Raw genomic sequence first — 55,685 nt, 5'->3', positions numbered from 1 at the left:
GGTGGCGAGTTTGAACAGGAACATGACCCTGCGACCGGCCACGGCCACCGCCGCGACGGTCATGACGAGCCCGATGACGGCTACCCAGAGCACGGGGTCCTCCCACAGACGACGTTGGCTGTCAGCGTACGGTCACCCGCTGCGCAGGCATGTAGCAGCAATCCTACCCACGAGTAACTTTACTGGGTTACTCGACATACCCTAAGGTCATCGCCGTCTCCAGAACAATGCTCTATCCCGTGAAGTACCTCTGGATGGTCGGGGCAAGGATCTCCACCAGCTCGTCGTGCCCGGCGCTGGCCAGCGGCTCCAGCTTCAGCACGTACCGGGCCAGGACGATCCCGAGCATCTGCGCGAAACCCGCCTCCACCCGGAGCTGCGGCACCCCCAGCCGGTCGGCCACCTGGTACAGCAGGGCCGAGGTGAAGAACTCCCTGACCATCCCGACCGCCTGCTCGTTGCTCATCGCCGAGCGGAGCAGCGCCAGCACCGGCGCCCGGGTCTTCTCGTCGGCGGTGAGGGTCAGGATCGTCCGGACCAGCCGCTCCCCGATCTCCTCGCGCGGCCCGTCGAACAGCACCGGCAGGATCTGCTGAGGGTTGATCGGCAGCTCCATGGCCGCGGCGAACATGCCCTCCTTGGTGTCGAAGTAGTGGTGCACGAGGGCCGGATCGACCTGGGCCTCCCGCGCGATGCCGCGGACGGTCGCCTTGTCGAACCCCTTCTCCGCGAACACCCTCCTGGCGGCGGTGAGGATCTCACCGCGCGTGTCGGCCGACCCCGGCCTGCGCCCGGGCCTGCGCCTGTCCGTCACCTACCCACCGCCAGGTAGACCCGCATGGGCACCGACAGCAGCCCCTCGGGGAACTCCTCCCGCAACGCCGCCCGCTGCCGCTGCACCACCTCGTCCGCCCGCTCCGGTGACAGCGCCGCCATGTACGAGTGGGAGCGCAGGTCGAGCAGGAAGTCCTCGACGCCGATCAGCCGTGTCCAGGGGATCCAGCGCTCCTCGATCACCTCGAAGGCCGAGGCGATCGGCGGCACCGACCACTGCTCGACCGCCGGCCCCCAGTAGCCGGGCACGTCCTCCGCCAGCCGGGCCTCGTAGGCGGCCAGCCAGTCGGCCTGAGCCGCGTGGTTGAGGTTCCAGCAGCCCACGATGGCGCCCTGCGGCCGCAGCACCCGCCGGGCCTCGGCGATCGAGACCACCGGGTCCAGCCAGTGCCACGACTGGGCGTACGTCACCAGGTCGGCCACCTCGTCGGCCAGCGGCAGCGCGTTGCCGTCGGCCAGCACGGCGCTCACCCGCGTGCCGTTCGGAGCGGCGGCCTTCGTGATGAGGCGGGCCAGCATCGCCTCACCCGGGTCCACCGCGATCACATGGGAGCCGCGCGCCCGCAGCGCGTGCGTCATGATGCCGGTGCCCGCGCCGACGTCCACCGTGGTGGCGCCGTCGAGCTCGACGCCCGACAGCTCGGTCAGCGCGCGGTAGACCTCGTCGGGGTAGCCGGGCCTGGCCGCGTCGTAGGCGTCGGCCACCAGGTCGAACGTCCGGCCCAGATCCTTGATCGGCCCTGTGTTCATGTGGACGCCGCCAGGTGCAGCCTGGCGAAGGCCAGGGCCTCGGCCAGGTCGTCGATCCGCTCGGTCCTGCTGGCTGCCTTGCGGGTGTTGATCTCGAGCACCACCAGGCCCGAGTAGCCCGTGTTCGCCAGCCGCTCCAGCATCTGCGCGCACGGCTGGTTGCCCCTGCCGGGCACCAGGTGCTCGTCCTTGTTCGTCACGCCGAGGCCGTCGGCCAGGTGCAGGTGCGAGAGCCTGTCGCCGAGCTTGACGGCCATCTCCATGGCGTCGGAGCCCGACACGGCGGTGTGCGACAGGTCCAGCGTGACCTGCGGGAAGTCGTAGTCGATCGGGTTCCAGTCAGGTGAGTAGGGCACCACGTCGTTGCCCCTGGCCCGCAACGGGAACATGTTCTCCACCGCGAAGGTGACATCCGTCTCGTCCCGCATCCTGGCCAGCCCGGTCTCGAAGTCACGGGCGTAGTCGCGCTGCCAGCGGAACGGCGGATGCACCACGACCGTCGAGGCGCCCAGCCGCTCCGCCGCCTTCTGGGCCTTGACCAGCTTCGCCCACGGGTCGCGGCCCCAGACCCGCTGGGTGACCAGCAGGCAGGGCGCGTGGATGGCGAGAACGGGCAGCTCATAGTGCTCGGACAAGCGCTCGATCACATCGATGTCCTGGCTCACCGGGTCGGCGCCGACCATGATCTCGACGCCGTCATAACCCAGGCGCGCCGCCAGCTCGAACGCGTCGGGAGTGCGTTCCGGATATACCGAGGCGGTGGACAATGCGATCTTCGCATTGGGCACGCGGATGACATCAGCCACGTTGCCAGCCTAAGCCGGAGAAGCCGATCTGGCGCGTCAGCCCCTAGCGTTAGGACATGACCCGGATAGCGAAAGGTGCGATCCCGAGCCCGAATATCTGGAACACGCCCCAGATCTACGAGCTGGAGAACCGCGCCGTCGACCCCGATGGCGCGGCCGACGCGGCGATGCGCGCCCTGCGCCCGTGGAACGGCGCCACCGTGCTCGACATCGGCTGCGGCACCGGCTACCACCTGCCCGTCCTGGCCGCCGAGGCGTCCCGGGTGATCGGCGTGGAGCCGCACGGCGACCTGGCCGCGCTGGCCCGCCGCCGCTGCGCGGGCCTGCCCGGCGTGACCGTGCACGCCGCGACGGCCCAGGACCTGCCGCTGCCCGACGCCGGGGTGGACGTGGCCATGGCGCGCTGGGCGTACTTCTTCGGGCCCGGCTGCGAGCCGGGCCTGCGCGAGCTGTCCCGGGTCGTACGGCGCGGCGGCGCAGCCTTCGTGGTGGACCTCGACGCCACCCGGGGGTCGTTCGGCCGGTGGTTCTCGCGTACCGTGCCGACGTACTCGGCGCGCGAGGTCGAGTCGTTCTGGCAGCGGCAGGGCTGGCAGCGCAAGGAGCTCGACCTGCGCATGGTCTTCCAGCGGCGCGCCGACCTGGAGGCCGTGCTGCGCATCGAGTTCACGCCCGAGGTCGCCGAGCAGGCCATCGCCGAGACGTCCGGCCTGGAGCTGGCCTACCCGAACGTGCTGCGCTGGCGCTACTTCTGAGGCCTTGACCTTGACACCGACGTCAACGTTTACCTTGGAGGCATGCGCATCGGTGAGCTGGCGGAACGCACCGGGGTGAGCACCCGCTCGCTCCGCTACTACGAGCAGCACGGGCTGTTGCGCGCCCGGCGCGCCTCCAACGGCTACCGCACCTACAGCGAGGACGACGTCAGGCTGGTCTCCGAGATCCGGGCCCTGCTCCAGATCGGCTTCACGCTGGAGGAGACCCGCCCGTTCGTCGACTGCCTGCGTCAGGGGCACAGCACCGGAGGCTCCTGCGCCGAGTCGGTCGAGGTCTACGAGCGCAAGCTCAGCGAGATCGACCAGGAGATCCGCGTGCTGCTCGCCCGCCGCGCCGAGGTGGCCGCCCAGCTCGCCCAGTCGTGCCCAGGTTGCTTTGTGAGGGGATGAAGATGATCACGCTGACCACCGACAACTTCGAGGAGCAGGTGCTCAGGAGCGACAAGCCGATCCTGGTCGACTTCTGGGCCGAATGGTGCGGCCCCTGCCGGATGGTGGCGCCCGTGCTGGAGCAGATCGAGGCCGAGCACGGCCTGACGATCGGCAAGCTGAACACCGACGAGAACCCCGAGATCATGGCCCGCTATGGAGTGATGGGCATCCCGACGCTGATCCTGTTCGAGAACGGCGAGCCCGCCAAGCAGGTCGTCGGCGCCAAGCCCAAGCGCATGCTGGTCTCGGAGCTCGGCCTGGCGTGATCGCCGACGTGGCTTGATCGCCGGCCTGGCCCGGTTGCCGGCGGGCGTGATTGTCGGTCCCAGCCGCTAGCCTGCTCCGCATGGCCAAGACTGCCCCGAAGCCCGGATACCGCTGCGCCGAGTGCGGCTGGCGCACCACCAAATGGGTCGGCAGGTGCGGAGAGTGCCAGGCCTGGGGCACGGTCGACGAAGAGGGCGCCAGAGCGGGCGCCACCGTCGTCCAGGCCGGGGCCACCACGGCGCCCGCCCTGCCCATCGGCCAGGTCAAGGCCGAGGTGGCCACCGCCCGCACCACCGGGGTCGCCGAGCTCGACCGGGTGCTGGGCGGCGGCCTCGTCCCCGGCGCGGTGGTGCTGCTGGCGGGCGAGCCCGGCATCGGCAAGTCCACGCTCCTGCTGGAGGCCGCCGCGCGCATCGCCGAGCGCGCGACCGTCCTGTACGTGACGGGCGAGGAGTCGGCGGCCCAGGTGCGCCTGCGGGCCGACCGCATCGGCGCCATCCAGGACCAGCTCTACCTGGCGGCAGAGACCGAGCTGTCGGCGCTGGTGGCGCACGTGGAGAAGGTCCAGCCGCGGCTGCTGGTCGTCGACTCCGTCCAGACGATCGGCTCCGCGCAGGCCACCGGCGTGCCCGGCGGGGTGACGCAGGTGCGCGAGGTGGCGGCCAACCTCGTCCGGCTGGCCAAGGAGCGCAACATGGCCACCGTCCTCGTCGGCCACGTCACCAAGGAAGGCTCCATCGCCGGCCCCCGCACCCTGGAGCACCTCGTCGACGTCGTGCTCAACTTCGAGGGCGACCGCCACTCCAGGCTCCGCATGGTCCGCGCGATCAAGAACCGGTTCGGCCCCACCGACGAGATCGGCTGCTTCGACCTGCACGAGCGGGGCATCGAGGGCATCACCGACCCGAGCGGGCTGTTCGTCTCCCGGCGCAGCGAGCCTGTCGCCGGCACCTGCGTCACGGTCACGGTCGAGGGCACCCGCCCGCTGCCCGCCGAGGTCCAGGCCCTGGTGGCCCGCACCGAGGCGCAGCAGCCCCGGCGCACGTCGTCCGGGCTCGACACCTACCGCGTGCAGATGGTCCTCGCCGTCCTGGAGCGCCGGCTCAACGCCCGCCTCGGCGGCTGCGACGTGTTCACCGCGACCGTCGGCGGCATCAAGCTGGCCGACCCCGCCGTGGACCTGTCGGTCATGCTCGCCGTCGCCAGCGCCGCCGGCGACAAGCCGCTCCCCCCTGGCCTGGTCGCGCTGGGCGAGGTGGGCCTGGCGGGCGAGCTGCGCCCGGTCAAGGACGTGCGCAGGCGGCTGACGGAGGCCGCCCGCCTGGGCTTCAAGCGCGCCCTCGTCCCCGCCGGCTCGCTCGAGGAAGGCGGCCGCAGGCGCGGCGGCCAGCGCGCCCTGGTGCCGGTCGGGCCGGTGGCCTTCGCGCCCGGGTTCGAGGTGGTCCAGGCGGAGAACGTCTGGGACGCCCTCACACACGTCACATGAGCGCGGCTAAGCTGAGGTGACCGATCGACACGGGGGTCAGGTGGATAGGAGTCTGGACGACCGCCGTCGCGAAGCTCTGGCCTCGGTAGCGCCGGGCACACCTCTGCGCGACGGCTTGGAGCGGATCCTGCGCGGGCAGACCGGCGGGCTCATCGTGCTCGGCTACAACCGCGTCGTCGAAGAGGTCTGCAGCGGCGGCTTCGAGCTCGACGTCGACTTCTCCGCCACCAGGCTGCGCGAGCTGGCCAAGATGGACGGCGCCATCGTGGTCAGCAACGACCACAAGATCGTACGCGCCGCCGTGCACCTCGTCCCCGACCCCGCCATCCCCACCGACGAGTCCGGCACCCGCCACCGCACCGCCCAGCGCGTGGCCAGGCAGACCGGCCTGCCGATCATCGCCATCAGCAAGTCGATGCGCATCATCGCCCTCTACCTCGACGGCATCCGCTACGTCCTGGAGGAGTCGGCCGCCATCCTGTCCAAGGCCAACCAGGCCCTGGCCACGCTCGAACGCTACAAGCACCGCCTCGACGAGGTCTCCGGCACGCTGTCGGCCCTGGAGATCGAGGACCTGGTCACGGTCAGAGACGTCGCCGCCGTCGCGCAGCGCCTCGAAATGGTCCGCCGCATCTCCGACGAGATCAAGGGCTACGTCGTCGAGCTGGGCACCGACGGCCGCCTGCTGTCACTGCAACTGGACGAGCTCGTCGCAGGCGTCGACTCCGAACGCGAGCTGGTCATCCGCGACTACCTCCCCGCCCCCGCGGGCCGCCGCCAGAAACGCCTCCTGGAAGCGCTGCACGAGCTGGACAAACTCTCGGGCGCCGACCTCCTCGACCTCTCGGCCGTCGCCCACGTCCTCGGCCACAACGGCACCGACCAGCTCGAAACCCCCGTCAGCCCCCGCGGCTTCCGCCTCCTGGCCAAGGTCCCCCGCCTGCCTGCCACGGTCGTCGACCGCCTGGTCAACCACTTCGGCAGCCTGCAGAAGCTCCTGGCGGCCAGCATCGACGATCTGCAGGCGGTGGGCGGCGTGGGCGAGTCCCGGGCCCGCAGCGTCCGCGAGGGCCTCTCCCGCCTGGCCGAATCCTCCATCCTGGAGCGCTACGTCTGAGAGCGTCGATCGCTCGGGCATCGCCTGAGCAGCAGCTCTCACCCACCACCTGGGCTAGCGCAGGTGGAAGACCCCCTTGCTGGTGCGCATCCTGCCCATCCGCGCCACCGCCACGTACGTCCCCGGCAGCGCCGCCGCGGCCGTGGACCGGCAGTCGGTGCTGGACCGCCGACGATCCCACTCCAGTGACCGCACGTACGGCACCCCCCGCTGCAGCTCCTTGACCTCGGCCCCCGGCCCGCTGACGCAGTCGGCCGTGGACCAGATGCGGTCGGCGCCCGAGGTGATCCTGACCTCCATGGCCCGTGGCCCCACGTCGGCCGTGCACATGACCGAGCCGGTGTTCACCAGGGTGACCAGGAAGGTGGGCCGGGAGCCGCCGGCGAAGATCTCCTCCCTGCCGCCCTGGAGGCTGAGCACCAGGTCCTTCTCCTCGCACGGCTCTCCCGGCCGCCTGGGCCGCTCCGAGGGGGCCGCCTTGGGGCTGGGCGTGGGGGACGGGCTCGCGGTGCCCATGGCCAGCGTGCGCAGGCCCGCCAGCAGCGGGTCGACGGCCGGCGTGGTCGGCGCGGCCGTGCTGCCGCTCGCGCTGGGTGAGGACTGCGCGCTGGAGGTTCGTTCGGGGCCGCTGCCGCCGCTGGAGCACGCCCACGCCACAACGGCCACCACGACGAGCACCGCCACCAGCACGCTCATCCGGCGCCGCCAGTAGATGTCACCGCCGTCGCCATGCATCGTATCCGGGTCCATACAGCACAGGATGGTGAGCGGGCAACGACAGCGAGTGACGACACGCCGGAGGATGGCATCTCCTGGAACGGCGGCGCGCCAAGGGTTGTCATCGCCCCCTACGCTGGACCGCGTGGTTGAGCCGAACCTCCTGCACACCGCCGTTCTCGACTGGTACGAGGACAACGCCCGGGATCTCCCGTGGCGGGCGCCCGACGCGTCCCCGTGGGGGGTGCTGGTGAGCGAGATCATGCTCCAGCAGACCCCGGTCGTCCGCGTGCTGCCGATCTGGCACGAGTGGATGGAGCGCTGGCCCACCCCCGAGGCGCTGGCCGCCGAGCAGCCCGGCGAGGCCGTACGCCACTGGGGCCGGCTCGGCTACCCGCGGCGCGCGCTGCGCCTGCATGCGTGCGCCCGCGCCATCACCGAGGAGCACGGCGGCCAGGTGCCGTCCGACCACGCGACCCTGCTGGCCCTGCCCGGCATCGGCGAGTACACCGCGGCCGCCGTCGCCAGTTTCGCCTTCGGCGGGCGGCACGCGGTGCTCGACACGAACGTCCGCCGGGTGTTCGCCAGGGCGGTCAGCGCCGAGGAGTACCCTCCGACCGCCACCTCGGCGGCCGAGCGGCGGCTGGCGCAGAGCCTGCTGCCCGAGCTGGGCGCCGCCCGCTGGGGTGTGGCGGTGATGGAGCTGGGCGCCCTGGTGTGCTCGGCACGCTCGCCCCGCTGCGCCGACTGCCCGATCACGGACCTGTGCGCGTGGCGGCTGGCGGGCAAGCCGCCGCACACCGGCCCCGCGCGCAGGGGGCAGACGTACGCGGGCACCGACCGCCAGTGCCGGGGCCGCCTGCTGGCGGTGCTGCGCGAGGCCCACGGCCCGGTGCCCAAGGCGGCGCTCGACGTGGTGTGGGACGACGCCGCGCAGCGCGAGCGCGCCCTGGACGGCCTGGTCGCCGACGGCCTGGCCGAAGCCCTCGACGACGGCACCTACCGCCTGCCCCACTCCTCCTGACGCCCCCGCACCCCCAGCTCACGTCCCGGCCTCAGCCTGCGTCACGGCCTCAGCGCGGGACGCGTGCTCAGCCCGCCTCCCGGTCTCAGCGGGGGCGGTAGTCGGGGCTCCTGAAGGGCCAGTGTGCGGACAGCCAGGCTGTCACGGCCTCGTACAGGGGCACGTCCAGGTCGGCCCGGTCGGCCGTGACCCAGGAGGACACCTCGGCGTCATGATCGTCACCGGCTGAGGGATAGATGTAGACGCATCCGATCACCTCGCCACCGTCCGGATCGAGGACGGTGTAGGTGAACCCGCGGCGCTGCGCGAAGTCGTCCGCGTGGCGGCGCAGGTCGGCGAGGTTGGCCTCCAGGGTCATGCCGCCGGCGGGAGGCCATCCGTGATCCGGGTAGCCCGGGGTGGCGCGGATGTGCTCGATGCTGCCGGTCCAGGCAGCGTGGTCGGCGGTGTTGTGCTGGGGACCCAGGGGTTCCAGGCGGAACCGCGGGGTGACCAGCTGTGCGGGGACGTCGAAGTCGCCGGGGACGAAGGCGGTGTCGGTCATGAGGCCGAGGCTACGAGACCGGCGTCGCGGGTCACATCGCCCAGGGCGGGACGAGCCGCTCGGCGTCCTTCGGGGCCAGGTCGCAGGCGTCCGGCCCCGACACGCCACCGGGGTTGTACACCTGGGCCCCGGCGGGGGCGGCCACGATCGAGACGAACCCGCGCTCGGCATCGGCGAACATCTGCCTGCTCACGTCCGCAGGCAGCACCATCGTGTCGCCCGCGCCCACCTCGTGCCGCTCACCGCCCAGCTCGACCACGGCGGACCCGTCGAGCCACGTCCACACCAGCTCGGCGTCGAACGCGTGCACCGGCCCCACCATGCCGGGCCTGGCCTCCACCCGCCAGACCGCCTGCCCGGCGGAGCCCTGCGTCGGGGAGGCGAGGGTGGTCATGACCCCGTTCGGGGTGTCCACCTTGCGGGAGTCCGCTCCCATGATGACGGTCATCGCTCTTTCCTCTCACACGATCCACGGCGGAACGCCGAAGTCGGCGCCGTCAGGGCCCGAGGCCCTGGCGCCGGCCGGCGCGGTGACGATGGCGGTGTAGCCGGCGACCGGGTCGGCCAGCACCCGGCGCACGGTGCGGGCGGGCATGACGACGGTGTCGCCGGCGGCGACGGCGTGCGTCTGGCCGCCCAGCTCTACGGTGGCGGCCCCGGCCACCCAGCTCCACACCTGCTCGCTGTCGAAGTCGTGCACGGGCCCCACGGCGCCCGGCCTGGCCTCGACCTTCCACAGGGACCGCGAGGCCCCTCCCTGCGTCGGCGAGGCGAACGTGGTCATGACCCCGCCCGGAGTCTCCGACCGCCGCGCCTCGGCCTGACGTATGACGGCCATGCCGCCGCACCCCCTAAGATAGGCAACTACGTTGTCCATATAGTTAACCAGGTTGTCTATCGTGTCAAGCTACGTCCCCGGCTTCGAGCTTCCGCTACGCCTGCTGCTCGCGTTCAGGCTGTTGATCGACGAGCTCCACGCGGAGCTCGGCAGGCAGGGCCATCCGGACATCAGACCCATGCACGGCTTCGTCATGCAGGCCATCGGGCCCGACGGCACCACGGCCGTCGAGCTGGGCCGTACGCTCGGCGTCTCCAAGCAGGCGGCGGGCAAGACGATCGAGACGCTCGAACGCGTCGGCTACGTCGAGCGCACCACCGATCCGCAGGACACCAGGCGCAAGGTCGTGCGCCTGACCCCGTACGGCATGGACGCCCTCGACCGCTCGGCCCGCATCTTCGACGCCCTGCGCGCCCGCTGGGCGGCCGAGCTCGGGGAGGATCGGCTGCGGGAGCTCGAATCCGACCTGCGCAGGATGACGCCCGGCAATCCGTGGCGACTGGACACGCCGGGCTGGTTCGGCAACCTCTGAGGGCGCTTGGCGGCGAGCTGGAGACCCAGACCGGTAGGGCTCTAGGCGGCGAGCTGGAGGCCCAGGCTGGTCAGGTTGGCACGCGCCCAGTCCAGCTCCTCGGCCAGCATCGACACCAGCGCCCCCGGCCCCTTGGCCCGGCCCGGGACGAGCAGGTTGTGCGTCTCGACCTCGATGTGCGCGCTGCCGCTCACCGCGCCCGACAGCATGGCCGTCAGAGTGTCCTGCAGCACGGCGCCGGTGCCCGGCGACTCGCCCGTGTGGTTGTGCACGTGCCCCACCTTGACCACCGGCGCCCCGGCCTCGGCCAGGCCCTTCAGCGCCGCGCCCGGCTCGCCGGCGTCGCAGGCGAGATTGCAGGCGTCGAGGCAGACGCCCAGGTGCTCGGAGTCGATGCCGCCCACCCGCTCCAGCGCCTGCTCGGTCGTCTCCAGGACGCACCCCGGCCACGGCTCGAACCCGACCCTGATCGTCTTGCCGCTCGTGCTGTAGATGCCGCGCAGCTCGCGGGCCAGCCGCTCCAGCCGCCGGGTGGCGATGGCGTGCAGGTCGGCGGGCCAGTCGCGGCGCCAGCCGATGGGAATGGTCGAGATGCTGCCGAAGCGCACGTCCTCGGGGAGCAGGAACGCCAGGATCTTGGCCAGGGCCATCGTGTAGCGGTATCGCTCGGGCTTGGCCCAGTCGGGGCCGGGCACCTCCTGGTTGCGGCCACCGGTGCCGTTCAGGCTCACGACCTCCAGGCCGCGCTCCTCCAGGGAGCGGCGCAGGCGTACGAGCTCGATGCGGTCGGCCGTGAGGTGGTCGGCCACGGCCGGGGACAGCCACAGCCCGATCCCCATCCGCTCGACGCCCAGCCGCTTGCGCACCGGCACCGCGTAACGGGTCAGGTGCGCGATGAGGTTCTCCAGGTCCTCAGCGGGGTGGACGCCTGCGTTGTAGGCGAGGTGAACGAGCGTTCCGTCATCGTGACGCAGGCGCATCGGTTTCCTCCAGGGCTTGCATTAGTGTTCCCGTCGCCCGCCTCTGACGTGCGAACCATGTGAGCATGCCTGCCAGACGGTGGCACGCGCGTCCGCCCTGAGTTGACGTCTTGCTACTCCCCAGGGAGCAGGCCCCCAGCTTGGGAGCACGCTCTTGTGGCTCACTTGGATGAGACTTGGCGAAGCTCTACGCAGTGTAGTACTACTCGCGGTGGTGGCATACCCGCTGACCCAACAATTACGCAACGACGGCAACCTTCTCACTTCTCCACATGGGGGATGTGAGGATCTCCGAAGATGGCGTACCTGCCGCTCACGGCCCCGTGCGGGAGCCGTCGGACAAGCAGGCGACCTCGGCTCCATCCAGCACCTCCCGCGGGCCCAGCGGCGATCTCAGGACCGCCTCCGTACACACCTATGACTGGATAGCCCCCGAAAATGTGACACGACCCTTCGGACAGGGCCGGGCCGCCGGCGGTTTCAGGCCAGCGGAGCGCCCACGCAGTTGCCGATCACCTGCGGGCTGAGGATCTCGCCGGGGCTGCCCAGGATGTTCACGTCGGCCCCGCAGACCGGGATGTTGAGGTCGGCACTGGAGAGCTGCGCCTGATCGAGGGGCGGAGCGATTCGGGCAGGACCGGCCTGAGCCCGGGCGGCCTGGGCGGAGGCGATTCGGGCGCTGGCGGCCTGGGCGGAGACGACCTGGACGGGGGCGATTCGGGCGATCGCGACCTGGGCGGAGGCGGCCTGGGCGAGGGCCGCGAGGGGCAGGACGGCGACGGCAAGGGCGACGGCGGTGGTGTCGGCGGTGGCGAGGAGCTCGGTGAGGCGGCGGAGGAAGCAGCGCATGGGCGAGCCTTCCGTTGAGGATGTTCCTCAACCGGTGATCCCCGCGCCGCACCCTCACTTCCCGTGATGGACGGTCACGGTAGGTTGCCGCGCGGTCCCGGCCACATCACCCTTCTGACATGCGAAAAGCCCCCGCGCAGGGCGCGGGGGCCTTCGTTGGACCCAGGATCAGTTCTGGATCGGAGCGGCGATGGCGGCGGCCGAGTCCGGGATCTTCGAGGCGGTCTCGCCCTTGAAGATGAACTTGGCGTTGTCGCCCTCGCCCTCGATCGTCACCTTCACGACCTGGCCGGGCCGGAGCTCGCCGTAGAGGATCTTCTCCGACAGCGAGTCCTCCAGCTCACGCTGGATCGTGCGCCGCAGCGGCCGGGCGCCCATGACGGGGTCGTAGCCGCGGTCGGCGAGCAACTGCTTGGCCTCGGGCGAGACCTCGAGCCCCATGTCGCGGTCCTTCAGCCTGGCGTCCACCTGGGCGAGCATCAGATCCACGATCTTGATGATCTCGTTCGGCGTCAGCTGGTGGAAGACCACGATGTCGTCGACACGGTTGAGGAACTCGGGCCGGAAGTGCTGCTTGAGCTCCTCCTGGACCTTCGCCTTCATCCGCTCGTAGTTGGACTCGGTGTCGTTGGACTTCGCGAACCCGACCCCGATGCCCTTGGAGATGTCGCGGGTGCCGAGGTTGGTGGTCATGATGATGACCGTGTTCTTGAAGTCGACCACGCGGCCCTGGGCGTCGGTCAGGCGACCGTCCTCCAGGATCTGCAGCAGCGAGTTGAAGATGTCGGGGTGGGCCTTCTCGATCTCGTCGAACAGGACCACGGAGAACGGCTTGCGCCGCACCTTCTCGGTGAGCTGGCCGCCCTCCTCGTAGCCGACGTAGCCGGGAGGCGAGCCGAACAGCCTGGAGACGGTGTGCTTCTCCATGAACTCCGACATGTCCAGGCTGATCAGAGCGTCCTCGTCACCGAAGAGGAACTCCGCCAGAGCCTTGGACAGCTCGGTCTTACCGACACCGGAGGGGCCGGCGAAGATGAACGAGCCACCGGGACGGCGCGGGTCCTTCAGACCGGCGCGGGTACGCCGGATGGAGCGCGACAGGCCCTTGATGGCGTCGTCCTGGCCGATGATCCGCTTGTGGAGCTCGTCCTCCATGCGGAGCAGGCGCTGCGACTCCTCCTCGGTCAGCTTGAAGACCGGGATGCCGGTGGCGGTCGCCAGGACCTCGGCGATGAGCTCCTGAGTGACCTCGGCCACGACGTCCATGTCGCCGGCCTTCCACTCCTTCTCCCGCCGCTCGCGCTTGAGCTGGAGCTGCTTCTCCTGGTCGCGGAGGGCAGCGGCCTTCTCGAAGTCCTGCGCGTCGATCGCGGACTCCTTGTCGCGACGGACGTTGGCGATCTTCTCGTCGTACTCGCGCAGGTCCGGCGGCGCGGTCATCCTGCGGATACGCATCCGGGAACCGGCCTCGTCGATGAGGTCGATCGCCTTGTCGGGCAGGTAGCGGTCGCTGATGTAGCGGTCGGCCAGCTGCGCGGCGGCGACCAGCGCGTCGTCGGTGATCGACACGCGGTGGTGCGCCTCGTAGCGGTCGCGCAGGCCCTTCAGGATCTCGATCGTGTGGCTGAGTGAGGGCTCGGCCACCTGGATCGGCTGGAAGCGCCGCTCCAGCGCCGCGTCCTTCTCCAGGTACTTGCGGTACTCGTCGAGCGTGGTCGCGCCGATCGTCTGCAGCTCACCGCGGGCCAGCATCGGCTTGAGGATGCTGGCGGCGTCGATCGCGCCCTCCGCGGCGCCCGCACCCACGAGCGTGTGCAGCTCGTCGATGAACAGGATGATGTCGCCGCGTGTGCGGATCTCCTTGAGGACCTTCTTCAGGCGCTCCTCGAAGTCACCGCGGTAGCGGGAGCCGGCGACCAGGGCGCCGAGGTCAAGCGTGTAGAGCTGCTTGTCCTTCAGCGTCTCGGGCACCTCGCCCCTGACGATCTTCTGCGACAGGCCCTCGACGACGGCGGTCTTGCCGACGCCGGGCTCGCCGATGAGAACGGGGTTGTTCTTGGTCCTGCGGGACAGGACCTGCATGACCCGCTCGATCTCCTTCTCACGGCCGATGACCGGGTCCAGCTTGCCCTCGCGGGCGGCCTGGGTCAGGTTACGGCCGAACTGGTCGAGCACCAGGGAGGTCGACGGGGCCGACTCCTGCGGACCGCCCGCCGCGGCCGGCTCCTTGCCCTGGTAACCGTGGAGCAACTGGATGACCTGCTGCCGGACACGGTTGAGATCAGCTCCAAGCTTGACCAGCACCTGGGCCGCCACACCCTCACCCTCGCGGATGAGCCCGAGCAGGATGTGCTCGGTGCCGATGTAGTTGTGACCCAGCTGCAAAGCCTCACGGAGCGACAGCTCGAGGACCTTCTTGGCCCGCGGGGTGAACGGAATGTGCCCCGACGGAGCCGACTGGCCCTGGCCGATGATCTCCTCGACCTGCTGGCGCACACCCTCAAGGCTGATGCCGAGGCTCTCCAGAGCCTTGGCGGCCACGCCCTCACCTTCATGGATCAAGCCAAGAAGAATGTGCTCAGTGCCGATGTAGTTGTGGTTGAGCATCCTGGCCTCTTCTTGGGCCAAGACGACAACACGCCTCGCTCGGTCGGTGAACCTCTCGAACATCTCGTCGCTCCTCACAGAGCGGTCAGTCAGGCCGGTAAATCCGGTCCCGTCCTCCCGCATGCTAGCCCTGGCTCGGCGAACCGTGCCCACTGCCGCTGACACGCTCTATAGCAGAGACGTTCCCCGAGAGCAGGGCGTTCACCCTCCATCCAACTACTGTTCGGGGGTGACGTGTTCCCGATACGCCGCAAGCGAACGATGTTTAGGACGCCCACGGAAGCGGCTGGAAATGGCCACCCGCGCCGCACGCGGACCCATACGGATCGTCCATCGGACGCCTGGCGCGGAGCCGGCGCGGGGACGCCGCTTTCGCCCCTGCATCTGAGATGCCGCGTCCGTATCTATTACGCAATCATCTTATGTCGCGGCTCGATGCAAGACCAAGCTCGCACGCTACGCCGTGAGCACAACACGGCACACACCGCTCAGGGGCCCGGACTCGCCACTTCCCCACGCCTCAGGACCCGCCACTTCCCCGCCCCTCAAGACCCACCGCGTCCGCACGCTCAGAACCCGCCGCTTCCCCACACCTCAGGACTCGTCACCACCCGGCGCTCAGGTGCGGGGAGCCTGGTATCTCGCGACGAGCTCGTCCACGGCCTGCCGGATCCCTGCGGGGTCGGCGCCGAGCTTGACCAGCGCCTGGACCGCCGTGCCCGTGCCCTCGCGGACGAGCCCGAGCAGCAGGTGCTCGGTGCCGATGTAGTCGAGGCCGCGGTCCGTGGACTCCTGGCCGGCCAGTTGCAGTGCCCGGCTCGCCCGCGCCGTGAACGGGAGGTGCCCCTGCGCGGCCGTCTCTCCACGGCCGACCAGCTCCACGACCTGCCGGCGCGCGCCCTCGATGCCGACGCCGAAGCCCTCCAGGGCCTTGGCGGCCACGGCCTCGCCCTCGCGGATCATGCCGAGCAGCAGGTGCTCGGTGCCGATGTGGTGGTGGTCGAGCGCCCTGGCCTCTTCCTGGGCCAGGACCAGGACACGCCGCGCCCGGTCGGTGAACCTCTCGAACAACTCGCCGCTCCTCACTTCGCGGTCGGACAGGCCGGTCAACGCGCCCCATCCTTCCGCATCCCGGCGAGCGATCGACAATTCACGATCTTGACGGCACCGGCCGCCGGCATGCCTCAAGCGCGCATCCCGCACAGACGGTAATCGCCAATCCGCCATCCGGTCAGCCGGGTTACCGGACGGTATCCGCGTGATAGCCGCTCTTCCGCTCCGCATGGCGGCGCGGCCGCGGGCATTCCCCCACTCGCGTGTACGCGGAATCCCCATCCCGTACCGGCGCAGGATGGCGGCATTGTGGGGTGGATGACGGCTAGATCCAGCATTGTGCGAGCCATGCTCGTACTTGCCGGTTATGCCCGGCTCGTCGCATCCTGCGCGCCGGTAATCCGGAGCCCGCCACATCCCCGCAGGGACAAGGTTTTCGGCGGCGCCCGGGTCAGCCCGGGCCCGGCTTAAGCGTTACAGCGAGTGAAGAGGCCACGGGTTTTTAGCGTGGCGCGTTCCATGGGCGCGGCATCCGAAGCGCTCGATGCGACGGGCTACAAGCTCCGCGCGAACCTCAATGCCCGCCGCACAAGCCAATGTGGGCGGCCGCCGCCCAGTTCGTACGCGCCCAGCGTACGTTGAATGAGGTATGGCCGCCCCACACGGCATTCGCGCCCGCCACCATCCACATATGCCGGCGCCAGCCGGTGAAACGGCGCCATGGACGAGGCAGGAACACGCGCGCCCAAAACGCCCGCATATGGGCGTCTCAGGAGATCATCTTCCGGAACGTCCCGCATTCGGGATCGCCACGGAAACGATCATGCGCTTATGGCGGCCGCCGGGGTCCAAGGCGAGCATCATAAGCGCATGGTCGAGAGCCGGGCCCTTAGTGAGCGGCTTCGTACTTCTCCACCACGGTGGAGGCGATGCGGCCGCGCTCGCTGACCGGCAGGCCGTGAGCCTTGGCCCACTGCCGGATCTCGGAGCTCTTCTCGCGGCTCATCGCACGGTTGCCGCCCCGGCCGCGCCGGCGCGTGGATACGGCGCCCGCCCTGCGCGCGTGCTGCACGAAAGGCGTCAGAGCGTCCCTCAGCTTCTTCGCGTTAAGGTCGCTGAGGTCAATCTCATAGGTGGAGCCGTCAATAGCGAAGCTGACCGTCTCATTGGCCTCGCCCCCATCGAGGTCATCGATGAGAATCTCCTGGATCTGCTTGGCCATGTACGCAATCCTTTCGCGGAGCATTGTTTCATTCGCCTGCCCAAACATATACCCGGAAAGGCGTGGAGACAATTCAGCGCTACGGGGATTCGGCTGACTAGCCGATCAGTTCTGGCTCTCGGGCTGATCCTCGCGGTTTCGCCGGCCCCCGAGGGCCTCCGACCGGACCAACTTCACTACGCCAAAGATGAAGGCGCCACCCACCACGACCGGGGGGATGAGCGCTGACAATACGTCTGTTAGGGCTTCCATTCGTCCTCGCCTCCACGGCTAGCGGGGTTTCGGGGGCGCATAAAGCGCTGGGAGCGTGACCACGGGGAGCCCGGCTCCCTCATGACACCCAGGGCGGCATCCACCCGTAACCGACCATAGCGCCACACACAGGCCCTGTGCGCTGCAGGGGCGCCAACATCCGGCAACCCGGACGCCCCATAGCCTAATGCCAGTCTCTCCAGGCTCCTTACCGGATCAACCGAAAATTTTGCGAAAAGGCATCGCCCCTGGTACGGATGGCTCAGCGAAGATCTTTAACCACCCTCGTTCCCGCTGCCCGGTCGTGTGGACCCCGCTCCAGGGGCTTGTCCATCAGGATGAGCAGCCCCACGCCGAACAGCAGCATTCCGGCCACCAGATTGACGACCGGAATGCCCATGAGCATCACCGGAGCGGGATAGACGATCGTCCGCCTGAGCAGAACCCGGGACGACAGACCCTCCGGCGCCAGGCGAATCTTCATGATCGCCTTACCGAACGTCCGCCCGCGCCGGGAATGCGCCCACCAGTCGTAGCCCGCATAAGCCAGCCCGGCCACCAGCCACGCGAAGACTCCCGGCAGCCGCCCGCCGAAGACCTCGGCCATCCCGACAGTCCGGAAGAAGCCCCACAGCGCGATGAACAGAATGTAATAGAAGACCCCGAAGACGAGTGCTTCAATCAGCCGGGCGCCGAGGCGTTCCCACCATTCGGCGGGCAGCACGTCCGTCCGCGGCGTCGTCCCGGCCATAACTGCCACCTCGTGTCGTCGGGGGCTCGGGTCGCTAACTAATTCTGGTACAGGTCTACACACAAAACATAGGGGCCGGCGAGGCCGGCCCCTATGTCGCGTCTGCGGAAGACTACTTGATCTTCACCACCACCGTCTTCGCGAACTTGTCCGCGAAGGTCTGCTGCAGGGGCTTGTCCCACAGCTGCGAGGCGCCGTTCAGCCCGTAGGCGATGGCCGAGATCAGCGGGCCGACCAGAGGGACCCAGTAGACGACGAAGCCGCCCACCGTGACGAGCGCCCGCTTGAGCGACACGTCGTTGGGCAGGCCCTCCGGCGGCACGGCGCCGCCGACCTGGGCGACCTTGATGCCCATGACCATCTTGCCGACCGTCTGGCCCTTCAACTTGACCAGGACGAAGTCGTAGGCCGTGTAGATCAGGGTCACGACGATCGCGACGGCGAGGTAGTACAGCATCCCGAACGTCAGGCCGCTCGTGAGCCCGGTGATCGAGCTGTACGAGGGGTACAGCGGGGTGAGCGCCAGCGACACCACCCACATCACGACGCCGAAGATGACGCCGTCGATGAGCCTGGCCACCAGGCGCTGCCACCACTCCGCCAGCGGCGCCGGCGCCCCGGGGGGCTGCACGCCGACCGGCTGGCCGTAGGGCTGCCCGTAGCCGGGCTGCTGGCCGTAGCCGCCCTGCCCGTACTGCTGCGGCTGCTGGCCGTAGCCCTGCTGGCCGTACTGCTGCTGGTCGTAGCCCTGCTGGCCGTAACCGGGCTGGGCGTAGCCGGGCTGGGACTGCTGCTGCTGGCCGTAGCCCTGTTGCTGTCCATAGCCCTGCTGCTGGTCATAGCCCTGCTGGCCGTAGCCCTGCTGCTGGCCGTACTGGGCCTGCTGGCCGTAGTCAGGCTGCGACTGGGGCTGCTGGCCGTACTGGGCCTGCTGACCGTAGTCGGACTGGGACTGCTGCTGCCCGTAACCCTGCTGACCGTAGTCGGGCTGGGACTGCTGCTGCTGCCCGTAACCCTGCTGACCGTAGTCCGGCTGGGACTGCTGCTGCTGCCCGTAGCCCTGCTGCTGGCCGTAGCCGGGCTGCGACTGGGGCTGCTGGCCGTACTGCTGGCCTGACTGCGGCTGCTGGCCGTAGCCGGACTGCTGCCCGTAGCCCTGCTGGTCGCCGTAGCCCTGCTGCTGGCCGTAGTCGGGCTGGGACTGCTGCTGCTGCCCGTAACCCTGCTGCTGGCCGTACTGGGGCTGCTGGCCCGATTGGGGCTGCTGGCCGTAGCCGTACTGCTGCTGCTGGCCGTAGTCGGGCTGGGACTGCTGCTGCTGCCCGTAACCCTGCTGCTGGCCGTAGCCCTGCTGCTGGTCATAGCCCTGCTGGCCGTAGCCCTGCTGCTGGCCGTACTGCTGCTGGCCGTACTGCTGCTGGCCGTAGCCCTGCTGCTGCTGGCCGTAGCCCTGCTGGCCGTAACCCTGTTGCTGGCCGTACTGGGGTTGCTGGCCGTAGGCGTCGTCCGCCCGGTAGCCGACCACAGTCACGTCCGGGTCGGGCTCGCCGGGGTGGCGGCCCGTGTTCTGCTGCCCGTAAGGGGTGCCGGGCGCGGAATTCTCGCCGGATTCGTCCTGCGGATACGGCGGCTGTCCGGTGCTCACCGTGTCACCTCGCTTCGAGTGCGCATGTGGCACGTGTCAGGACACATGCCTGTGCTGCCCAACGTATCGACATAGGTATCAACAATCACCTTTCCATCTGGTCAAGGTCCGCGTCACCCGATGTCAGATGGAGCAGCATGCGGGTGTTGCCCAGGGTGTTCGGTTTGACGTGCTCCAGGTCGAGGAACTCCGCCACACCCTCGTCGTAGGAGGCCAGCAGTTCGGCGTACACCTCGGGTGAGACCGGCGTGCCCTGAATCGGGCGAAAGCCGTGCCTCGCGAAGAAGTCCACCTCAAAAGTCAGACAGAATACACGTCGCAGACCCAGATCCTTCGCGTGCTGTATCAGCGCCGAGACGATCCGATGGCCCACGCCCATGCCCCGGCACTCCGGATCCACGGCCACGGTGCGGACCTCCGCGAGATCCTCCCACAGCACGTGGAGGGCGCCGCAGCCGACGACCTGCCCGCCCCGCTCGGCCACCCAGAACTCCTGGACGTCCTCGTACAGGGTGACCGTGGCCTTCTCCAGGAGCCGCGGGCCCGCGCCCGCGTAGGTGTCGACCAGCCGCCTGACCGCCCGGACGTCGGGCGTGCGGGCACGCCGGACCACCACCGCGCTCTCGGGCCCGGTCTCGGACGTTGCCAGTTCGGCCACCTGCTCCATGGCTCTCCAGAGTACAGATGTCATTACGGCTCAGACTTAACTCCCATCTCTGGGCCCATCCTGTTACATCTGGTGGCCATATCAGCACGCTCCCCACATCCGGCAGTAGCAGCAACGAAGGGGACATAAAGTCCGTTCAGCCCGGTCAGGCACGAGATCACCTTGTGACCCTTCGGTTGTGAAACCTCTATGAACTCGGCAGTTCCGGTTGAGCACGAACTCGGAGTGCATTAGTGTCCAGCGACGATGTTCCCCGCGTGTCGCGCGCGAGGAACACGCCCAATCCCCGCGAGGGGAGCCGGGGACCCACCGGCGGCGCGACCCCCATCGCCCGCCATTCGGGGTGAATCCGAGTTGTTCGGTAGGGCTGCTCCGGCCCGAACCCGCCAGCTAACCCGGTAGGCGTCGAGGAAGGGAGCTTGGTTGGTGAAGCGCACGCGTAACGACGGGGAGAGGACGGCGGGCAGGCACGCGCGCCCTCGGCAGTGCCTCCGGCGCTCACGCCGCCTCGGCGGTGTGGTGAGTCTCACAGTCGCGGCGTTGCTGATCGCCATTCCCGTCGGCTCCGCGTCCGCGGACCCCGAGCCCTCGCTCCAGGACCTGGCCAAGCAGGTCGAGAAGATGCACACCGAGATCGAGACGCTGACCGAGGAGTACAACGGCCAGCGCGAGAAGCTCAAGACCGCCAAGAAGGCCGCCGACGCCGCACAGAGGACGCTGGCGACCAGCGAGGCCGATCTGGAGGCCAAGCGCACGGAGGTCGCGCTCCTGGCTCAGAACGCGTACATGACCGGCGGGATGAACCGGATGCTGGCGTTCGCCACCTCGGGCGACCCCGACTCCTTCCTCGACCGCGCCGCCACCATGGACGTGCTCGAACAGCAGCAGGGCGCGGAGGTCAACCAGGTCACCCAGGCCAGGGAGGCCGCCGAGCGCGCCAGGGCCGGCGCCCAGGCCCGCATCGACGAGGTCCAGGAGATCGTCTCCGAGCTCGACACCAAGCGCGGCAAGATCACCAAGCTGGTCACCAGGGTCGAGAGCAACCTGTTCAGGCGGGCGCTGGGCGAGGCGGGCCGCCCCGGCACGCGGGCGCAGCGGGTCAACCTGCCGATCGTCGGCAGCGGCAAGGCCGCCCAGGCCGCGCGGTGGGCGCTCACGCAGCAGCTCAAGCCGTACGTCTGGGGCGCCGAGGGCCCCAACTCCTACGACTGCTCGGGCCTGGTCATGGCCGCCTACCAGAGGGTCGGCATCTCCCTGCCGCACTACACCGGCAGCCAGTGGACCGCGGGCCGGCACATCTCACGCGAGGAGATGCGCCCCGGCGACCTGGTGTTCTTCTACAGCGACCTGCACCACGTGGGCATCTACCTCGGCGGCGGCATGATGGTGCACGCGCCGCAGACCGGTGACGTGGTGCGGATCGCCTCGATCGCCAACAGGCCGTTCGCCGGCGCGGTACGCATCGCCGACTGACCAGGGGCCCCTATCCCCATGGCCGCTCGCCGCTAGATCAACTGGCGGCGGGCCGCCCATGCCACGGCCTCGATCGCCGTGGCGACGCCGATGCGGTCACAGATCCCACGTAGTCGCCTGCGCACCGTGCGCCCGCTGATATCCAGCCGTCTGCCCACCCGGTCGACCGTGACCCCCTTGGCCAGCTCCGCGAGCAATGCAAGGTCCGCATGGCTCAGCTCAACACCTTCAGTGAGCACATCCATCGGGAGCCCTCCCCCCCAACAGCTGAACTTGGGCCTCTTGACCGGGCCGAAGTCGCTCCTCGCAGACGGTAAACGCATCCTGGAAAGGTCGTCAAGCATAACAATCGCCGCTCTTGACCAGGGCTATTGACATGATCCGAAATATATGACCTACTCGCGATATGTCGGTACCGATCAGTCCAGGATGAGCGAGCTCATGGAGCCTTCCGGTGCTCCGGATCCGGCGGTTCTGAGCCCGGTGGACGTCCTGGGTTTCGATCCGTTCGATCGGGGATTTCTGCATGATCCTTACTCCCGCTATCGCGAGCTGAGCGCGCGCGGCGCCCTCTTCCGTACGCGCGGGGGCCTGCTCGTCGCCACCACGCACGAGCTGTGCACGACCCTGCTCCGCGACCCGCGCTTCGGCCGCGGCTCCGGCAGGCAGAACGGCGCCGACCCAGGTCAGCCCGTTGCATCGTTCCTATGGCTGGACCCGCCCGACCACACGAGGCTGCGTGCCCTGGTGAGCAGGGCGTTCACCCCGCGCATGATCGAACGGCTGCGCCCGCGCATCGAGGCGATCAACGCCTCGCTGATCCGCGCGCTGCCCGACGAGGCCGACCTCGTGTCGGGGCTCGCCTACCCGCTGCCGGTCATGGTGATCAGCGAGATGCTCGGGGTGCCTCCAGAGGACCACGATCGCTTTCGCGGCTGGAGCGAGAAGCTTGCCCGCGGCCTTGACCCGATGCTTACAGAAGACCTCTTATCGGAAACCGGGCGGGCCAGAAGGGAGTTCGGCGACTACTTCCGCGAGCTCGCCGCGCTCAGGCGGGAGCGGCCCGGCGACGATCTCCTGAGCGCGCTGACGGGCGTGCCGGAGCTCACGGAGGGCGAACTGCTGGCCACCTGCGTGCTGCTGCTCGTGGCCGGCCACGAGACCACCGTCAACCTCATCGCCAACGGGGTCCTGGCCCTGCTCCGGCACGGGCGGCTGGCGCAGGCGGCGCTGCGGCCCAAGGAGGTGGTGGAGGAGGTGCTCCGCTACGACCCACCGGTGCAGCTCACCCACAGGGTCGCGCTGGAGGACGTGTCGCTGGGCGGGACGCCGGTGCCGCGGGGCACGCCGGTGATGGCCGTGATAGGCGCGGCCAATCGCGACCCGGCGGTCTTTCCCGATCCCGACCGGTTCGACGTGACCCGCTCGCCGGAGCGCCACCTCGCCTTCGGGCTGGGCATCCACTTCTGCCTCGGGGCCACGCTGGCGCGGATGGAGGGCGAGATCGCGCTGTCGGCCCTCGCCGCGGCGGCGCCCGGGCTGGAGCTGGCCGAGCCCGCGCCGCCGTACAAGGAGAACGTGGTGCTGCGCGGGCTCGCCTCGCTGCCGGTGCGGCTGAACCGCTCCTGAGCGGCCTACTGGGTGGGCTTGACCAGCGGGAACAGGATGGTCTCGCGGATGTTCCTGCCGGTGAAGGCCATGATCAGCCGGTCGATGCCCGCGCCCATGCCCCCGGTGGGCGGCATGGCGTACTCCAGCGCCTGAAGGAAGTCCTCGTCGAGTTGCATGGCCTCGGGGTCGCCCCCGGCGGCCAGCATGGACTGCTCCACCAGGCGGCGGCGCTGGTCGATCGGGTCGTTGAGCTCGGAGAAGGCGGTGCCCAGCTCGGTGCCGAAGCCGATCAGGTCCCACTTCTCGGTCAGCAGCGGGTCGTCGCGGTGCACGCGGGCCAGCGGGGAGGTCTCCACCGGGTAGTCCATGACGAACGTGGGCTGGATCAGGGTGTGCTCCACCAGCTCCTCGAACAGCTCCTGGACGAGCTTGCCGGGGCCCCACTTCGCGTCCCAGTGGATCTCGCGCCGATCGGCGATCTTGCGCAGCTCCTCCAGGGAGGTGGCGGTGGTGATCTCCTCGCCCACCGCCTCGGAGACGAGGTGGTGAAGCGGGATGCGCGGCCACTTCGCGCCGCCGAGCTCGACCTCCATGCCCTCGTGCACGACCACCGTGCCGTCCAGCGCGGCCAGGGCGGCGCGCTGAATCATCCGCTGGGTCAGGTCGGCCATGTCGTGATAGTCGAGGTACGTTCCGTAGGCCTCGACCATCGTGAACTCGGGGTTGTGCGTGGAGTCGGCGCCCTCGTTGCGGAAGGTCCGGCTGATCTCGAAGACCTTCTCGATGCCGCCCACCACGAGCCGCTTGAGGTAGAGCTCGATCGCGATGCGAAGGTAGAGCTCCATGTCGTAGGCGTTGATGTGGGTCTTGAACGGCCGGGCCGCGGCGCCGCCGTGGATCGGCTGCAACATCGGCGTCTCGACCTCGAGGTAACCCTCCTCGTGCCAGAAGTCGCGCACCGCGCGCACCGCGGAGCTGCGCAGCCGGGCCATCTTCCTGGCGTCGTCGTTGACGATGAGGTCGACGTAGCGCTGGCGGACCCGCGCCTCGGGGTCGGTGAGCCCGATGTGCTTCTCCGGCAGCGGGCGCAGGCACTTGGCGGTGATCTGCCAGCTGTCGGCGAGGATGGACAGCTCGCCACGGCGGGAGGTGATGACCTCGCCGATCACGCCGACGTGGTCGCCCAGGTCGACGTCGCGCTTCCAGCTCGCCAGCGACTCCTCGCCCACCTTGTCGAGCGAGATCATCACCTGCAGGTCGGCGCTGCCGTCGCGGATCGTGGCGAAGCACAGCTTGCCGCCGACGCGGTTGAGCATGACGCGCCCGACCACGGCGACCTGGTCGCCGGTCGCGGTGTCGGGCTCCAGGCCCTGGTATTTCTCCCTGACCTCGGCGTTGGTCGCCGTGCGTGGGAAATTCACCGGGTAAGGGTCGACGCCCTCGCTGCGAAGGCGGTCGAGCTTCTCCCTCCGGATGCGCATCTGCTCGGGAAGTTCGTCGCTCACAACAACAAAGGGTAGGGGATATGGCGAACTGCAAGGGCTCGTCGGCCCGCTGAAGGAACGCTGCAGGGTCGCTGAAGGAACGCTGCAAGAGCCCCGGTTTACAACTTTCTTACGAGCTCGGGGGGGAGCCGGTAGGGAGCCGGCCCATGGGGAGCTCGAGGAGAGAAAGATGTTCAAGAAGATCGCGACCGGTCTCGCCGCTGTCGCCGCCACCACCGCCGTGGCCCTGTCGCTGCCTGCTTCGGCCCAGGCGAGCTCGTACGACTACTCCGAGTACTGGGGCCCCGCCTACGCCAAGCACGGCCTGGCCAAGGCGCAGGGCTGGGTCGGCGTCGACTGGGACCACCACGGCGAGTCGAACGAGGTCACGGTCAAGGGCAAGCTGTTCGACCTGGACGACCGCACCTACGAAGAGGGCGGCAAGTGCGCGTACGTCCAGTTCCAGGCCAGCGACTTCGACCACGAATGGTCCCCGGTGTACGCCAAGAAGTACTGCGGCTACCCCGGCTACAAGAAGTTCGGCTTCCAGGAGCACGACGTCTACAGCCTGCGGGCGAAGGTCTGCCAGGTCGGCCCGCACGGCGGTTACCCGAAGAAGTGCGGCCCCTGGGAGTACCTCTACACCGCCGAGAGCGAGTGACGCAGAAAAGGAACGGCCCCCGGCGTTGCGCCGGGGGCCGTTCCCTTTTTCATGAGACGTTGCGGTGGTAGATCAACCGGAGTCCGATGAGGGTGAGCCACGGCTCGTGCACGTCGATCGAGCGCGACTCGCCCACCACCAGCGCGGCGTGCCCGCCGGTGGCCACCACGGTGACCTCGTCGGGATCGTCGGCCAGCTCCGCCGCCATGCGCTCGACGATGCCGTCCACCTGGCCGGCGAAGCCGTAGATGATGCCGGCCTGCAGCGCCTCGACGGTGTTCTTGGCGATCACCGATCGCGGCCTGACCAGCTCGACCTTGTGGAGCTGCGCGCCGGCGGCGGCCAGCGCGTCCACGGAGATCTCGATGCCGGGGGCGGTGACGGCGCCGACGTACTCGCCCTTGGCCGAGACCGCGTCGAAGGAGGTCGCGGTGCCGAAGTCGACGATGACGCAGGGGCCGCCGTACTGGTCGATGGCGGCCAGCGCGTTCACGATGCGGTCGCTGCCGACCTCCTTGGGGTTGTCCATGCGCACGGGCACCCCGGTGCGGATGCCCGGCTCCACGATCACCGCGGTCACGTCGCCGTAGTAGCGGCGGCACATCTCACGCATCTCGTTCAGCACACTCGGCACGGTGGAGCAGATGGCGATGCCGTCGACGTCGGCTCCCTTGAGCAGCGGCGACTGGGCCAGCAGGCCCTGGAGCACGACAGCGATCTCGTCGGCGGTGCGGCGGGCGTCGGTGGCCAGCCTCCAGTGCTCGATGACGTCCTCGCCCTCGAACAGGCCCAGCACCGTGTGCGTGTTGCCGACGTCGATCGTGAGCAGCATCAATTACCCCCGCAGATCCAGTGCGATGTCAAGGGCCGGCGCTGAGTGCGTTAGCGCTCCCACCGCAAGGTAGTCGACGCCAGTTTCCGCCACATCACGGGCCGATTCCAAGGTCAATCCCCCACTCGCTTCAAGAGCAACCCTGTTTTTCGCCCGATTTTTCACGAAATGTACGGCACGAGCTGTGTCCTCGACCGTGAAGTTGTCCAGCAGGACCAACTCGGCGCCCTCGTCCAGGACGGGCTCGAGCTGGTCGAGCCGGTCGATCTCCACCTCGATCGGCAGGTCCGGGTACCGCTCCCTGACCGCCCTGAACGCCTCGGCCACGCCCCCGGCCGCCACCACGTGATTGTCCTTGATCAGCGCGGCGTCCGACAGGGACATCCGGTGGTTGACCCCGCCCCCGCAGCGGACCGCGTACTTCTCCAGGGCCCGCAGGCCCGGCAGCGTCTTGCGGCTGTCGCGCACGCGGGCCGCGGTGCCGCTGATCGCCTCGACCCAGCGGGCGGTCAGCGTGGCCACCCCGGACAGGTGCGTGAGCAGGTTGAGCGCGGTGCGCTCGGCTGTCAGCAGGGCCCGCACCGGACCCTCGACGGTCATCAGCACGTCACCGGCCCTGACCTGCTCGCCGTCCTTGGCCACGCGCTCCGCGCGGGCCGCGCCCAGCCGCACGAAGACCGCCTCGGCCACCGCCAGCCCGGCCACCACGCCGTCCTTGCGGGCCACCACGTCGGCCACCGAGCGCTGCTCGGCCGAGATGGTGGCCAGGCTCGTGACGTCGCCCGCCTCCTGAAGGTCCTCGGCGAGCGCCCGGTCGATCAGCGCGTCCACCTCGGCCGGGTCCAGCCCGGCGGCGGTCAGCTCGTGCGCCAGTCGCGGCGGCATCGCATCACCGTGCGGCGTGTACGTCATGCGCAGGCCCTCCTCCGTCAGGGTCACGTCCAGGTGACCCAGCCATTCGTTGTCGTCGCGGGTGTCGTGGTCCTCGCGCCAGTGTGATCCGCGCGTCTCCAGCCGGGCCGCCGCCGCGCCGGTCAGGACGGTGGCCACGGTGAGCAGGTTCGTGGTCTCCCAGGACTCGGTGCACGCGGGCACCTGGACCGGGGTCCAGCGGGCGTCGCGCAGCGCCCTGGCCGTGGCGACCAGGGACTCGCGGCTGCGCAGCACGCTCGCCCCGGTGCTCATGTGGGCCTGGATCCTGGGCCGGACCCTCGGGTCCACCAGCCCCTCGGCGGCGTCGCCCGGCACCGGCTCCCCCGGCGCGGGGCGTACGGCGTGGATGTCCTCGGCGATGCGCTCGGCGAAGACCAGCCCTTCGAGCAGGGAGTTGGAGGCCAGCCGGTTCGCGCCGTGCACGCCGGTGCAGGCGACCTCGCCGCAGGCGTACAGGCCGTCGATGGAGGTGCGGCCGTACAGGTCCGTACGGACGCCGCCGCTGGCGTAGTGGGCGGCCGGCGAGACGGGGATCGGCTGCGTGGCCGGGTCGATGCCGTGCTCCCGGCAGACCGCGTAGATCGTCGGGAAGCGGGTCTCCCACTTGTCGCGGCCGAAGTGCCGGCCGTCCAGGTACACGTGGTCGCGACCCGTCTCGCGCATCACCCGCAGGATGGCCTTGGCCACGACGTCGCGCGGCGCCAGGTCCGCCAGCTCGTGCGCGTCCGCCATGAACCTGTTGCCCTCGTGGTCGGTCAGGAAGGCACCCTCGCCCCTGACCGCCTCCGAGATCAGCGGCTGCTGGCCCTTGGAGCCCTCGCCGAGCCACAACACGGTGGGGTGGAACTGCACGAACTCGATGTCCCGCACGACGGCCCCGGCCCGCAGGGCCAGCGCCACGCCGTCGCCCGTGGAGACGGCGGGGTTGGTGGTGGCCGCGTAGACCTGGCCCATGCCGCCGGTGGCGAGCACCACCGCCCTGGCGCGCACCGCGCCGACGCCGTCACGGGCGCCCTCGCCCATGACGTGCAGCGTCACGCCCCTGGCCCGGCCCCTGGCGTCCTTGAGCAGGTCGAGCACCAGCGCGTGCTCGATCACCTCGATCCGGCTCGCCCTGACCGCCTCGATGAGCGCCCGCTGCACCTCGGCGCCCGTGGCGTCGCCGCCGGCGTGGGTGATCCGGCGCCGACGGTGCCCGCCTTCCCTGGTGAGCTGGAGCTCCCCCTCGGGCGTCCGGTCGAAGCGGGCACCCCGCGCCATGAGCCGCCGCACCGCGCCGGGGCCCTCCGTCACGAGCGTGCGCACCGCCCGCACGTCGCACAGGCCCACTCCGGCGATCAAAGTGTCGTTCAGGTGCTCGTCAGGGGTGTCGCCCGGGTCGAGCACGGCCGCGATGCCGCCCTGGGCCCAGCGGGTGGAGCCCGCCGACAGCACGTCCTTGGTGACGACCAGGACCTTGGCCGCCGGCTCCAGCTCCGCGTGGCGCAGGGCCGCGGTCAGCCCCGCGACGCCGGAGCCCACGACGACCACGTCCGCCTCGACGGTCCAGCCGGGCGCCGGCGCGGTCAGACGCAGGGGAATCACCGGTGCGCTCATGGGGGTCTCCTCACTGAGGCGATTTCGTCATCATGACGATAATCCCTGGAGTGGTGATTTCGTCAATATGACGATAACGCGTGGTGTCGCGTGGACATGCCCCGGGGTGCTCAGTGGCTGTTGCTCTTCCTGATGAACGCCGCGTACTCGGCGAACGGCTCCAGCCCCACGGCCCTGCGCCGCTCGTCCAGCAGCTCGGGATCCTCGATCGGCATGGGCTCCAGGCCGTCCCCGCCGTCGTGGAACTGCGTGCCGTAGAGCTGGGGGCGGCCGGAGCGCACGCGTACGCGGTCCACCAGGTAGGCGAAGTCGCGCGGCGAGGCCTCGTCCGACTCCACGGCGTCGGCCATCACCTCGCGGAACAGCCGCTGCACGTCGCGGGAGGTCGCGTGCTGCGCCAGCAGCCAGGCCGCCCGCGCCGCCCGCTCCCCCACCTGCGAGATCAGCGGCCAGCCCCGGGTGGCGACGACGGAGTAGAGCCAGGCCGTGTTGCCCTCGTCGAGCCGCTGCAGGCGCGCGAGCCTCTTGTCACCGGGCATGCCCTTGGCCGGGTCACGCATGGCCTGGTCCATCTCCATGCGCCGGAGCAGCTCGTCCCTCAGCTCCTCATCCGTCATGCTCCCGACGGTAAACCGCCTCAGGCGGGATTCAAGGTGAGGGTGACGTTGTCGATCAGCCGCGTGGAGCCCACCCTGGCCGCCACCGCGAGCACGGCCATGCCCTCGAAGCTCTCGCTCACCTCCGTGAACGTGGCCGGATCGACCAGGGCCAGGTAGTCGAGGTCGAGCCCGGGGCCGGCCTCGTCGAGCACCGCGCGCGCGGTCCGCCGGATCTCGGCCGGGGTGAGCTGGGCCGCGCCCGCCCTCAGGGCCCGCGAGAGCGCCAGCGCCACCCGCCGGTCGTCGCCGGACAGGTAGCGGTTGCGGCTGGACAGGGCCAGGCCGTCGGGCTCGCGCACGGTCGGCGCGCCCAGGATCTCGATCGGCAGGTCGAGGTCGGCGACCATGCGGCGGATCAGGGCGAGCTGCTGGGCGTCCTTCTGCCCGAACACCGCCAGGTCCGGCTGCACCAGGTTGAACAGCTTGAGCACGACCGTGAGCACGCCGTCGAAGTGCCCCGGCCTGGAGGCCCCCTCGACGATCCGGCCCATCTCGCCGGCGGAGACGCTCACCTGGCGGTCGGGGGCGTACATGTCCTCGGCCGCCGGATGGAAGACGACGCCCACGTCCTCGGCCCGGCATACGTCAAGATCAGACTCAAATGTACGTGGATAACGCGAAAAATCCTCGTTAGGACCGAATTGGAGGGGATTGACGAAAATGCTGACCACGACCTGATCGGCCCGCACCCGGGCCTGCCTGATCAGCGACCGGTGGCCCTCGTGGAGCGCGCCCATGGTCGGCACCAGCGCCACCGTGCCCGCACGGCGCGCCTTGACCAGGTCTTCCCGGCCCCTGGCGACGATCAGCTCCATAACAGCCCTCCCAACGCGACGGTCAGGTCCATATATTGCCCCCCAGTGCGTCGAGCAGCCGCTCCGCCTCCTCAGGTTTGAGCAACCCCGCAGCCAGCGCCCGGTCCGCGGTGAGCCTGGCCAGCGCGACGTAGGCGTCGGCCGCCTCGGGAGCGGCCAGGATCAGCGCGTCGACGTGCTTGCGCACGGTGCCCGCGTCACCGCGGACGACCGGGCCGGTCAGCCCGGCGATGCCCAGCCGCAGCACGTTGTCGAGGGCCGCGCCCAGCAGCGGGCCCAGCATCCGGCCCGGATGCTCGACCCCGATGCCGCGCAGCAGGTCGGAGGACTCGGCGATGAGCGTGACCATGTGGTTGGCCGCATTGGCCAGGGCCGCGTGGTAGAGCGGGCGGTCGTCGTCGTCGATCCACACCGGCTCGCCGCCCATCTCGATCACCAGGGCCTCGGCGACGGGCCGCAACATCTCGGGGGCGGTGACGCCGTAGGAGATGCCGGTCAGCTTGTTGAGGTCGTCGTCCCTGCCGGTGAACGTCATCACCGGGTGCAGCGCTAGCGGCAGCGCCCCGGCCCCGGCGGCCGGATCGAGCACGGACAGCCCGTACGCCCCGCTGGTGTGCACCAGCATCTTGCCGCGAAGGTCGGCGCCGGTGCCCGCGAGCCCGCTGACGAGGTGCGGCAGCGCGTCGTCGGGCACGGTGAGCAGGACGAGCTGGGCCGCCGCCACCACCTCGTCGGGCTGGCACGGCGTGACGCCGAGCCGGTCGGCCGCCCACCGCTGCGAATTGTCGGACACGCCGCTGGCGGCCACGACCCTGTGCCCGGCCTGCGCCAACGCGGCGCCGAGAGCGGAGCCCACCTTGCCCGCCCCGAGCACGCCGACGGTCAGCCGTGCCGGGCGATCCCCTGCGTCCATGACGTCTCACCCCTGTCGACCGTGATGGCACTGCCGACCAGCGTAACGGCCTCTCCGAGTGACGAGCGTGACCGGTGTTTTGCCGCGCGTTGAGTTATTCGCAAAAGCGACAAGGGCATACAAAACGTGCACCCCCTGTCGGAAGAGATGAGGAGAGGGGTTCATCGCATGGCAGCGGGCGCCGAGTCCCGGATCGAGGCCCGACGCCCGCACGATGCGACCTCTTGGAGGTGCGCCGGCCGGTCATCCGCCGACTGACCGGCCGGGGAACGAGCCCGGGTCGACCTGCGTCGGCCCGGGCTCTTTTCCCATCAGTAGTGGTGGGGGGCGTGCACGCCGGCGCCGCCCTTGCAGCCGGCGACCGCGACGCCGATGACGGCCACGGCGTTGCCGCAGATGTTGATCGGGGCGGTGATCGGGGCGACCACCTGGTTGCCGGAGAGCACACCGCCGTGACCGTCGGTGATGATGTCGGCGTGCGCCGGGACGGCCAGCGACATCATGGCGACGGCTCCGGTGACGACCAGGACCTTCTTCAGCATGAGGGCTCCTCTCGGTTTCGCGGCGCGGGGCCGCGGGTGCATGTTCGGGAGCGGCCGGGATCGGCCAATTGGGGGTTGGCGGAACGCGACCACTCGGTGACAATGGGTAAACGCTACCGCAAGTTCACGACCTTGAGTAGTCATACGATGACCGTGCGTGTCCGTCACGAGTCATGAGATAGTCCAGGCATGTGGCTCACCTGGCGCGTCGCAACGGAGCGCGCGCTGTACGGCGAGGAGGGCTTCTACCTCCGCGAACGCCCGTCGGGCCACTTCCGCACCTCGGTCAGCGCCTCGGCGGCCTTCGCCGGCGCGGTGCTGGCGCTGCTCGCGGAGGTGGACGCGGATCTGGGCGAACCAGACGTGCTCGATCTGGTCGACATCGGCGCGGGCGAGGGCGCGCTGGTCACGCAGGTGCTGGAGGCGGCCGAGCCCCGGCTGCGCGACCGGCTGCGCGTCACGGCCGTGGACCTCTCGCCCCGGCCGGCGGGGCTGCCCGAGCGGATCGAGTGGTCGCCGAGCCTGCCGACGGAGATCACCGGGCTGGCCGTCGCCAACGAGTGGCTGGACAACGTGCCGCTCGACGTGGTCGAGCAGACCGCGGAGGGGCCGCGGCTGGTCATGGTCCACGTGCACACGGGCGAGGAACGCATCGGCGGCGCGCTGCGGCCGGCCGACCGGAGCTGGCTGGAGCGGTGGTGGCCGCTCGGCCGCGTGGGCTCGCGGGCCGAGATCGGGCGCCCCCGCGACGAGGCGTGGGCCTCGGTGCTCGTCCGCCTCACCAGGGGGCGGGCGGTCGCCATCGATTATGCACACCCTGTGGACAACCGGCCGCTGCACGGCACGCTCACCGGGTACCGCGACGGGGCGGTCGTCTCCCCCGTACCCGACGGGACCTGCGACATCACCGCGCACGTCGCGCTGGACGCGTGCGCGGAGGCCGGGCGGCGGGCCGGTGCGATATCCACAACCTTGTCCACACAGCGGCAGGCGCTGCGGGAGCTGGGGCTCACCGGTGAGCGGCCGCCGCTGGAGCTGGCCCGCAGCGATCCGCGCGGCTACCTCCGGGCCCTGGCCAGGGCCTCGGAGGAGGGCGAGCTGATCGACGCGTCGGGGCTCGGCGGCTTCGGCTGGCTCAGCCAGTCACGCTGACCGCCGGCGGCGGGCCCGCTCCAGACGGCGGGCCCGCCTCCAGACGGCGGTAAGCCGCTTCAGGCGGTGGCGGTGAGTTCCAGTGCGTGCAGGCCGCGGATGATGTAGCCCGGCTTCCAGGAGGGCTCCTGCCGCAGCTCCAGCGTGCCCGCCCGGTCGAGCAGCGCGCCGAACGACTCCATCAGCTCGATCCTGGCCAGCGGCGCGCCCAGGCAGAAGTGGATCCCGGCCCCGAAGGAGATGTGCGGGTTGTCGGCCCGGCCCACGTCGAGCCGGTCGGGATCGGCGAACACGGCCGGATCCCTGTTCGCCGAGCCGAACAGCAGCGCCACCTCCGAGCCGCGCGGGATCCGCACGCCGTGCACCTCGATGTCCTCCAGCACCCAGCGCTCGAACATCTGCAGCGGCGTGTCCCAGCGCATCAGCTCCTCCACCGCCGTGGGCAGCAGGGAGCGGTCGGCGCGCAGCCTGGCCAGCTCGCCGGGGTTCCTGAACAGGGACCACCAGCCGTTGCCCGTCACGTTCACGGTGGCCTCGTGACCGGCGTTGAGCAGCAGGACGCAGGTGCCGACCAGCTCGTCCTCGGTCAGCTCCTCGATCTGGGCGAGCGCGCTGACGAGGTCGTCGCCGGGGCTCCTGCGCCGCTGGGCGGCCAGGGCCTTGAGGTAGCCGGCGAACTCCGAGGCCGCGCGGACCGCGGTGTGCTGGGCCTCGGGGGACGGGTTGAGCTCGTACATGCCGCAGATGTCGGCGGACCAGGGCCGCAGGAGGTGGCGGTCCTGGTCCGGGATGCCGAGCATCTCCGCGATCACGGTGACCGGGAGCGGCTCGGCGACCTCGGCGATCAGGTCACCGCCGCCCTTGTCCACGTACGCGTCCACCAGGCTCCCGGCGATGGCCCGGACGCGGGGGCGCAGCGACTCGACCATGCGGGGCGTGAACGCCCTGGAGACCAGCCGGCGCAGCCTGGTGTGCACCGGCGGCTCCACGTCGAGCATGCCCGCTCTGATCACGCGCCAGAACGGCTCCTGGAACTCCGGCTCCGCCGGCCGGCCGAACTCCTCGTGGGTGGCCACGTGCAGGTAGGAGCGGCCCAGCCGACGGTCTCTGAGCAGCGCGTTCACGTCGGCGTGCCGCGCGATGAGCCACTGGCCCGTCGGCTCGAAGTAGCTGACGGGCGCCTCGCGCCTCAGCTCGTCGTAGACCCGGTACGGGTATGCCACGAAATCCGGATTCCAAGGATCAAAGCCCACTATTTCATCTTAGGAGTGGCATCCTGCTGCTTGGTGTGCCTGCCACGCATCCGGATGTTGAGCAGCTCCACGATCACCGAGAACGCCATCGCGAAGTAGATGTACCCCTTCGGGATGTGCTGGTCGAGACCCTCGGCGACGAGGACCACGCCGATCAGCACCAGGAACGCCAGCGCCAGCATCTTGATCGTCGGGTGCTGGTCCACAAACCTGCTGATCGGCCCGGAGGCGAACAGCATCACCGCCACCGACACCACGACGGCCGCGATCATCACGCCGAGTTCGTCCACCATGCCGACGGCGGTGATGACGGAGTCCAGCGAGAACACGATGTCCAGGATCATGATCTGCACGATCACCGAGGCGAAGGAGGCCGCGGCGGCCTGCTTACCGTCCTTGCCGGAGGGGCCCTCCATGCTGTGGTGGATCTCCGTGACGCTCTTGCCCAGCAGGAACAGGCCGCCGAGCAGCAGGATCAGGTCCCGTCCCGATATCTCGTGGCCGAGGACGGTGAACAGCGGCTCGGTGAGCTGCACCACCCACGACAGCCCGAACAGCAGGAGCAGCCGGCTGATCAGGGCGGCGGCCAGACCGAGCACCCGAGCGCGGTCCCGTTGTTCGGGGGGCAGTTTGCCGGCCAGGATGGAGATGAAGATGATGTTGTCGATCCCGAGGACGATCTCCAGGGCGACAAGGGTGAAGAAGCCGATCCAGATGTTCGGGTCGGTCACCCAATCCAACATCTGCTCACCTCCATGACTCAGGGGGACTTGACGGGGGTTTCCCGGTAGCAACGAGTCATGGGCGGCAATAGTTCGCGGTCTTGCGTTTTCTGCCCGGCTGTCGGTTATAGTTCCGAACGTAGGTCATGAGTGCCAGCGACAAGCCCCGGCTAGCTGGCCGGCAACCCTCGCGTCCGCGGCGGGGTGCCCCGGGTGAAGACCTGGTCCGCCACGAGGTGTGGCGGGCAAGCGCGGGCTCCGTGGCTGCTCCCAGGGGTCCGATGACCCTGCAGGAGGCATGCCGTGTCCACGCTGACGATCTTCGACTCCGCCGCTGACGCCGCCGGAACCGCTCAGGACGCCCCGGCGGGCCGGCCGATCCCCGCCGTGCTCGGCGCCGATCTGGAGGTGCCCGTCAAGGGCGGCAGGCTCGTGGGATACGCGAACCTGGACTACGCCGCCAGCGCGCCCTGTCTGGAGCCGGTCAGCGCCGCCGTCGCCGCCGCGCTCCCGGCCTACTCCAGCGTCCACCGCGGCGCCGGCTACGCCTCGCAGCTCACCACCGCCAGGTACGAGCAGGCCCGCCACACGGTCAGGGCGTTCGTCGGCGCCCGCCCCGACGATGCCGTGATCTTCACCCGCAACACCACCGACGCCACGAACCTGCTGGCCGGCTGCCTGCCGGAAGGCGCCACCGCCGTGGTCTTCGACACCGAGCACCACGCCTCCCTGCTGCCCTGGCCGAAGGCCGTACGGCTGGCCCCGCCCGCCTTCCCCGGCGAGGCCGTGCGGGCCGCCGACGAGGCGCTGGCCGGGATCGACGGGCCGAAGCTGCTCGTGGTCACCGCCGCCTCCAACGTGACCGGCGAGCTGTGGCCGATCGCCGCCCTGGCCCACATCGCGCACCGGCACGGGGCCCGCATCCTGGTGGACGCGGCGCAGCTCGTACCGCATCGCAAGCTCAACCTGACCGCGCTCGACCTGGACTACGTGGCCTTCTCCGGGCACAAGCTGTACGCGCCGTTCGGCGCGGGGGTGCTGGTCGGGCGGCGGGACTGGCTGGCCGAGGGGAAGCCGTACCTGGCGGGCGGGGGTGCGGTGCGCTCGGTCGGGGACGACGTCGAGTGGCACGACGACCCCGAGCCGCGGCACGAGGCGGGCACCCCGAACGTGCTGGGCGCCATCGCGCTGGCCGCCGCCTGCGACGCGCTGACCGCCACCGGGTGGACGGAGCTGGTGCGCGAGGAGGAGCGGCTGATCACCCGGCTGCGGGCCGGGCTCGCCTCGATCGCGGGTGTACGGGAGCTCTCGCTGTGGGGGGACGACCACCCGCGGGTCGGCATCGTGTCGTTCACCGTGGCCGGCTACTCGGCCCGCGAGGTGGCGGAGGCGCTGTCCGGCGAGTACGGCATCGGGGTGCGTGACGGCAAGTTCTGCGCGCACCCGTTCGTGCGGCACCTGCTCGGGACCGCCGACGGGGGTTGCGAGGACGACACCGCGTCGGCGGTGCGGGCCTCGATCGGGATCGGCACCACGCAGGAGCACGTGGACCGGCTGGTCGAGGCCGTGCGTGACCTCGTCTCGCGCCTCTAGACCCGACCTTCGGCAGATCGCGACCGTGCGCGAGCTTCGTCGCCCGCCTCTGGACCGCGGTCACTCGTTCGGCGGCCTGCGGTGCTGCGGCGGCTCGTCCGAGACGAGGGCGTCGATCTCCCGCATGTCGTCGTCGTTGAGCCTGCCCGAGGCGGGTGCGGCGGGCTGCCGCGGCACCTCGGGCGTCTCGCCGGACCCGGAGGCGGGTGTCGTGGGCCCGCCGGTGGCCGCCGGGCCTGCCGTGCCGCCCGCGGTGGTCGTCGTACCCGCCACGCCGCCGGCGGTGGGCGTCCTGCCCGGCCCGTACGCCGTCAGCTCCTCCTCGGCCGCACGCCGGTCGGCGCGCCTGCGGAACATCGCGCCGAAGATGGCGTCCAGGCTGATCCGGCCGCCGCCCAGCGCCAGGAACAGCAGGCTGAGCGCGCCGAGGGCTCCTGTCAGCTCCCAGCCGCCCTCACCGACCATCACGCCCTTGGTGCCGTGCACGAACGCGATCGCACCGAGCATGTTGATCAGCAACAGCAGCGCCACCGGGCGTACCAGCAGGCCGAGGATCAGGAAGATGCCGCCGACGGTCTCGACGATGGTCGCGTACCCGGCGGCCAGCTCGGGCATCGGGATCCCCATCTCCCTGAAACCCTGCGCGGTGGCGCCGAGCCCGCTCTGCCACTTCTGCCAGCCGTGCGCCACGAAGATCACGCCGGTAGCGACGCGCGCGATCAGTGCCGCCACATCAAAGAGAACTCTCTTCATGGTGTTTTCTCCCCCCGTTCCCGATATTCCTCCCCATGTCCGGCTTCGCGATGCATTTCCATACCATGTCTTGACCCGCCCCCACGCTGGATCACCACCGAGGTCGGTGGCAGCATGGCCCGTATGACGGAACGTGTGGTCGGAATCGGCGCGGGCGCGAAAGAGCTGGCCACGGAGGACATGATCCTCAACATCGGCCCCCAGCACCCGTCCACCCACGGCGTGCTCAGGCTGCGGCTGACGCTCGACGGCGAGCGCATCGCCACCGCCGAGCCGATCATCGGCTACATGCACCGGGGCGCGGAGAAGCTGTTCGAGGTGCGCGACTACCGTCAGATCATCATGCTGGCCAACCGGCACGACTGGCTGTCGGGCTTCGCCAACGAGCTGGGCGTGGTGCTCGCCGCCGAGCGCATGCTGGGCATGGAGCCGCCGGTACGGGCCGTGTGGGCGCGCACGCTGCTGGCCGAGCTCAACCGGGCGCTCAACCACCTGATGTTCCTCGGCTCCTACCCTCTCGAACTGGGCGCGATGACGCCGCTGTTCTACTCCTTCAACGAGCGCGAGCGCATCCAGGCCGTCATGGAGGAGATCTCCGGCGGGCGCATGCACTACATGTTCAACCGGGTCGGCGGCCTCAAGGAGGACCTGCCGTACGGCTGGCTCGACCGCGTCTCCGCCACCGTCGCGGAGACCCGCCGCCGGATCCCCGACATCGAGAACCTCATCCTGCACAACGAGATCTTCATCGCCCGCACCAAGGGCGTCGGGGTGCTCTCGCGCGAGCAGATCATGCAGTACGGCGTCAGCGGCCCCATCGCCCGCGCCTCCGGGGTCGACCTCGACCTGCGGCGCGACGATCCGTACCTGGCCTATCCGGAGCTGCCCGTCAAGGTCGTCACCCGCGGCGCCGGCGACTGCCACGCCCGCTTCGAGGTGCTCCTCGATCAGCTCAAGGTCTCCCTCGACCTGGCCGACGTGTGCGTCGAGAAGCTGCGCTCGCTGCCGCCCGGGCCGATCAACCAGCGGCTGCCGAAGGTGCTCAAGGTGCCCGAGGGGCACACGTACGCGTGGACGGAGAACCCGCTCGGCATCAACGGCTACTACCTGGTCTCCAAGGGCGACAAGACGCCGTGGCGGCTCAAGCTGCGCTCGGCCTCCTACAGCAACGTCCAGGTGCTGCGCGAGATGCTGCCCGGGCATCTCGTGGCCGACATGGTGGCGATCCTGGGCTCCATGTTCTTCGTGGTGGGTGACATCGATAAGTGAAGGCTCAGGAACGCGACAAGTACGTCGACTGGCTGCGGGCGCTCAGCCTGATCGTCGTGGTGGTGTGGCACTGGGCCTTCACGATCCTCGACTGGAAACCGTACGGGCCCGAGCCCACCAGCCCGCTGGGCTTCACCAGCGGGTTGTGGATCCTCACCTGGCTGCTGCAGGTGCTGCCGCTGTTCTTCTACGTCGGCGGCCACGTGCACCTGCTGTCCTGGCACCGGGCCAAGGAACGCGGCACCGGCATCGGCGCGTTCGTCTGGCGGCGCATCCGCGCGCTGGCCTTACCCGCGCTGTTCTTGTCCGGGGTGTGGATCGTCATCGGGGCGGTGGTGACGTACACGTTCCAGGTGGACTGGATGTGGCGGGTGGTACTGCTGGTGCTCAGCCCGCTGTGGTTCCTCGGCGTCTACCTCGTGCTCATCGCGCTGCTGCCCCTCGCGCTCTGGCTGCACAAGCGCTACGACGTGCTCACCCTCATCTGGCTCGGCGGCGCGGCGCTCGTGGTGGACGTGCTGCGCTTCCGCTACGGGATCGAGTGGGCGGCCTGGCTCAACATGATCATCGTCTGGGGGCTGGCGCACCAGGCGGGCTTCTTCTACGACCGCGTCGTGGCGCTGCCCAGGCGCTACGACATCGCGCTGCTGTGGACCGGGCTGTTCGCCCTGTTCGGGCTGGTCTACTCGGGCATCTACCCGGGTTCGATGGTCGGGGTGCCGGGTGACAAGTTCTCCAACATGGCGCCGCCCACGTTCGTGATCGTGGCGCTGCTGCTGTTCCAGATCGGGCTGGTCGAGGTGCTCCGGCCGGCCATGGAGCGGGTGCTGGAGCGGCCCCGCTGGGGGCGGCTGAACGAGTTCATCAACCGGTACTCGCTGCCGCTGTTCCTGTTCCACACCACCGGGATGGCGATCTCCCTGGGGCTGTCGTGGTGGTTGTTCGGCACGCTGGGCGACCGGATCCCGCCGGACTCGGTGTGGTGGCTGGAGCGGCCGATCGCCATCATCGGGCCGCTCATCTGCACCGCTCCGGTCATCTACCTGTTCGGCCGCCGCCGCGCCCCCGTCAGGCAGGCGCGGGACAGGGATGCCGGCGGTTCCATACGCTCGGAGCACGGCTGACATCGCCGCACCCCCGGCTCCGCTGACCGGCGATCGTCGCACCCCCCGCTCCGTCGGGCGGCGCTAGTCGCGGGTGCGGTCCTCGGGCTCCTTCGGGATGCGGCAGGAGTGCTCCAGGTAGAGCGCCGCGCAGATCAGCACCACGCACGACACGAACGAGCCCGTCGCGACGAAGAACTCGCCGCGCGGCGTCTCACGGTCGAGCAACTGCACGGTGTGCAGGGCGAACCCGGCGAACACGCCGCCGAACACCGCCCCCGCGTACGCCGAGGCCTTCGCCAGCGCCGCCAGCCTGGCCACCGCCAGCGGCTCCACCGGCTTGGTGTCCGGCTTCCTGGCGATCCTGGCCCTGGTCGCCCAGCCGCTGTAGGCCTCGCCGATGGCCAGCAGCAGCACCGTGGGGATCGCCGTCCAGGGCATGAGCGGCAGGTCGGAGTAGATCGGCCTGATCACGGCCCAGATGAGCAGGGCCACGACGACGACGATGCCGACCAGGGGGCCGGGGTGCGTGGGCTTCAATCGGGCCTCTGCAGCTTCAGGTCCTCGCGCAGGCGTACGCCCTGCTCGTCGTCGAGCCCCGCCAGGAGGTCGGCCACCCGGCCGCGGCCGGGCACCTCGCCCTCCGGGTCGGCCTTCGACCAGGGCACCAGCACGAACGCGCGCTCGTGCGCCCGCGGGTGCGGCAGCGTGAGGTCGGGATCGTCGCAGACGGTCTCGCCCACCACGATCAGGTCGATGTCGAGCGTGCGCGGCCCCCAGCGCTCCACGCGCTCGCGGCCGAAGGCGTTCTCGACGCTCTGCGCCCGCTCCAGCAGCGTGCGCGGGGCGAGCGAGGTCTCGGCGACCACGATCGCGTTGAGGTACGGGCGCTGCCCGCCGGGCCCGCCGACCGGGTCGGTCTCGTAGACCGGGGACGCCGAGACGAACTCCAGCCCCGGCGCGTCGAACAGCGTGTCCACGGCACCCTGCAACGTCTGGAACCTGCGGCCCAGGTTGCTGCCGAGAGAGAGCACCACCTTCATGCGCGGCTCCGCTCGATCGTGACGACCACGTCGTCGAAGGGCAGCGGGATCGGCGCCGCCGGTTTGTGCACGCTCACCTCGGCCTTGCGCACCAGCTCACTGGCCAGGCACACGTCGGCCAGCCGCTGGGCGAGCGTCTCGATCAGGTCGACCGGCTCGCCCTCCACCACCTCCACCAGCGCCTGCGCCAGCTCCCCGTAGTGGACGGTCTTGGTCAGGTCGTCGCCGGCCGCGGCCGGCGCGGTGTCGAGGAACAGCGTCGCGTCCACCACGAACTCCTGCCCGAGCTCCCGCTCGGCAGCGAGCACGCCGTGCCTGCCCCGGGCCCGCAGGCCTCTGAGAGCGATGCGATCAAGGCTCAAGCTCGCCTTCCTCCTCCTCGTCGTCGTCGCCCTGGAGGACCGGGGAGCCGTGGTGCATCCACAGGCGCCAGCCCTGTGAGGTCCGGATGTAGACGTTGCTGGCCACCACCTTGCCCGCGGCGAAGCTGGCCTCACCCTCCTCGCCCGCGGTCAGGATGTTCTCCACGCAGGTCAGGACGGCCACGTCGCCCAGCACGGTCGTGTTGACGTCGGTCAGCACGAACTGGATGTAGGTGGTGTTCGCCATGATCAGGGCCCAGGAGCGCAGCACCTCCTGGCGGCCCGTCAGGAGGGTCCAGCCCGGGTGCACGCAGCTCACCTGGTCGTCAGTGGTGTCCTCGGCCCAGATCTCGGTCATCTTGTCCAGGTCCGCGCTCTCGATGGCGGCGTAGAACTCCTGGTTGACCGTCTCGATCGCGGCGGTGTCGACGCTCATGTGCCTGCTCCGGCTCTCTTCCATGCGGCCGCCACGCGCACGGCATCGGCGTTGGGACCTACCTCGTGCACGCGGACGCACCAGGCGCCGGCGTGCGCCGCCAGCGCGGTGACCGCCAGCGTGGCGTCGTCACTGCGGCTGAACGGCCGTGGCGTGCCGTCGGGATCGGCCAGCAGCCGCCCCAGGAAACGCTTGCGGGATGCTCCGACGAGCAGCGGGAAGCCCAGCTCGGCCAGGCGCGGGATGCCCGCGAGCACGGCCCAGTTGTGCTCGGCGTTCTTGGCGAAGCCGAGGCCGGGGTCGAGCACGACCTGCTCCGGCGTGACCCCCTCGGCCAGCACCAGGTCGACCCGCTTGCTCAGCTCCTCGCGCACCTCCGTCACCACGTCGGCGTAGACGGCGCGCGAGTACATGTCGTGGCTGTGGCCGCGCCAGTGCATCACGACATAGGTGACTCCGGTCGCGGCGACCACGCGCGGCATCTCCGGGTCGGCCAGGCCGCCGCTCACGTCGTTGACGATGCGCGCACCCGCCTCCACGGCGGCCTTGGCGACCTCGGCACGCATCGTGTCGACGCTGACCACCACCCCCTCGGCGGACAGCGCCCTGATCACCGGGACGATCCGGGCCAGCTCCTCGTCCATGGACACCCTGGCCGCGCCCGGGCGGGTGGACTCGCCGCCCACGTCGACGATGTCGGCGCCCTCCCGCACCAGCTCAAAGCCGTGCTGGATGGCGGCCGCCTCGTCGAACCACATGCCGCCGTCACTGAACGAGTCGGGCGTCACGTTGACCACACCCATGACGAGGCACCGCTCCGCACCTCCCGGCACGTTGATGGGCACGCTAGTCATGGGCCAAGCCTAGGCGCTTCCCCACACCTGCTGACATCGTGGGTACCCCGTTCGGACATCGGCCGCCGCTCAGCGGCCGAGGATCAGCGCCATGGCCTCGGATCGGGTCTTGTCGCTGGTGCGGAAGTCGCCGCGGACCGCCGAGGTGACGGTCTTGGCGCCCGGCTTGCGCACGCCGCGCATCGTCATGCACAGGTGCTCGCACTCCACGACCACGATGACCCCGCGCGGCTCCAGCACCCGCATGAGCGCGTCGGCGATCTGGGAGGTCATGCGCTCCTGCACCTGGGGGCGGCGGGCGAACACGTCCACCAGGCGCGCGAGCTTCGACAGGCCGGTGACCTGGCCCCGCTCGTTGGGGATGTAGCCCACGTGGGCCAGGCCGTGGAACGGGACGAGGTGGTGCTCGCAGGTCGAGTAGACCTCGATGTCGCGAACGAGCACCATCTCGTCGTGGTCGACGTCGAAGACCTTGTTCAGCACGTCTTCCGGCTGCTGGCCGAGCCCCGAATACTGCTCGGCCATGGCTCTGGCGACCCGGGAGGGCGTCTCGATCAGGCCGTCACGGTCGGGATCCTCGCCGATGGCGTAGAGGATCTCGCGAACGGCCTTCTCGATCCGCCCCAGGTCGACGTCGTGCTGGGTCACGCACTGTCCCCGGAAGGCAGGGCGTCCTGGTGACCCGAGGTGAGCGAGCCGTTGGCCGACTGCTCCTTCGGGGTCAGGATCGGCGGGCGGTCGGACGGGAGCCGCTTGCCGTAACCCGCGTACGACGGGCGGTGCTCCTTGACGATCACCGGCGCGAAGATCTGCAGGACCTGCTCGCGGGAGAGGGTCTCCTTCTCCATGAGCTCCAGCACCAGGTTGTCGAGCACGTCGCGGTACTCGACCAGGATGTCCCACGCCTGGTCGTGCGCCGTCTCGATCATCCGGCGGACCTCCTCGTCGATCGAGGAGGCGATCTTCTCGGAGTAGTCGCGCTCGTGGCCCATCTCGCGGCCCAGGAAGACCTCGGCCTGGCCGGTGCCGAACTTACGGGCGCCGAGCTGCTCGCTCATGCCGTACTCGGTCACCATGCGGCGGGCGACCGCCGTGGCCTTCTCGATGTCGTTGGAGGCGCCGGTGGTGGGCTCGTGGAAGACGAGCTCCTCCGCCGCGCGGCCGCCGAGCAGCATCGCGAGCTGGTCCATCATCTCGGACCTGGTGGCCAGGAACTTGTCCTCCATCGGCAGCGTCATCGTGTAACCGAGGGCGCGGCCGCGGGACAGGATCGTGATCTTGTGGACCGGGTCGGAGTTCGGCAGCGCGTGCGCCACCAGCGCGTGACCGCCTTCGTGGTAGGCGATCATCTTCTTTTCCTTGTCGGACATGACCCGCGTCTTGCGCTCGGGCCCTGCCATGACGCGGTCGATCGACTCCTCGAGGGTGTCCATCGTGATCAGCTTCTGGTCGGCCCGCGCGGTGAGCAGGGCGGCCTCGTTGATCACGTTGGCCAGGTCGGCGCCGGTGAACCCGGGGGTGCGGCGCGCGATGACGTCGAGGTCGACGTTGGGCGCGAACGGCTTGCCGCGGCCGTGCACCTTGAGGATGCCCTTGCGGCCCTCCAGGTCGGGGCGGTCGACGGTGACCTGCCGGTCGAAACGGCCCGGACGCAGCAGCGCCGGGTCGAGGATGTCGGGCCGGTTCGTCGCGGCGATGAGGATCACGCCGCCCTTGACGTCGAAGCCGTCCATCTCGACGAGCAGCTGGTTGAGCGTCTGCTCGCGCTCGTCGTGACCGCCGCCCAGGCCGGCGCCGCGGTGGCGGCCGACGGCGTCGATCTCGTCGATGAAGATGATCGCCGGGGCGTTGGCCTTCGCCTGCTCGAACAGGTCGCGGACACGCGAGGCGCCGACACCGACGAACATCTCGACGAAGTCGGAGCCGGAGATCGAGTAGAACGGCACTCCGGCCTCACCGGCGACCGCGCGGGCCAGCAGCGTCTTGCCGGTGCCGGGCGGGCCGTACAGCAGGACACCCTTGGGGATCTTGGCGCCGATCGCCTGGAACTTGGCCGGGGCCTGGAGGAACTCCTTGATCTCCTGGAGCTCCTCGATGGCCTCGTCCGCGCCGGCCACGTCGGCGAACGTGGTCTTGGGAGTGTCCTTGGTGATCAGCTTGGCCTTCGACTTGCCGAAGTTCATCACCCGGGAACCGCCGCCCTGCATCTGGTTCATGATGAACAGGAAGATCAGCACGATGATGACGATCGGCAGGAAGCTCACCAGGAGGCTGAGCAGGATGTTCTCCTGGGGCACCTCGGTGGTGAAGCTCTTGGTCTTCTTCGCGTCGACCTGAGCCTGGAGCTCGTCGGTCAGCTTGCTGCCGTAGCCGGTGACCCAGCTCGACTGGATCAGCTTCGTCGGCGCGTCGCCCGGCTTGACCGAGATCGGGTTGACCAGCGTCGCCTCGATCCGGTTGTCCTTGTCGATAATCTTGGCGTTGCTGACGTTTCCTGACCGAATCTGCTGAAGAACCAAGGACGTGTCGGCCGTCTTGAAATTCCCGCCGCCACTCCAGAGCTGGGTGACGAGGAGGAGCAGCACGACGATGCCCAGGATCCACAGCAGTGGCCCACGTGTAAATCGCTTGAGATCCATCCGATGCGGAACCCCTTGCGGGCCCGTCCCTTCCTGACCATGGCCTGGAACCCCGGGCACGCCCGGGGCCGCGGCATCCGGCACCGCGACTTCTGACTACCCGAAGGGGACGCGTGGTCACCCTCCCGGAGTCTGAAGGTACACCGGCAGAGCGCACGGAGGGACCGCCCGCTACACCAGCCTTGCCCTATCAACGTACGTCACGTTGGGCGATGTTCCCGGCCATGGCAGAGATTGCTACTTGTAAACGTGTGGGGCGAGAGTGCCGATGAACGGAAGGTTCCGGTATCGCTCGGCGTAGTCGAGGCCATAACCGATGACGAACTCGTTGGGAATGTCGAAGCCCACGTATTTGACGTCGATGGGCACCTTCACCGCGTCGGGTTTCCGCAGCGCGGCGCAGATCTCCAGCGACGCCGGATTGCGCGACTTCAGGTTTTCCAGCAACCAGTGCAGGGTCAGGCCGGAGTCGATGATGTCCTCGACGATCAGCACGTGGCGGTTCAAGATGTCGGTGTCGAGGTCTTTCAGCACGCGTACGACGCCGGAGGACTTGGTGCCCGCGCCGTACGACGACACCGCCATCCAGTCCATCTGCACGGGCACGTGCAACGCTCTGGCCAGGTCCGCCATCACCATGACGGCGCCCTTCAACACACCTACGAGCAGGACGTCCTTGCCCGCGTAATCCTCGTCGATCCGGCCGGCAAGCTCTTTGATCTTGGCCTGGAGCTCGTCCTCGGGAATGAGCACCTTTTCCAGGTCATTGCCCATGTCGGCAGCGTCCACCTGTGGTTCCTTACGGGATGGGACTGATGGCGAATATCAGGGTGCCATACCGCCGGACGGCCGACAGACCCCCGGGCAGGTCAACGGCTTTCTGCCCGCGCCAGTGCGTGATCAGCCGGTCCACGGCCAGTACATGGGTGGCCGACAGGGCGCCGGACGGGGATCCCGCGGCCATCGCCGCCCGCCGCAGCACCCGCCGGCGGACTGCGGTCGGCAGCTTTTCCAACTCGGCCGCCTTTAGCTTCACCGACTCGCCGATATCGCTAAGAGCGCAATTCTGGTACGCCGACTCCGCCCACTCGTCGAGCGCGTCCGCGTCCTCCCGCGCCATCGCCGCCGTACGCGCCAGCGCCTGCGCCACCCCGGGGCCGAGCTCACTCTCCAGGACCGGGAGCACGGTGCGGCGGACGCGGACCCGCGTGTACCTCTCGTCCTCATTGTGGGGGTCGTCCCAGGGGGTGAGGCTCTGGGCTCGGCAGGCGGCCACGGTGGTCTGTCTGGGCAGGTCGAGCAGGGGCCTGCGGTAGCGGCCCGAGCCGGCCGCCATGCCGGACAGGGAGCGGGGGCCGCTGCCTCGTGCCAGGCCCAGGAGGACCGTCTCCGCCTGGTCGTCCCTGGTGTGGCCGAGCAGGACGGCCGTCGCCCGCAGCCTCTCGGCCGCCTCGTCGAGCGCGGCGTACCGGGCCTCCCTGGCCGCCGCCTCCGGGCCGCCCTCCTTGCCGACCGTGACCGTGAGGATCTCCGCGGGGGTCAGCCCCAGCGCCTCCCCCAGGTCCTTGACCGTTGCGGCGCGGGCCTTCGAACCGGGCTGGAGCTGGTGGTCCACGGTGAGGAGGCCGGCGCGCAGGCGCATGCGGGGGGCCACGAACGCAAGGGCGGCGGCCAGGGCCAGGGAATCGGCTCCGCCGCTGCAGGCTGCCAGGATCAGGGCGTCCTGGTCCACGTCGGCCAGGGCCTCGCGGACTGCCCGGCGGATGTCGGCTACGGCTGGATGTGGGCCCACGGGTGCCATCGTCGCACCTGACACGCCATGCGCGAGCCACGGGCGCCGCGGCCCGCTCGCCGATCCGGTCTCCGCGAAGGGCACCTGCCCCCAAGCAACGGACCGCAGGAACGGGTCAAACGGCCGGGGCTCGCACACCGGCGCCGGGTTGCGCCGCACCGCCTCTCGCCGACGCGGCGCTGAGGGCGAGGGCGCCTTGGGCACGCGGGCGGTGCCGCGAGCGCGTGCTCGGCGCAGGCGCCGATGTGCCGACGCCCTGTGCGGCCGGTGACCGCACACCGGCGGCGCGGCCGGTCACCGCACACCGGCGGCGCGGCCGAGTCGAAGCCCGGTCGGGTTCCAAGCCGTGGTCGGGTTCCAAGCCGCGACCGTCCCAAGCCGCGACCGGGTCAGGCCGGGAGGGCGGGGGTGCCGATGACGCGGCTGATCCAGGCGTTGGGGTCGGCGATCTCCTGGGTGGTGGGGAGGGTCTCCGGGGAGGTCCAGACCTTGTTGAAGCCGTCCATCCCCACCCGGTCCACCACGGTGCGCACGAAGGCCGAGCCCTCCGCGTACTGCTTCATCTTGACCTCGATCCCCAGCAGCCGCCGCACCGTGCGGTCGAGGCGGGAGCCGCCCTCGCGCCGCTGGGCGAACTTGGCGCGGATGTCGGCCACCGACGGCACCACCGACGGGCCCACCGCGTCCATGACGTAGTCGCCGTGACCCTCCACGAGGGTCATGACGGCGGTGAGGCGGTCGAGGATCTCCTTCTGGGCGGGCGACTGGATGGCGTCGATGAGGTTGCCCTCGCCGCCGCGCACCACGTCGGCCACCGTGTCGGCGGCGTTGCGCAGGCGTTCGAGGAGGGTGGGCAGGTCGAGGTCGGAGGCGAGCAGGAACTCGGTCATCTGCGAGCGGACGTACTCGCGCAGCCACGTCACCCCGGTGAACTGCACCCGGTGCGTCTCCTCGTGGAGGCAGACCCACAGGCGGAAGTCGTGCGGGTTGACGTTCATCTCGCGCTCGGCGTGGACGATGTTGGGCGCGACGAGCGTCAGCCGGCCGACGGGCTCCTGGCCGGTGGGGTCGGGCGGCAGGAAGAGCTCGTACTGGCCGAGCACGCGGGAGGCGAGGAAGGCCAGGACGGCGCCGACCTCGACGCCCGTGATGCGGGAGCCCACGGCGGTGACGATGGCGGGCGCCTGGTTGGCCCCGGAGCTCATGCGCTGCGTGAGCGGCTCGAGGACCACGCGGAAGCCCTGGACGTTGGCCTTGATCCAGCCGGGCCGGTCGACGACGGTGGCCGGCTGCGGCGCGGTCTCTGTGTGAATCTTGGTGAATTGCCGGACGTGGCCCTCGGCCTCGCGCGACAGGGTGCGGAGCTCGGCGACGGCCTGCCTGGCCTCCTCCCGGCTCACCTGAGGGCCGGGGCGCACCAGGCGCGTGCCGGTCGTGACGGCCAGATCCCAGTCGATCACCTGCATACCGTCCACCGTACGTGGTTCTGGCCGAGCGTGGGCGAAGGAGCCCGTACGCGTTCGCGCGGGTCGGTTCAGGAGCGGGCGACGATGGCGGCCAGGCGGTCAAGTACGGGCTCGGCGTTGACCGGCACACGGTCGGCCATGAACGCGTACGTCACCAGCCTTCCGTCCTTGGTCGTGGCCAGCCCGGCCAGCGTGTTGACGTGGTTGAGCGTGCCGGTCTTGGCGCGTACGAGGCCGACCTGGCCCCTGCTGTCGCTGCCGACGAAGCGGCGGCCGTTGCCGAGCGTGCCGGAGAAGCCGGCGATCGGCATGCCGGAGGCGACGGCGTGCAGGCCGGGATGGGCGGGCGAGCCGGACAGGGCGATGGCCTTGGCCAGGGCGTTGGGGCTGATGCGGTTGCGGATGGAAAGGCCGCTGCCGTCGTCGAGCGAGACACCCTGGGCGATCCCGAGGCGCTGCATGACCGCGGCCACCGCCTTGGCGCCGCCCGCGAAGGACGCCTCCTGGCCCTCCTTGATGGCGACGTGACGCATCAGGGCCTCGGCCATGTCGTTGTCGCTGTGGGTGAGGGTGTGCTCGACGAGGGCGTAGAGGGGCGCGGAGTCGACCCGGCCCAGCTCGGCCGCGCCGGCGGGGGCCTTGGCCTGGCGTACGGACTTGGCGACCTTGATGCCCTGCTTGGTGAGCAGCCTGGCGAAGGCGTCGGCGGCGTATCGGGGCGGGTCGGGCACGCGGGGGCTGCGGAAGCGCGGGTCCTGGCGGCCGACGTCCATGGTCAGGGCGTGGACCGGGGCCACCTCGCCGTCGGGGATGTAGTTGGGCTTCCAGCCTGCCGCCCTGGGAGTGCCGGTGAAGAGCGACGAGTCGTAGGAAAGCGTGATCTTGCGTACGCCCTGGGACTTGAGCGTCGCGGCGGTGCGGGCGGCGAGCGTGGCGAGGCTGGCCTGCCTGGGGTAGCCGTCGGCCTTGGCGGCCGGGCCGGCGAGCAGGGGGTCGCCGCCGCCGACGAGGACCACGGCGCCGGGCGCGGAGCCCTGGACGGCCCGGGTGGAGAAGCGGGTGTCGGGGCCGAGCGCGGCCAGCGCCGCGGAGCAGGTGATGATCTTTGTGGTGGAGGCGGGGGTGACCGCGGCGTCGGGGTCGGCGGCGAAGAGCTGCTCCCCGGTGACGGTGTCGATGACCGAGACGCCGACGCGGTCGCCGAGCGCATCGTCACCCAGCGCGCTGGCCAACTGCTTCGTCAAAGTACCCTTAGTCGGGAGAGGTCCGTCTCCGGGCTTCACCGGAAGCTGGGCCAGCACAGGCCCCGCGGTGGCGACGGGGACGGGGGGAGAAGTGCCTTCCGCCGGTGACGCCGTCGGCTCGGTCGGTGAAGACCCGCTCGTCAGCGCGCTCAGGCTGAACTCGGTGGTCATCGCGTAAACGCCGATGACGATCGTGAGGGCTTGGAGCACGGCGAGGGTGGTCAGCATCACCAACCGGTCGCGCCGCGCCACGTCGCCTGCCCTCTCTCTGTGTTCGCCTACGAGACATTAACGCCCAGCCGGGGGTGCCCGGGGGCCTGAGCGGAGGAACCGCGGTGGAGTTCGACGTTGTCGTTGAGATTCCCAAGGGGCAACGGAACAAGTACGAAGTGGACCACGAGACCGGGAAGATCAGGCTTGACCGGCTCCTGTTCACCTCCACGCAGTATCCCGCCGACTACGGCTTCATCGAGAACACCCTCGGCGAGGACGGCGACCCGCTCGACGCGCTGGTGCTGCTCCAGGAGCCGACGTTCCCGGGCTGCTACATCACGTGCCGGGCGGTGGGGATGTTCCGGATGACGGACGAGAAGGGCGGTGACGACAAGGTGCTGTGCGTGCCCTCCACCGACCCCCGGATGCACCACATCCAGGACATCCATCACGTGTCGGAGTTCGACCGGCTGGAGATCCAGCACTTCTTCGAGGTCTACAAGGACCTCGAGCCCGGCAAGTCCGTCGAGGGCGCCAACTGGGTGGGCCGCATCGAGGCCGAGGCCGAGATCGAGCGCTCCTTCCGCCGCGCCAAGGAGGAGGGCCACCACTAGGCCTCCTCAGCGGGGCCTGGTGGCGCCCACCAGGTCCCCGCGCCAGATCGAGGCGACCCGCACCACGTCGCCGGTCTGCGGGGCGTGCACCATCTGGTCGCGCCCGACGTAGATCCCGACGTGGTGGATGGTCGACGGGTCGCCGTTGTGGGCGAAGAACAGCAGGTCGCCGCGGCGCAGCTGGTCGAGCGGCACGTGCGGGCCGGAGGTCCACTGGGTGCCGGTCCAGTGGTCGAGCCGTACGCCCGCCCGCTCCCAGGCCCGCATCGACAGCCCTGAGCAGTCGTAGGTCTCGGGCCCGTCGGCGGCCCACACGTACGGCTTGCCGAGCTGGGTGAGCGCCCAGTTGGCCGCCACGTCGCCCATCGCCGAGCCGCCTGCGACCAGCCCCGACAGCGCCGCCTGCCGCCGTCTGGCCAGCAGCTCCGCGCGGCTGCGGGCCGCGTCCACCGCGCGCTGCAGGTCGTCCTTGCGCGCCGTGAGCTGCCTGGTCTCGCGCCGCTGCCCCAGCACCGCCTCCTCGGCGGCCAGCTTGGCCTGCCGGGCGCGTTCCGCCGCCTCCTGCCTGGCCGTGTGCGCGGCGGCGGCCTGGGCCCGCAGGATCGCCGCGACCTCCTGGGCGTCGCGCATCCGGCCCAGAGCGGCCGTCCGCTCCTCGTTGAGGTGGCCGAGCACGCCCGCCCGGTGCAGGAACCCGTCCGCGCCGGCCCGGTCGGACAGCATGCCCACGATCGGGTGCACCATCCCGAGCCCGCCGTAGCTCTCCGACGCCAGCAGCGCCACGGCCTGCCTGGCCCGCTCCACCTCGGCGTCGGCCGCCGCCAGCCGGACCCCGGCCTGCTGGTGCGCCTGCTCGGCCAGCCGCAGCCGGACGACCTCCCCGTTGTACGCCTCCACCAGCCGCTCCACCTCGCCCGCCAGCGCGTCCAGGCGCGACTGGGCGGTGGCGAGCGCGGCGGTCGTCCGGCTCAGCTCCTGGGAGCGCTCACGTACGGTCTGCCGGGCCTTCTGGACATCGCGGGAGGAGGGCCCCCGATCGGCCTCCACCGGCGGGCACAGACTCATCAGCAGGCAGCCTGCGAGGAGCCCCGCCCGGTATGCGCGCATAGGTCCCCCTGAAACCAATGGTTACTCTATGCACACAGTTCCCGCGCTATTCACACACGTAACGTAAAGGTCCGGCAGCCTCAGGAGGCCGTCTGCGAGGGCGTGCCCGGAGGCTCCTCCGTGGGCGTGGGGGTGGCCGGCTCCGTCGGCGTGGCGGTCGGGGTGGGGGTCTGGCTGGGGGTCGGCGTCGGCGTGGGGGTCGGCGTGGGAGTCGGGGTCGGGCACGGGGTGCGGGTGTTCGGGTCGGACGGCTTCGGCTCCTCTGGGGGGCTGCCCGTGGACGGCTCCGAGGGCCGGCCGGGATCCGTGGGCCCGGGCTCCTCGTGCTCGTCCGGGGACTCCGTGGGCGGCGGGCCGCTGGTCGGCGACGACTGCGCGTGCGACGGCACGGCGGCCGGCGGCGCCGCCGTCGTCGAGGGGGACGGCGACCCGAGAGGATGCGTGGTGGCGTTGTCGACGATGGGGACCACGGTCAGCGGCTCATCCTGCGGGTCGGCCTGCCAGGGCAGCCGGATGCCCGGCGGCTCGCCCGTCGCAGGGAACGCGGCCGTCGCGATGCCTGTGACCCCACCGTTGTCCCTCCCGATGTGATTGAAGATCGTCATTATCGCCACCACGGCCGCGACCGCCGCCAGCGCGCCTGCCAGCGCCTGAGGCCACCGCCGAACCTGCCGCTCCGCTGAAACGGGAAACCCGGCGGCTCCCAGCACGCCCGTACGCCTGGCGACGTAACGGCGGTAGGGCAGCAGCTCGGGGTCGGCGAAGCAGCTCATCACCCTGATGCGCAGCGAGTCGGGCAGCACGGCGCCGGGCAGCAGCTCGTAGACCTTGGCGGCCGACACCTCGCGGGTGCGGTGCGGGGCGCAGACCTCGCAGCGCGGCAGGTGCCTGACCAGGTGCTCGCGCATCTCCTGGGTCAGCTCGCCGGCGAAGCCCGTCAGGATGCGGGCGCGGCGCGGGCAGTCGTACGGGCCCTTCCTGGCCAGGATCTCGGCCGTGATCGCGTCGCTCAGGAGCTCGCCGGCCTCCTCCAGCAGGAGCTCCAGCTGGCGCGGCGGGAGGCCGACGACCTGGGTCAGGTCGGCGGCGGGCAGCGCGTGCCGGTGGACCAGCTCCAGGACCTCGCGCTCGGCCACGGGCAGGCTCTGGACGGCGTTCCAGGCCAGGACGCGCAGGTCGGCGTCGGCCGGATCGTCCAGCGGCGGCGCCTCGGCCAGGCCTTCGGCGGCGCCCGGCGGCGCGGCGGCCCGGCGGCGCAGGCACTCGACCCTGGCCAGCGCGTACAGCCAGGGGCGCAGCCGGTCGGGGTCGGCGAGCGCGCCGGCGTGCGCCTCGGCGGCGATCAGCGTGTCACGCATCGCCACCTGGGCGCTCTCGGCGCTCAGCAGCAGGGACCAGCAGTAGCGGTAGACGCTCTCCGCGTGGGCGTCATAGAGCGCGGACAGTGCTCCTGGATCACGGGCGCGGAGTGCTTCGACCAGGACGCGGTCATTCATGTGACTGAAGGTAATGGATCGGTAACTAGTAGTTCTACCTGTTCACGCCGATGGCATGGCTTGTCTGGCGAAGCAGCCGGATTTCGTACGGATAATGCGGGCGGTCAGGATCGATGGCCCGATTTTTGCGGAAATCACTGCTTATATTCGGAGACGATCTGCGTGCTGCGGTCCACCGCGAACGGCTCGGTCGTCGGCTTGACCGTGTGCACGGGCACGGCCCCGCTGAGTGCCAGCTCCTCGTAGGGCCGGCCGGTGGATCCCCAGGTCCTGGCGGCGATCTCGGTGGCGGCCACGTCGGCGCCCTTCGGCAGGCCGCTCACCGTGAGGATGAAGCGCGGCGGGCTGCCGGCCTCCACCTCGTCCACGAACGTGCTGCCGCCGCCGAGCAGTTTGCCCGCCTTGTCGCGCAACAACGCGTTCACGACCAGGGTGCTCGCCGGAATTTGATAAGGGTTATCAACATATCCCGTAATAAGGTACGTGCCATCTTTTTGGCGCATTGTCTGGACACGTGTGGTCGGGAAACGCTGGAACGCCGAAGTGATCCGAGCCGCCTGCCGCCACTGCGCGGGCCGGTACTGGATCGTCACCTTCGCCGGCTTCTGGGTGGCGCTGGCCTGGCCGGTGAAGGCCAGCGACCCGCCCGGCGGCACGGCGTCGAGCGGCTGGTCCATCCTGACCACCTCGGCGCCCCGGGCGTCGTGCCCGACGATCGTGGCCACCACGTGCTCGCCGAAGTGCCACGGGTTGGCGTTGCTGAGCACGCCCGCCCACGTGACGGCGTACCCGTCGGCGGACTTGACGATGTTCGAGGCCTGCTCCTTGAGAGCGAGCGGCTTGAGCTGCTGGACTGGCTTCTCCTCGCTCGCGCACGAGGACAAGGAGATCGCTCCCAGTGCGACAAGAAGGCTGACGGTACGGCTGCGCGGCATCACTTTGCCGTGATAACCCGAACATGGGCCCCGCCGGGGCGGGACACGCTCCAGCCGTACCGAACCTTTAACGCGGGCGCACCACCCGCGACTCGTCCCAGACCGGCTCCGGCGACTCGTAGACCCTGCCGTCGGAGCCGAAGACCAGGTAACGGTCGAAGTCGGCGGCGAACCACCGGTCGTGGGTGACCGCCAGCACCGTGCCGTCGAACGCCTCCAGGCCCGCCTGCAGCGCCTCCGCGCTGGCCAGGTCGAGGTTGTCGGTCGGCTCGTCGAGCAGCAGCAGCGTGGCCCCCGACAGCTCCAGCAGCAGGATCTGCAGGCGCGCCTGCTGCCCGCCGGACAGCGTGTCGAAGCGCTGCTCGGCGATCAGCCCGGCCAGCTCGTAGCGGGCCAGGATCTTCATGGCTTCGTTCTTGAGCCTGGCGTGCTCCGTCATGACGATCTCGACCGGGGTGCGGCCGAGCAGGTCGGGGCGGGCGTGGGTCTGGGCGAAGTGGCCGGGGACGACCCGGGCGCCCAGCCTGGCGCCGCCCTCGTGGGCGACCCGCTCCCCCGCCATCAGGCGCAGGAAGTGGGACTTGCCGGAGCCGTTGGAGCCGAGGACCGCGACGCGCTCGCCGTACCAGACCTCCAGGTCGAACGGGCGCATCAGGCCGGTGAGCTCCAGCCCCTCGCAGATCACCGCGCGCTTGCCGGTGCGGCCGCCGCGCAGGCGCATCCTGATGTTCTGCTCGCTCGGCGCCACCTCGGGCGGCCCCGCCTCCTCGAACTTGCGCAGCCGCGTCTGGGCCGCGTGGTAGGCCGGGGCCATGCCGTCGTTGTAGCGCGCCTTGTTCTTCAGCATGTTGACCAGGGCCTTGAGCTTGGCGTGCTCCTCGTCCCAGCGCCTGCGCAGCTCGTCGAGGCGCTCGTTGCGGGCCTTGCGGGCCTCGGCGTACGTGGCGAAGCCGCCGCCGTGGATCCAGATGTTGCCGGACTCGACGGTGATGATGCGGTCGGCGGCGTTCGCCAGGAGCTGGCGGTCGTGGCTGACCAGCAGCACGGTCTTGGGGGTCTCCTTGAGCTGCTGCTCCAGCCACTCCTTGCCGGGGACGTCGAGGTAGTTGTCGGGCTCGTCGAGCAGCAGGGTCTGGTCGGGGCCGCGCAGCAGCGCCTCCAACACCAGGCGCTTCTGCTCGCCGCCCGACAGCGTCGACACGTCCCGATATTTCACCCTTTCGAAGGGCACGCCAAGGGCGGCCACCGTACAGGTGTCCCAGAGCACCTCGATGTCGTAACCGCCGGCGTCGGTGTAGTCGCTGATGGCCTGCGCGTAGCGCATCTGCGTCTTCTCGTCGTCGCGCTCCATCATCGCCAGCTCGGCCGCGTCGAGCCGCTCGGCCGCCTGCCGCACGGCGGGCGGCGCCACGCCGAGCAGCAGGTCACGCACGTTGCTGCCGTCGCGCACGCTGCCGATGAACTGGCGCATCACGCCCAGCCCGCCGGAGCTCGCCACACTGCCCTCGACCGGCTGGAGGTCGCCGGCGACCAGGCGCATCAGCGTGGTCTTGCCCGCGCCGTTGGGCCCGACGAGCGCCGCCTTGACGCCTTCGCCGATCCGGAAGGACACGTCGTCGAGCAGGGGCCGCCCGTCGGGCAGCACGTACGTCAGATGTCCTACTTCAACGTGGCCCATCCCGGCAGGTTAACGGGCGACCCGCCATGCGGTCACCCGGATTTCCACGCGTTCACGGGGGCCCTGGACAGTAAGTGATCTAATGACTAGAACTGTAGGGAACCCCTCCCCTAGGACGTGTGATGACGCGATTCCGCACCGCCCTGGCGCCCCTCGCCATCGCCCTCGTCGGCTTCACGGCCGTGCCGCAACCCGTCTGGGCGGCCCCGCCCAGGCCGGTGCCCGCCGCGCAGGAGCAGCAGGCCGCGACGGCCGCCTCGGCGTGCGCGCCCACCGTGCGGGGCGCCACCACC

The 55,685-nt window shown here is 70.2% G+C and carries 57 protein-coding genes, 1 pseudogene and 2 riboswitches (2 of these 60 cut by a window edge); of the genes and pseudogenes, 16 read left to right on the top strand and 42 right to left on the bottom strand.

The genetic code is table 11. The features are described from left to right. The 4 genes from HD597_RS52545 to HD597_RS52530 all read right to left on the bottom strand — a co-directional run. A protein-coding gene (locus HD597_RS52545; protein ID WP_253755225.1) for a (Fe-S)-binding protein crosses the window boundary here: on the bottom strand, positions 1–93 show its start. 2,013 nt of this gene lie to the left of the window's left edge; only the first 93 of its 2,106 coding nucleotides appear in the window; the start codon lies at positions 91–93; the stop codon falls past the left edge of the window. Positions 94–232: 139 nt separating this feature from the next. Beyond that, positions 233–814, bottom strand: a complete 582-nt coding sequence (locus HD597_RS52540; protein ID WP_253755223.1) for a TetR/AcrR family transcriptional regulator — start codon at positions 812–814, stop codon at positions 233–235. Continuing rightward, the gene (locus HD597_RS52535; RefSeq protein ID WP_253755221.1) at positions 811–1,584 is read right to left on the bottom strand and encodes a class I SAM-dependent methyltransferase; all 774 of its coding nucleotides are present in this window, start codon (positions 1,582–1,584) and stop codon (positions 811–813) included. The genes HD597_RS52540 and HD597_RS52535 overlap by 4 nt, the downstream gene beginning before the upstream one ends. Then, positions 1,581–2,390, bottom strand: a complete 810-nt coding sequence (locus tag HD597_RS52530) for a sugar phosphate isomerase/epimerase family protein (RefSeq protein ID WP_253755220.1) — start codon at positions 2,388–2,390, stop codon at positions 1,581–1,583. The genes HD597_RS52535 and HD597_RS52530 overlap by 4 nt, the downstream gene beginning before the upstream one ends. A 56-nt stretch (positions 2,391–2,446) precedes the next feature. Between HD597_RS52530 and HD597_RS52525 the strand changes: the two genes are divergently transcribed. The 5 genes from HD597_RS52525 to disA all read left to right on the top strand — a co-directional run bounded on the left by HD597_RS52525 (position 2,447) and on the right by disA (position 6,468). After that, a complete protein-coding gene (locus HD597_RS52525) occupies positions 2,447–3,145 on the top strand; it encodes a class I SAM-dependent methyltransferase (protein WP_253755218.1) in 699 nt (232 codons plus the stop codon). Positions 3,146–3,187: 42 nt separating this feature from the next. Further along, on the top strand, positions 3,188–3,556 hold the full coding sequence (locus tag HD597_RS52520; protein ID WP_253755216.1) for a MerR family transcriptional regulator: 369 nt from the start codon (positions 3,188–3,190) through the stop codon (positions 3,554–3,556). A gap of 2 nt (positions 3,557–3,558) precedes the next feature. After that, on the top strand, positions 3,559–3,864 hold the full coding sequence (gene trxA / locus HD597_RS52515; RefSeq protein WP_221524547.1) for a thioredoxin: 306 nt from the start codon (positions 3,559–3,561) through the stop codon (positions 3,862–3,864). Between the two features lie 80 nt (positions 3,865–3,944). Next, entirely contained in the window at positions 3,945–5,351 is a 1,407-nt protein-coding gene (radA, locus tag HD597_RS52510; RefSeq protein ID WP_253755214.1) for a DNA repair protein RadA, read from the top strand. Positions 5,352–5,391: 40 nt separating this feature from the next. Further along, positions 5,392–6,468 (top strand): DNA integrity scanning diadenylate cyclase DisA, encoded by a 1,077-nt coding sequence (gene disA / locus HD597_RS52505; protein ID WP_253755212.1) that lies wholly within the window; start codon positions 5,392–5,394, stop codon positions 6,466–6,468. 54 nt (positions 6,469–6,522) lie between these two features. On the opposite strand, the gene HD597_RS52500 is transcribed toward disA, so the two are convergent. Further along, a complete protein-coding gene (locus HD597_RS52500; RefSeq protein WP_253755210.1) occupies positions 6,523–7,218 on the bottom strand; it encodes a hypothetical protein in 696 nt (231 codons plus the stop codon). Between the two features lie 112 nt (positions 7,219–7,330). On the opposite strand from HD597_RS52500, the gene HD597_RS52495 reads away from it, so the two are divergent. After that, a complete protein-coding gene (locus tag HD597_RS52495) occupies positions 7,331–8,209 on the top strand; it encodes an iron-sulfur binding domain-containing protein (protein ID WP_253755208.1) in 879 nt (292 codons plus the stop codon). 85 nt (positions 8,210–8,294) lie between these two features. Here HD597_RS52495 and HD597_RS52490 read toward each other — a convergent pair whose 3' ends face one another. From HD597_RS52490 to HD597_RS52480, 3 genes are read right to left on the bottom strand one after another with little or no spacing between them, the layout of a single operon-like run. Continuing rightward, on the bottom strand, positions 8,295–8,753 hold the full coding sequence (locus HD597_RS52490) for a GNAT family N-acetyltransferase (protein ID WP_253755206.1): 459 nt from the start codon (positions 8,751–8,753) through the stop codon (positions 8,295–8,297). Positions 8,754–8,784: 31 nt separating this feature from the next. Continuing rightward, positions 8,785–9,201, bottom strand: a complete 417-nt coding sequence (locus HD597_RS52485; RefSeq protein WP_253755204.1) for a cupin domain-containing protein — start codon at positions 9,199–9,201, stop codon at positions 8,785–8,787. Between the two features lie 12 nt (positions 9,202–9,213). Continuing rightward, the gene (locus tag HD597_RS52480; protein WP_253755202.1) at positions 9,214–9,591 is read right to left on the bottom strand and encodes a cupin domain-containing protein; all 378 of its coding nucleotides are present in this window, start codon (positions 9,589–9,591) and stop codon (positions 9,214–9,216) included. A gap of 61 nt (positions 9,592–9,652) precedes the next feature. Between HD597_RS52480 and HD597_RS52475 the strand changes: the two genes are divergently transcribed. Next, positions 9,653–10,123, top strand: a complete 471-nt coding sequence (locus tag HD597_RS52475) for a MarR family winged helix-turn-helix transcriptional regulator (RefSeq protein ID WP_253755200.1) — start codon at positions 9,653–9,655, stop codon at positions 10,121–10,123. 41 nt (positions 10,124–10,164) lie between these two features. Here HD597_RS52475 and HD597_RS52470 read toward each other — a convergent pair whose 3' ends face one another. The 8 genes and pseudogenes from HD597_RS52470 to HD597_RS52435 form a co-directional block, all read right to left on the bottom strand. Further along, complete coding sequence (locus HD597_RS52470; protein ID WP_253755197.1) at positions 10,165–11,103, bottom strand: sugar phosphate isomerase/epimerase family protein; 939 nt, start codon at positions 11,101–11,103, stop codon at positions 10,165–10,167. Positions 11,104–11,583: 480 nt separating this feature from the next. Next, positions 11,584–11,952 (bottom strand): hypothetical protein, encoded by a 369-nt coding sequence (locus HD597_RS52465; protein ID WP_253755195.1) that lies wholly within the window; start codon positions 11,950–11,952, stop codon positions 11,584–11,586. A 168-nt stretch (positions 11,953–12,120) separates the two neighbouring features. After that, on the bottom strand, positions 12,121–14,622 hold the full coding sequence (locus tag HD597_RS52460; RefSeq protein WP_253755193.1) for an ATP-dependent Clp protease ATP-binding subunit: 2,502 nt from the start codon (positions 14,620–14,622) through the stop codon (positions 12,121–12,123). A gap of 570 nt (positions 14,623–15,192) precedes the next feature. After that, positions 15,193–15,630, bottom strand: a pseudogene (locus HD597_RS52455) (Clp protease N-terminal domain-containing protein); the annotation flags it as partial. 871 nt (positions 15,631–16,501) lie between these two features. Beyond that, positions 16,502–16,834, bottom strand: coding sequence for a histone-like nucleoid-structuring protein Lsr2 (locus HD597_RS52450; RefSeq protein ID WP_106243615.1), 333 nt, complete (start codon positions 16,832–16,834; stop codon positions 16,502–16,504). Positions 16,835–17,348: 514 nt separating this feature from the next. Beyond that, positions 17,349–17,837, bottom strand: coding sequence for an RDD family protein (locus HD597_RS52445; RefSeq protein ID WP_253755191.1), 489 nt, complete (start codon positions 17,835–17,837; stop codon positions 17,349–17,351). A 112-nt stretch (positions 17,838–17,949) separates the two neighbouring features. Continuing rightward, entirely contained in the window at positions 17,950–19,482 is a 1,533-nt protein-coding gene (locus HD597_RS66255; protein ID WP_253755189.1) for an RDD family protein, read from the bottom strand. An 85-nt stretch (positions 19,483–19,567) separates the two neighbouring features. Continuing rightward, complete coding sequence (locus HD597_RS52435) at positions 19,568–20,149, bottom strand: amino-acid N-acetyltransferase (protein ID WP_253759843.1); 582 nt, start codon at positions 20,147–20,149, stop codon at positions 19,568–19,570. Between the two features lie 266 nt (positions 20,150–20,415). Further along, positions 20,416–20,569, top strand: a riboswitch (cyclic di-AMP (ydaO/yuaA leader). 99 nt (positions 20,570–20,668) lie between these two features. Between HD597_RS52435 and HD597_RS52430 the strand changes: the two genes are divergently transcribed. Then, a complete protein-coding gene (locus HD597_RS52430; RefSeq protein WP_253755187.1) occupies positions 20,669–21,622 on the top strand; it encodes a C40 family peptidase in 954 nt (317 codons plus the stop codon). Between the two features lie 32 nt (positions 21,623–21,654). Here HD597_RS52430 and HD597_RS52425 read toward each other — a convergent pair whose 3' ends face one another. Next, positions 21,655–21,867, bottom strand: a complete 213-nt coding sequence (locus HD597_RS52425) for a LuxR C-terminal-related transcriptional regulator (protein WP_043615366.1) — start codon at positions 21,865–21,867, stop codon at positions 21,655–21,657. A gap of 184 nt (positions 21,868–22,051) precedes the next feature. Between HD597_RS52425 and HD597_RS52420 the strand changes: the two genes are divergently transcribed. After that, the gene (locus HD597_RS52420; protein WP_253755185.1) at positions 22,052–23,251 is read left to right on the top strand and encodes a cytochrome P450; all 1,200 of its coding nucleotides are present in this window, start codon (positions 22,052–22,054) and stop codon (positions 23,249–23,251) included. A gap of 5 nt (positions 23,252–23,256) precedes the next feature. On the opposite strand, the gene lysX is transcribed toward HD597_RS52420, so the two are convergent. Then, positions 23,257–24,738 (bottom strand): bifunctional lysylphosphatidylglycerol synthetase/lysine--tRNA ligase LysX, encoded by a 1,482-nt coding sequence (gene lysX / locus HD597_RS52415; RefSeq protein ID WP_308210876.1) that lies wholly within the window; start codon positions 24,736–24,738, stop codon positions 23,257–23,259. Between the two features lie 169 nt (positions 24,739–24,907). On the opposite strand from lysX, the gene HD597_RS52410 reads away from it, so the two are divergent. Next, entirely contained in the window at positions 24,908–25,378 is a 471-nt protein-coding gene (locus HD597_RS52410) for a hypothetical protein (RefSeq protein ID WP_253755183.1), read from the top strand. A 49-nt stretch (positions 25,379–25,427) separates the two neighbouring features. On the opposite strand, the gene HD597_RS52405 is transcribed toward HD597_RS52410, so the two are convergent. The 6 genes from HD597_RS52405 to HD597_RS52380 all read right to left on the bottom strand — a co-directional run bounded on the left by HD597_RS52405 (position 25,428) and on the right by HD597_RS52380 (position 31,668). Beyond that, positions 25,428–26,210 carry a type III pantothenate kinase gene (locus HD597_RS52405; RefSeq protein WP_253755181.1) on the bottom strand — a complete coding sequence of 261 codons (783 nt, stop codon included), beginning with the start codon at positions 26,208–26,210 and terminating at the stop codon, positions 25,428–25,430. 3 nt (positions 26,211–26,213) lie between these two features. Further along, on the bottom strand, positions 26,214–28,739 hold the full coding sequence (locus HD597_RS52400) for an L-aspartate oxidase (RefSeq protein ID WP_253755180.1): 2,526 nt from the start codon (positions 28,737–28,739) through the stop codon (positions 26,214–26,216). A gap of 110 nt (positions 28,740–28,849) precedes the next feature. Beyond that, complete coding sequence (locus HD597_RS52395; RefSeq protein ID WP_253755178.1) at positions 28,850–29,356, bottom strand: DUF6624 domain-containing protein; 507 nt, start codon at positions 29,354–29,356, stop codon at positions 28,850–28,852. Between the two features lie 20 nt (positions 29,357–29,376). Further along, a complete protein-coding gene (panC, locus tag HD597_RS52390) occupies positions 29,377–30,213 on the bottom strand; it encodes a pantoate--beta-alanine ligase (protein WP_253755176.1) in 837 nt (278 codons plus the stop codon). Positions 30,214–30,235: 22 nt separating this feature from the next. After that, positions 30,236–31,126, bottom strand: a complete 891-nt coding sequence (locus HD597_RS52385) for a Rossmann-like and DUF2520 domain-containing protein (RefSeq protein ID WP_253755174.1) — start codon at positions 31,124–31,126, stop codon at positions 30,236–30,238. A 311-nt stretch (positions 31,127–31,437) separates the two neighbouring features. Further along, positions 31,438–31,668, bottom strand: a complete 231-nt coding sequence (locus tag HD597_RS52380) for a chaplin family protein (RefSeq protein ID WP_253755172.1) — start codon at positions 31,666–31,668, stop codon at positions 31,438–31,440. 189 nt (positions 31,669–31,857) lie between these two features. Between HD597_RS52380 and HD597_RS52375 the strand changes: the two genes are divergently transcribed. Beyond that, positions 31,858–32,820: an SAM-dependent methyltransferase gene (locus HD597_RS52375; RefSeq protein WP_253755170.1), complete on the top strand. Its 963-nt coding sequence runs from the start codon at positions 31,858–31,860 to the stop codon at positions 32,818–32,820. Between the two features lie 59 nt (positions 32,821–32,879). Here HD597_RS52375 and HD597_RS52370 read toward each other — a convergent pair whose 3' ends face one another. Continuing rightward, positions 32,880–34,043 (bottom strand): cytochrome P450, encoded by a 1,164-nt coding sequence (locus HD597_RS52370; protein ID WP_253755168.1) that lies wholly within the window; start codon positions 34,041–34,043, stop codon positions 32,880–32,882. Positions 34,044–34,072: 29 nt separating this feature from the next. After that, positions 34,073–34,816 carry a TerC family protein gene (locus tag HD597_RS52365; RefSeq protein ID WP_253755166.1) on the bottom strand — a complete coding sequence of 248 codons (744 nt, stop codon included), beginning with the start codon at positions 34,814–34,816 and terminating at the stop codon, positions 34,073–34,075. Between the two features lie 121 nt (positions 34,817–34,937). Further along, positions 34,938–35,053, top strand: a riboswitch (SAM riboswitch). A gap of 45 nt (positions 35,054–35,098) precedes the next feature. On the opposite strand from HD597_RS52365, the gene HD597_RS52360 reads away from it, so the two are divergent. Continuing rightward, positions 35,099–36,388: an aminotransferase class V-fold PLP-dependent enzyme gene (locus tag HD597_RS52360; RefSeq protein ID WP_372513596.1), complete on the top strand. Its 1,290-nt coding sequence runs from the start codon at positions 35,099–35,101 to the stop codon at positions 36,386–36,388. 60 nt (positions 36,389–36,448) lie between these two features. Here HD597_RS52360 and HD597_RS52355 read toward each other — a convergent pair whose 3' ends face one another. Then, positions 36,449–37,141, bottom strand: coding sequence for a DoxX family protein (locus HD597_RS52355; RefSeq protein WP_253755164.1), 693 nt, complete (start codon positions 37,139–37,141; stop codon positions 36,449–36,451). A 123-nt stretch (positions 37,142–37,264) separates the two neighbouring features. On the opposite strand from HD597_RS52355, the gene HD597_RS52350 reads away from it, so the two are divergent. Together HD597_RS52350 and HD597_RS52345 are read left to right on the top strand one after the other, a co-directional pair. Beyond that, positions 37,265–38,410 carry an NADH-quinone oxidoreductase subunit D gene (locus tag HD597_RS52350; RefSeq protein WP_253755162.1) on the top strand — a complete coding sequence of 382 codons (1,146 nt, stop codon included), beginning with the start codon at positions 37,265–37,267 and terminating at the stop codon, positions 38,408–38,410. Then, positions 38,407–39,534, top strand: a complete 1,128-nt coding sequence (locus HD597_RS52345; RefSeq protein ID WP_253755160.1) for an acyltransferase family protein — start codon at positions 38,407–38,409, stop codon at positions 39,532–39,534. The genes HD597_RS52350 and HD597_RS52345 overlap by 4 nt, the downstream gene beginning before the upstream one ends. 63 nt (positions 39,535–39,597) lie before the next feature. Here the strand turns inward: HD597_RS52345 and HD597_RS52340 are convergent, their stop codons facing one another. From HD597_RS52340 to dacB, 11 genes are all read right to left on the bottom strand, one after another. Further along, positions 39,598–40,053 (bottom strand): DUF3180 domain-containing protein, encoded by a 456-nt coding sequence (locus HD597_RS52340; RefSeq protein ID WP_253755158.1) that lies wholly within the window; start codon positions 40,051–40,053, stop codon positions 39,598–39,600. Then, positions 40,050–40,556: a 2-amino-4-hydroxy-6-hydroxymethyldihydropteridine diphosphokinase gene (gene folK, locus HD597_RS52335; RefSeq protein ID WP_253755156.1), complete on the bottom strand. Its 507-nt coding sequence runs from the start codon at positions 40,554–40,556 to the stop codon at positions 40,050–40,052. Before folK ends, HD597_RS52340 begins: the two co-directional genes overlap by 4 nt. Further along, entirely contained in the window at positions 40,553–40,918 is a 366-nt protein-coding gene (folB, locus tag HD597_RS52330) for a dihydroneopterin aldolase (protein WP_253755154.1), read from the bottom strand. The genes folK and folB overlap by 4 nt, the downstream gene beginning before the upstream one ends. Further along, a complete protein-coding gene (locus tag HD597_RS52325) occupies positions 40,908–41,354 on the bottom strand; it encodes a nuclear transport factor 2 family protein (protein WP_253755152.1) in 447 nt (148 codons plus the stop codon). Before HD597_RS52325 ends, folB begins: the two co-directional genes overlap by 11 nt. After that, entirely contained in the window at positions 41,351–42,208 is an 858-nt protein-coding gene (gene folP / locus HD597_RS52320; RefSeq protein ID WP_443689989.1) for a dihydropteroate synthase, read from the bottom strand. The genes HD597_RS52325 and folP overlap by 4 nt, the downstream gene beginning before the upstream one ends. 69 nt (positions 42,209–42,277) lie before the next feature. Further along, positions 42,278–42,856, bottom strand: coding sequence for a GTP cyclohydrolase I FolE (gene folE / locus HD597_RS52315; protein WP_253755149.1), 579 nt, complete (start codon positions 42,854–42,856; stop codon positions 42,278–42,280). Continuing rightward, a complete protein-coding gene (gene ftsH / locus HD597_RS52310) occupies positions 42,853–44,847 on the bottom strand; it encodes an ATP-dependent zinc metalloprotease FtsH (RefSeq protein ID WP_253755147.1) in 1,995 nt (664 codons plus the stop codon). The genes folE and ftsH overlap by 4 nt, the downstream gene beginning before the upstream one ends. Before the next feature lie 237 nt (positions 44,848–45,084). Then, positions 45,085–45,636, bottom strand: a complete 552-nt coding sequence (gene hpt, locus HD597_RS52305) for a hypoxanthine phosphoribosyltransferase (protein ID WP_253755145.1) — start codon at positions 45,634–45,636, stop codon at positions 45,085–45,087. 10 nt (positions 45,637–45,646) lie between these two features. Next, a complete protein-coding gene (tilS, locus tag HD597_RS52300; RefSeq protein WP_253755143.1) occupies positions 45,647–46,648 on the bottom strand; it encodes a tRNA lysidine(34) synthetase TilS in 1,002 nt (333 codons plus the stop codon). Between the two features lie 380 nt (positions 46,649–47,028). After that, positions 47,029–48,105, bottom strand: coding sequence for an Rv3626c family coenzyme F420 biosynthesis-associated protein (locus HD597_RS52295; protein ID WP_253755141.1), 1,077 nt, complete (start codon positions 48,103–48,105; stop codon positions 47,029–47,031). A gap of 68 nt (positions 48,106–48,173) precedes the next feature. Further along, complete coding sequence (dacB, locus tag HD597_RS52290) at positions 48,174–49,349, bottom strand: D-alanyl-D-alanine carboxypeptidase/D-alanyl-D-alanine endopeptidase (protein ID WP_253755139.1); 1,176 nt, start codon at positions 49,347–49,349, stop codon at positions 48,174–48,176. Between the two features lie 335 nt (positions 49,350–49,684). On the opposite strand from dacB, the gene HD597_RS52285 reads away from it, so the two are divergent. Next, positions 49,685–50,176 (top strand): inorganic diphosphatase, encoded by a 492-nt coding sequence (locus tag HD597_RS52285; protein ID WP_043615308.1) that lies wholly within the window; start codon positions 49,685–49,687, stop codon positions 50,174–50,176. A 6-nt stretch (positions 50,177–50,182) separates the two neighbouring features. Here HD597_RS52285 and HD597_RS52280 read toward each other — a convergent pair whose 3' ends face one another. The 4 genes from HD597_RS52280 to HD597_RS52265 form a co-directional block, all read right to left on the bottom strand. Beyond that, positions 50,183–51,283: a C40 family peptidase gene (locus HD597_RS52280; RefSeq protein WP_253755137.1), complete on the bottom strand. Its 1,101-nt coding sequence runs from the start codon at positions 51,281–51,283 to the stop codon at positions 50,183–50,185. 80 nt (positions 51,284–51,363) lie between these two features. After that, entirely contained in the window at positions 51,364–52,779 is a 1,416-nt protein-coding gene (locus HD597_RS52275; protein WP_253760020.1) for an RNA polymerase sigma factor, read from the bottom strand. Between the two features lie 134 nt (positions 52,780–52,913). After that, positions 52,914–53,663, bottom strand: a complete 750-nt coding sequence (locus HD597_RS52270; protein ID WP_253755135.1) for a hypothetical protein — start codon at positions 53,661–53,663, stop codon at positions 52,914–52,916. Between the two features lie 118 nt (positions 53,664–53,781). Continuing rightward, complete coding sequence (locus HD597_RS52265) at positions 53,782–55,392, bottom strand: ABC-F family ATP-binding cassette domain-containing protein (protein WP_253755134.1); 1,611 nt, start codon at positions 55,390–55,392, stop codon at positions 53,782–53,784. 122 nt (positions 55,393–55,514) lie between these two features. On the opposite strand from HD597_RS52265, the gene HD597_RS52260 reads away from it, so the two are divergent. Further along, positions 55,515–55,685, top strand: the beginning of a protein-coding gene (locus HD597_RS52260; RefSeq protein ID WP_253755132.1) for a DUF5005 domain-containing protein. 993 nt of this gene lie beyond the right edge of the window; only the first 171 of its 1,164 coding nucleotides appear in the window; its start codon is at positions 55,515–55,517; its stop codon lies off the right edge, out of view.

The organism is Nonomuraea thailandensis (assembly GCF_024172165.1).
Classification (GTDB): Bacteria; Actinomycetota; Actinomycetes; order Streptosporangiales; family Streptosporangiaceae; genus Nonomuraea; species Nonomuraea thailandensis.
Note: the sequence above shows the minus strand (reverse complement) of the source record. Positions and strands in the feature narration are given on the sequence as shown.

Coding starts and splice junctions, on each gene's coding strand:
- HD597_RS52535 (WP_253755221.1), bottom strand. CDS start 1,584: ATGAACACAGGGCCGATCAAGGATCTGGGCCGGACGTTCGACCTGGTG.
- HD597_RS52525 (WP_253755218.1), top strand. CDS start 2,447: ATGACCCGGATAGCGAAAGGTGCGATCCCGAGCCCGAATATCTGGAAC.
- HD597_RS52520 (WP_253755216.1), top strand. CDS start 3,188: ATGCGCATCGGTGAGCTGGCGGAACGCACCGGGGTGAGCACCCGCTCG.
- trxA (WP_221524547.1), top strand. CDS start 3,559: ATGATCACGCTGACCACCGACAACTTCGAGGAGCAGGTGCTCAGGAGC.
- radA (WP_253755214.1), top strand. CDS start 3,945: ATGGCCAAGACTGCCCCGAAGCCCGGATACCGCTGCGCCGAGTGCGGC.
- HD597_RS52500 (WP_253755210.1), bottom strand. CDS start 7,218: ATGGACCCGGATACGATGCATGGCGACGGCGGTGACATCTACTGGCGG.
- HD597_RS52490 (WP_253755206.1), bottom strand. CDS start 8,753: ATGACCGACACCGCCTTCGTCCCCGGCGACTTCGACGTCCCCGCACAG.
- HD597_RS52485 (WP_253755204.1), bottom strand. CDS start 9,201: ATGACCGTCATCATGGGAGCGGACTCCCGCAAGGTGGACACCCCGAAC.
- HD597_RS52480 (WP_253755202.1), bottom strand. CDS start 9,591: ATGGCCGTCATACGTCAGGCCGAGGCGCGGCGGTCGGAGACTCCGGGC.
- HD597_RS52470 (WP_253755197.1), bottom strand. CDS start 11,103: ATGCGCCTGCGTCACGATGACGGAACGCTCGTTCACCTCGCCTACAAC.
- HD597_RS52465 (WP_253755195.1), bottom strand. CDS start 11,952: ATGCGCTGCTTCCTCCGCCGCCTCACCGAGCTCCTCGCCACCGCCGAC.
- HD597_RS52460 (WP_253755193.1), bottom strand. CDS start 14,622: ATGTTCGAGAGGTTCACCGACCGAGCGAGGCGTGTTGTCGTCTTGGCC.
- HD597_RS52450 (WP_106243615.1), bottom strand. CDS start 16,834: ATGGCCAAGCAGATCCAGGAGATTCTCATCGATGACCTCGATGGGGGC.
- HD597_RS52445 (WP_253755191.1), bottom strand. CDS start 17,837: ATGGCCGGGACGACGCCGCGGACGGACGTGCTGCCCGCCGAATGGTGG.
- HD597_RS52435 (WP_253759843.1), bottom strand. CDS start 20,149: ATGGAGCAGGTGGCCGAACTGGCAACGTCCGAGACCGGGCCCGAGAGC.
- HD597_RS52425 (WP_043615366.1), bottom strand. CDS start 21,867: ATGGATGTGCTCACTGAAGGTGTTGAGCTGAGCCATGCGGACCTTGCA.
- HD597_RS52420 (WP_253755185.1), top strand. CDS start 22,052: ATGAGCGAGCTCATGGAGCCTTCCGGTGCTCCGGATCCGGCGGTTCTG.
- HD597_RS52410 (WP_253755183.1), top strand. CDS start 24,908: ATGTTCAAGAAGATCGCGACCGGTCTCGCCGCTGTCGCCGCCACCACC.
- HD597_RS52405 (WP_253755181.1), bottom strand. CDS start 26,210: ATGCTGCTCACGATCGACGTCGGCAACACGCACACGGTGCTGGGCCTG.
- HD597_RS52400 (WP_253755180.1), bottom strand. CDS start 28,739: ATGAGCGCACCGGTGATTCCCCTGCGTCTGACCGCGCCGGCGCCCGGC.
- HD597_RS52395 (WP_253755178.1), bottom strand. CDS start 29,356: ATGACGGATGAGGAGCTGAGGGACGAGCTGCTCCGGCGCATGGAGATG.
- panC (WP_253755176.1), bottom strand. CDS start 30,213: ATGGAGCTGATCGTCGCCAGGGGCCGGGAAGACCTGGTCAAGGCGCGC.
- HD597_RS52385 (WP_253755174.1), bottom strand. CDS start 31,126: ATGGACGCAGGGGATCGCCCGGCACGGCTGACCGTCGGCGTGCTCGGG.
- HD597_RS52380 (WP_253755172.1), bottom strand. CDS start 31,668: ATGCTGAAGAAGGTCCTGGTCGTCACCGGAGCCGTCGCCATGATGTCG.
- HD597_RS52375 (WP_253755170.1), top strand. CDS start 31,858: ATGTGGCTCACCTGGCGCGTCGCAACGGAGCGCGCGCTGTACGGCGAG.
- HD597_RS52365 (WP_253755166.1), bottom strand. CDS start 34,816: ATGTTGGATTGGGTGACCGACCCGAACATCTGGATCGGCTTCTTCACC.
- HD597_RS52355 (WP_253755164.1), bottom strand. CDS start 37,141: ATGAAGAGAGTTCTCTTTGATGTGGCGGCACTGATCGCGCGCGTCGCT.
- HD597_RS52350 (WP_253755162.1), top strand. CDS start 37,265: ATGACGGAACGTGTGGTCGGAATCGGCGCGGGCGCGAAAGAGCTGGCC.
- folK (WP_253755156.1), bottom strand. CDS start 40,556: ATGAAGGTGGTGCTCTCTCTCGGCAGCAACCTGGGCCGCAGGTTCCAG.
- HD597_RS52325 (WP_253755152.1), bottom strand. CDS start 41,354: ATGAGCGTCGACACCGCCGCGATCGAGACGGTCAACCAGGAGTTCTAC.
- folP (WP_443689989.1), bottom strand. CDS start 42,208: ATGACTAGCGTGCCCATCAACGTGCCGGGAGGTGCGGAGCGGTGCCTC.
- ftsH (WP_253755147.1), bottom strand. CDS start 44,847: ATGGATCTCAAGCGATTTACACGTGGGCCACTGCTGTGGATCCTGGGC.
- tilS (WP_253755143.1), bottom strand. CDS start 46,648: ATGGCACCCGTGGGCCCACATCCAGCCGTAGCCGACATCCGCCGGGCA.
- HD597_RS52295 (WP_253755141.1), bottom strand. CDS start 48,105: ATGCAGGTGATCGACTGGGATCTGGCCGTCACGACCGGCACGCGCCTG.
- HD597_RS52280 (WP_253755137.1), bottom strand. CDS start 51,283: ATGCGCGCATACCGGGCGGGGCTCCTCGCAGGCTGCCTGCTGATGAGT.
- HD597_RS52275 (WP_253760020.1), bottom strand. CDS start 52,779: ATGAATGACCGCGTCCTGGTCGAAGCACTCCGCGCCCGTGATCCAGGA.
- HD597_RS52265 (WP_253755134.1), bottom strand. CDS start 55,392: ATGGGCCACGTTGAAGTAGGACATCTGACGTACGTGCTGCCCGACGGG.